Annotated in this window: 59 protein-coding genes, 7 tRNA genes, 1 pseudogene and 2 riboswitches (1 of these 69 running past the window's edge); of the genes and pseudogenes, 17 read left to right on the top strand and 50 right to left on the bottom strand. The window is 52.4% G+C overall.

Annotation, left to right across the window (positions count from 1 at the left end; genetic code table 11):
- The 5 genes from Q3F21_RS04985 to Q3F21_RS05005 form a co-directional block, all read right to left on the bottom strand.
- Window positions 1-2,083, bottom strand: the 5' portion of a protein-coding gene (locus Q3F21_RS04985; RefSeq protein ID WP_340250364.1) for a hypothetical protein. The gene continues 41 nt to the left of window position 1, outside the view; only the first 2,083 of its 2,124 coding nucleotides appear in the window; the start codon lies at window positions 2,081-2,083; the stop codon falls past the left edge of the window.
- A gap of 118 nt (window positions 2,084-2,201) precedes the next feature.
- Window positions 2,202-2,327: a GapA-binding peptide SR1P gene (locus Q3F21_RS04990; protein WP_340250365.1), complete on the bottom strand. Its 126-nt coding sequence runs from the start codon at window positions 2,325-2,327 to the stop codon at window positions 2,202-2,204.
- 163 nt (window positions 2,328-2,490) lie between these two features.
- Window positions 2,491-3,297: an alpha/beta hydrolase gene (locus Q3F21_RS04995; protein ID WP_340250366.1), complete on the bottom strand. Its 807-nt coding sequence runs from the start codon at window positions 3,295-3,297 to the stop codon at window positions 2,491-2,493.
- Between the two features lie 127 nt (window positions 3,298-3,424).
- A complete protein-coding gene (locus Q3F21_RS05000; protein WP_340250367.1) occupies window positions 3,425-3,724 on the bottom strand; it encodes a DUF3055 domain-containing protein in 300 nt (99 codons plus the stop codon).
- Window positions 3,725-3,849: 125 nt separating this feature from the next.
- Window positions 3,850-4,374: a MarR family winged helix-turn-helix transcriptional regulator gene (locus Q3F21_RS05005; RefSeq protein WP_340250368.1), complete on the bottom strand. Its 525-nt coding sequence runs from the start codon at window positions 4,372-4,374 to the stop codon at window positions 3,850-3,852.
- 189 nt (window positions 4,375-4,563) lie between these two features.
- On the opposite strand from Q3F21_RS05005, the gene Q3F21_RS05010 reads away from it, so the two are divergent.
- Together Q3F21_RS05010 and Q3F21_RS05015 are read left to right on the top strand one after the other, a co-directional pair.
- Complete coding sequence (locus Q3F21_RS05010; protein ID WP_340250369.1) at window positions 4,564-4,992, top strand: DUF1885 family protein; 429 nt, start codon at window positions 4,564-4,566, stop codon at window positions 4,990-4,992.
- A complete protein-coding gene (locus Q3F21_RS05015) occupies window positions 4,993-5,445 on the top strand; it encodes a glucosaminidase domain-containing protein (protein ID WP_425341212.1) in 453 nt (150 codons plus the stop codon).
- A 51-nt stretch (window positions 5,446-5,496) separates the two neighbouring features.
- Here Q3F21_RS05015 and Q3F21_RS05020 read toward each other — a convergent pair whose 3' ends face one another.
- From Q3F21_RS05020 to dapD, 5 genes are all read right to left on the bottom strand, one after another.
- On the bottom strand, window positions 5,497-5,859 hold the full coding sequence (locus Q3F21_RS05020; RefSeq protein WP_340250370.1) for a DUF4912 domain-containing protein: 363 nt from the start codon (window positions 5,857-5,859) through the stop codon (window positions 5,497-5,499).
- A gap of 117 nt (window positions 5,860-5,976) precedes the next feature.
- A complete protein-coding gene (locus Q3F21_RS05025) occupies window positions 5,977-6,573 on the bottom strand; it encodes a hypothetical protein (RefSeq protein ID WP_340250371.1) in 597 nt (198 codons plus the stop codon).
- 251 nt (window positions 6,574-6,824) lie between these two features.
- Window positions 6,825-7,961: an amidohydrolase gene (locus tag Q3F21_RS05030; protein WP_340250372.1), complete on the bottom strand. Its 1,137-nt coding sequence runs from the start codon at window positions 7,959-7,961 to the stop codon at window positions 6,825-6,827.
- Entirely contained in the window at window positions 7,958-9,178 is a 1,221-nt protein-coding gene (locus Q3F21_RS05035; RefSeq protein WP_340250373.1) for an acetylornithine transaminase, read from the bottom strand. The genes Q3F21_RS05030 and Q3F21_RS05035 overlap by 4 nt, the downstream gene beginning before the upstream one ends.
- 13 nt (window positions 9,179-9,191) lie before the next feature.
- Complete coding sequence (dapD, locus tag Q3F21_RS05040; RefSeq protein WP_340250374.1) at window positions 9,192-9,902, bottom strand: 2,3,4,5-tetrahydropyridine-2,6-dicarboxylate N-acetyltransferase; 711 nt, start codon at window positions 9,900-9,902, stop codon at window positions 9,192-9,194.
- Between the two features lie 90 nt (window positions 9,903-9,992).
- A riboswitch (Lysine riboswitch) is annotated at window positions 9,993-10,177 on the bottom strand.
- A gap of 186 nt (window positions 10,178-10,363) precedes the next feature.
- On the opposite strand from dapD, the gene Q3F21_RS05045 reads away from it, so the two are divergent.
- Entirely contained in the window at window positions 10,364-10,900 is a 537-nt protein-coding gene (locus tag Q3F21_RS05045; RefSeq protein ID WP_340250375.1) for a GNAT family N-acetyltransferase, read from the top strand.
- A 55-nt stretch (window positions 10,901-10,955) separates the two neighbouring features.
- On the opposite strand, the gene Q3F21_RS05050 is transcribed toward Q3F21_RS05045, so the two are convergent.
- The 3 genes from Q3F21_RS05050 to Q3F21_RS05060 all read right to left on the bottom strand — a co-directional run bounded on the left by Q3F21_RS05050 (window position 10,956) and on the right by Q3F21_RS05060 (window position 12,475).
- Window positions 10,956-11,738, bottom strand: a complete 783-nt coding sequence (locus tag Q3F21_RS05050; protein WP_340250442.1) for an EcsC family protein — start codon at window positions 11,736-11,738, stop codon at window positions 10,956-10,958.
- Window positions 11,739-11,760: 22 nt separating this feature from the next.
- Window positions 11,761-11,982: a hypothetical protein gene (locus Q3F21_RS05055; protein ID WP_340250376.1), complete on the bottom strand. Its 222-nt coding sequence runs from the start codon at window positions 11,980-11,982 to the stop codon at window positions 11,761-11,763.
- A gap of 70 nt (window positions 11,983-12,052) precedes the next feature.
- Window positions 12,053-12,475, bottom strand: coding sequence for a DUF1284 domain-containing protein (locus Q3F21_RS05060; protein WP_340250377.1), 423 nt, complete (start codon window positions 12,473-12,475; stop codon window positions 12,053-12,055).
- Window positions 12,476-12,733: 258 nt separating this feature from the next.
- Here Q3F21_RS05060 and Q3F21_RS05065 point away from each other — a divergent pair, with 258 nt between their 5' ends.
- Together Q3F21_RS05065 and Q3F21_RS05070 are read left to right on the top strand one after the other, a co-directional pair.
- On the top strand, window positions 12,734-13,516 hold the full coding sequence (locus Q3F21_RS05065) for a class I SAM-dependent methyltransferase (protein ID WP_340250378.1): 783 nt from the start codon (window positions 12,734-12,736) through the stop codon (window positions 13,514-13,516).
- A complete protein-coding gene (locus Q3F21_RS05070; RefSeq protein ID WP_340250379.1) occupies window positions 13,516-14,175 on the top strand; it encodes a hypothetical protein in 660 nt (219 codons plus the stop codon). The genes Q3F21_RS05065 and Q3F21_RS05070 overlap by 1 nt, the downstream gene beginning before the upstream one ends.
- Window positions 14,176-14,256: 81 nt before the next feature.
- Here the strand turns inward: Q3F21_RS05070 and Q3F21_RS05075 are convergent, their stop codons facing one another.
- The 3 genes from Q3F21_RS05075 to Q3F21_RS05085 are packed head-to-tail and all read right to left on the bottom strand — an operon-like array spanning window position 14,257 to window position 17,979.
- Window positions 14,257-15,783, bottom strand: a complete 1,527-nt coding sequence (locus tag Q3F21_RS05075) for an efflux RND transporter periplasmic adaptor subunit (RefSeq protein ID WP_340250380.1) — start codon at window positions 15,781-15,783, stop codon at window positions 14,257-14,259.
- Window positions 15,784-15,804: 21 nt separating this feature from the next.
- On the bottom strand, window positions 15,805-17,253 hold the full coding sequence (locus Q3F21_RS05080; protein ID WP_340250381.1) for an ABC transporter permease: 1,449 nt from the start codon (window positions 17,251-17,253) through the stop codon (window positions 15,805-15,807).
- Window positions 17,254-17,277: 24 nt separating this feature from the next.
- The gene (locus Q3F21_RS05085) at window positions 17,278-17,979 is read right to left on the bottom strand and encodes an ABC transporter ATP-binding protein (protein WP_340250382.1); all 702 of its coding nucleotides are present in this window, start codon (window positions 17,977-17,979) and stop codon (window positions 17,278-17,280) included.
- Window positions 17,980-18,191: 212 nt separating this feature from the next.
- Between Q3F21_RS05085 and Q3F21_RS05090 the strand changes: the two genes are divergently transcribed.
- A complete protein-coding gene (locus tag Q3F21_RS05090) occupies window positions 18,192-18,368 on the top strand; it encodes a hypothetical protein (RefSeq protein WP_155807973.1) in 177 nt (58 codons plus the stop codon).
- 184 nt (window positions 18,369-18,552) lie between these two features.
- Complete coding sequence (pdxK, locus tag Q3F21_RS05095) at window positions 18,553-19,368, top strand: pyridoxine/pyridoxal/pyridoxamine kinase (RefSeq protein ID WP_340250383.1); 816 nt, start codon at window positions 18,553-18,555, stop codon at window positions 19,366-19,368.
- A gap of 82 nt (window positions 19,369-19,450) precedes the next feature.
- Here the strand turns inward: pdxK and rarD are convergent, their stop codons facing one another.
- Complete coding sequence (rarD, locus tag Q3F21_RS05100; RefSeq protein ID WP_340250384.1) at window positions 19,451-20,365, bottom strand: EamA family transporter RarD; 915 nt, start codon at window positions 20,363-20,365, stop codon at window positions 19,451-19,453.
- Window positions 20,366-20,643: 278 nt separating this feature from the next.
- Here rarD and Q3F21_RS05105 point away from each other — a divergent pair, with 278 nt between their 5' ends.
- Window positions 20,644-21,552 carry an EamA family transporter gene (locus Q3F21_RS05105; RefSeq protein ID WP_340250385.1) on the top strand — a complete coding sequence of 303 codons (909 nt, stop codon included), beginning with the start codon at window positions 20,644-20,646 and terminating at the stop codon, window positions 21,550-21,552.
- Window positions 21,553-21,692: 140 nt separating this feature from the next.
- On the opposite strand, the gene Q3F21_RS05110 is transcribed toward Q3F21_RS05105, so the two are convergent.
- From Q3F21_RS05110 to Q3F21_RS05140, 7 genes are all read right to left on the bottom strand, one after another.
- Window positions 21,693-21,763, bottom strand: a tRNA-Gly gene (locus tag Q3F21_RS05110).
- Between the two features lie 37 nt (window positions 21,764-21,800).
- Window positions 21,801-21,877: transfer RNA gene (locus Q3F21_RS05115), tRNA-Pro, on the bottom strand.
- Window positions 21,878-21,949: 72 nt separating this feature from the next.
- Window positions 21,950-22,026 (bottom strand) — tRNA-Arg (locus Q3F21_RS05120).
- A 153-nt stretch (window positions 22,027-22,179) separates the two neighbouring features.
- Window positions 22,180-22,255: transfer RNA gene (locus Q3F21_RS05125), tRNA-Gly, on the bottom strand.
- A 15-nt stretch (window positions 22,256-22,270) separates the two neighbouring features.
- Window positions 22,271-22,357, bottom strand: a tRNA-Leu gene (locus Q3F21_RS05130).
- A gap of 11 nt (window positions 22,358-22,368) precedes the next feature.
- A tRNA-Glu gene (locus tag Q3F21_RS05135) sits at window positions 22,369-22,445 on the bottom strand.
- Window positions 22,446-22,454: 9 nt separating this feature from the next.
- Window positions 22,455-22,547 (bottom strand) — tRNA-Ser (locus Q3F21_RS05140).
- Window positions 22,548-22,854: 307 nt separating this feature from the next.
- Between Q3F21_RS05140 and Q3F21_RS05145 the strand changes: the two genes are divergently transcribed.
- Window positions 22,855-23,058, top strand: a complete 204-nt coding sequence (locus tag Q3F21_RS05145) for a hypothetical protein (protein ID WP_340250386.1) — start codon at window positions 22,855-22,857, stop codon at window positions 23,056-23,058.
- Between the two features lie 57 nt (window positions 23,059-23,115).
- On the opposite strand, the gene thiM is transcribed toward Q3F21_RS05145, so the two are convergent.
- From thiM to Q3F21_RS05180, 7 genes are all read right to left on the bottom strand, one after another.
- Window positions 23,116-23,943, bottom strand: a complete 828-nt coding sequence (gene thiM, locus Q3F21_RS05150; protein ID WP_340250443.1) for a hydroxyethylthiazole kinase — start codon at window positions 23,941-23,943, stop codon at window positions 23,116-23,118.
- Between the two features lie 79 nt (window positions 23,944-24,022).
- The gene (locus tag Q3F21_RS05155; RefSeq protein WP_340250387.1) at window positions 24,023-24,493 is read right to left on the bottom strand and encodes a hypothetical protein; all 471 of its coding nucleotides are present in this window, start codon (window positions 24,491-24,493) and stop codon (window positions 24,023-24,025) included.
- Window positions 24,494-25,031: 538 nt separating this feature from the next.
- A complete protein-coding gene (locus tag Q3F21_RS05160) occupies window positions 25,032-25,697 on the bottom strand; it encodes a YitT family protein (protein ID WP_340250388.1) in 666 nt (221 codons plus the stop codon).
- A 387-nt stretch (window positions 25,698-26,084) separates the two neighbouring features.
- On the bottom strand, window positions 26,085-27,092 hold the full coding sequence (locus Q3F21_RS05165; RefSeq protein ID WP_340250389.1) for an oligopeptide/dipeptide ABC transporter ATP-binding protein: 1,008 nt from the start codon (window positions 27,090-27,092) through the stop codon (window positions 26,085-26,087).
- 22 nt (window positions 27,093-27,114) lie between these two features.
- The gene (gene opp3C, locus Q3F21_RS05170) at window positions 27,115-28,182 is read right to left on the bottom strand and encodes an oligopeptide ABC transporter permease (RefSeq protein ID WP_340250390.1); all 1,068 of its coding nucleotides are present in this window, start codon (window positions 28,180-28,182) and stop codon (window positions 27,115-27,117) included.
- The gene (locus Q3F21_RS05175) at window positions 28,179-29,111 is read right to left on the bottom strand and encodes an ABC transporter permease (RefSeq protein WP_340250391.1); all 933 of its coding nucleotides are present in this window, start codon (window positions 29,109-29,111) and stop codon (window positions 28,179-28,181) included. Before Q3F21_RS05175 ends, opp3C begins: the two co-directional genes overlap by 4 nt.
- Window positions 29,112-29,255: 144 nt before the next feature.
- Window positions 29,256-30,926: a peptide ABC transporter substrate-binding protein gene (locus Q3F21_RS05180; RefSeq protein WP_340250392.1), complete on the bottom strand. Its 1,671-nt coding sequence runs from the start codon at window positions 30,924-30,926 to the stop codon at window positions 29,256-29,258.
- Window positions 30,927-31,103: 177 nt separating this feature from the next.
- Here Q3F21_RS05180 and Q3F21_RS05185 point away from each other — a divergent pair, with 177 nt between their 5' ends.
- Window positions 31,104-31,520, top strand: a complete 417-nt coding sequence (locus tag Q3F21_RS05185) for a DUF3899 domain-containing protein (protein ID WP_340250393.1) — start codon at window positions 31,104-31,106, stop codon at window positions 31,518-31,520.
- Between the two features lie 117 nt (window positions 31,521-31,637).
- Here the strand turns inward: Q3F21_RS05185 and Q3F21_RS05190 are convergent, their stop codons facing one another.
- Window positions 31,638-31,859, bottom strand: a complete 222-nt coding sequence (locus tag Q3F21_RS05190) for a hypothetical protein (protein ID WP_340250394.1) — start codon at window positions 31,857-31,859, stop codon at window positions 31,638-31,640.
- An 80-nt stretch (window positions 31,860-31,939) separates the two neighbouring features.
- Here Q3F21_RS05190 and Q3F21_RS05195 point away from each other — a divergent pair, with 80 nt between their 5' ends.
- Entirely contained in the window at window positions 31,940-32,200 is a 261-nt protein-coding gene (locus Q3F21_RS05195; RefSeq protein WP_340250395.1) for a hypothetical protein, read from the top strand.
- A gap of 27 nt (window positions 32,201-32,227) precedes the next feature.
- On the opposite strand, the gene Q3F21_RS05200 is transcribed toward Q3F21_RS05195, so the two are convergent.
- Together Q3F21_RS05200 and Q3F21_RS05205 are read right to left on the bottom strand one after the other, a co-directional pair.
- Window positions 32,228-32,905 (bottom strand): bleomycin resistance protein, encoded by a 678-nt coding sequence (locus tag Q3F21_RS05200; protein ID WP_340250396.1) that lies wholly within the window; start codon window positions 32,903-32,905, stop codon window positions 32,228-32,230.
- Between the two features lie 322 nt (window positions 32,906-33,227).
- Entirely contained in the window at window positions 33,228-34,229 is a 1,002-nt protein-coding gene (locus Q3F21_RS05205; protein ID WP_340250397.1) for a hypothetical protein, read from the bottom strand.
- A 190-nt stretch (window positions 34,230-34,419) separates the two neighbouring features.
- Here Q3F21_RS05205 and Q3F21_RS05210 point away from each other — a divergent pair, with 190 nt between their 5' ends.
- Window positions 34,420-34,917: a GNAT family N-acetyltransferase gene (locus Q3F21_RS05210; protein WP_340250398.1), complete on the top strand. Its 498-nt coding sequence runs from the start codon at window positions 34,420-34,422 to the stop codon at window positions 34,915-34,917.
- A gap of 81 nt (window positions 34,918-34,998) precedes the next feature.
- On the opposite strand, the gene Q3F21_RS05215 is transcribed toward Q3F21_RS05210, so the two are convergent.
- The 5 genes and pseudogenes from Q3F21_RS05215 to Q3F21_RS27395 all read right to left on the bottom strand — a co-directional run.
- Complete coding sequence (locus Q3F21_RS05215; protein WP_340250399.1) at window positions 34,999-35,520, bottom strand: GrpB family protein; 522 nt, start codon at window positions 35,518-35,520, stop codon at window positions 34,999-35,001.
- Window positions 35,521-35,547: 27 nt separating this feature from the next.
- Window positions 35,548-36,003, bottom strand: coding sequence for a MarR family winged helix-turn-helix transcriptional regulator (locus Q3F21_RS05220; protein WP_340250400.1), 456 nt, complete (start codon window positions 36,001-36,003; stop codon window positions 35,548-35,550).
- A gap of 9 nt (window positions 36,004-36,012) precedes the next feature.
- Window positions 36,013-37,119 (bottom strand): saccharopine dehydrogenase family protein, encoded by a 1,107-nt coding sequence (locus Q3F21_RS05225; protein ID WP_340250401.1) that lies wholly within the window; start codon window positions 37,117-37,119, stop codon window positions 36,013-36,015.
- Window positions 37,120-37,185: 66 nt separating this feature from the next.
- Window positions 37,186-38,622, bottom strand: a complete 1,437-nt coding sequence (locus Q3F21_RS05230; RefSeq protein WP_340250402.1) for an MFS transporter — start codon at window positions 38,620-38,622, stop codon at window positions 37,186-37,188.
- 437 nt (window positions 38,623-39,059) lie between these two features.
- Window positions 39,060-39,215, bottom strand: a pseudogene (locus Q3F21_RS27395) (aminomethyl-transferring glycine dehydrogenase subunit GcvPB); the annotation flags it as partial.
- Between the two features lie 246 nt (window positions 39,216-39,461).
- Here Q3F21_RS27395 and Q3F21_RS05240 point away from each other — a divergent pair.
- From Q3F21_RS05240 to Q3F21_RS05250, 3 genes are all read left to right on the top strand, one after another.
- Entirely contained in the window at window positions 39,462-40,046 is a 585-nt protein-coding gene (locus Q3F21_RS05240; protein WP_340250403.1) for a hypothetical protein, read from the top strand.
- A gap of 1 nt (window position 40,047) precedes the next feature.
- Window positions 40,048-40,159, top strand: a riboswitch (TPP riboswitch).
- Between the two features lie 152 nt (window positions 40,160-40,311).
- A complete protein-coding gene (gene thiC / locus Q3F21_RS05245; protein ID WP_340250404.1) occupies window positions 40,312-42,108 on the top strand; it encodes a phosphomethylpyrimidine synthase ThiC in 1,797 nt (598 codons plus the stop codon).
- Complete coding sequence (locus tag Q3F21_RS05250; protein ID WP_340250405.1) at window positions 42,105-42,302, top strand: hypothetical protein; 198 nt, start codon at window positions 42,105-42,107, stop codon at window positions 42,300-42,302. The genes thiC and Q3F21_RS05250 overlap by 4 nt, the downstream gene beginning before the upstream one ends.
- Window positions 42,303-42,352: 50 nt before the next feature.
- Here the strand turns inward: Q3F21_RS05250 and Q3F21_RS05255 are convergent, their stop codons facing one another.
- Entirely contained in the window at window positions 42,353-42,805 is a 453-nt protein-coding gene (locus Q3F21_RS05255; RefSeq protein ID WP_340250406.1) for an SRPBCC domain-containing protein, read from the bottom strand.
- Between the two features lie 195 nt (window positions 42,806-43,000).
- Between Q3F21_RS05255 and Q3F21_RS05260 the strand changes: the two genes are divergently transcribed.
- A complete protein-coding gene (locus Q3F21_RS05260; protein WP_340250407.1) occupies window positions 43,001-43,336 on the top strand; it encodes an antibiotic biosynthesis monooxygenase family protein in 336 nt (111 codons plus the stop codon).
- A 488-nt stretch (window positions 43,337-43,824) separates the two neighbouring features.
- Here Q3F21_RS05260 and Q3F21_RS05265 read toward each other — a convergent pair whose 3' ends face one another.
- From Q3F21_RS05265 to Q3F21_RS05300, 8 genes are all read right to left on the bottom strand, one after another.
- Window positions 43,825-44,574, bottom strand: coding sequence for a GntR family transcriptional regulator (locus Q3F21_RS05265; RefSeq protein WP_340250408.1), 750 nt, complete (start codon window positions 44,572-44,574; stop codon window positions 43,825-43,827).
- 86 nt (window positions 44,575-44,660) lie between these two features.
- Window positions 44,661-45,116, bottom strand: coding sequence for a D-ribose pyranase (rbsD, locus tag Q3F21_RS05270; RefSeq protein WP_340250409.1), 456 nt, complete (start codon window positions 45,114-45,116; stop codon window positions 44,661-44,663).
- Between the two features lie 22 nt (window positions 45,117-45,138).
- The gene (locus tag Q3F21_RS05275; protein ID WP_340250410.1) at window positions 45,139-46,125 is read right to left on the bottom strand and encodes a substrate-binding domain-containing protein; all 987 of its coding nucleotides are present in this window, start codon (window positions 46,123-46,125) and stop codon (window positions 45,139-45,141) included.
- Window positions 46,126-46,164: 39 nt separating this feature from the next.
- A complete protein-coding gene (locus Q3F21_RS05280; protein ID WP_340250411.1) occupies window positions 46,165-47,145 on the bottom strand; it encodes an ABC transporter permease in 981 nt (326 codons plus the stop codon).
- Window positions 47,142-48,656 carry a sugar ABC transporter ATP-binding protein gene (locus tag Q3F21_RS05285; RefSeq protein WP_340250412.1) on the bottom strand — a complete coding sequence of 505 codons (1,515 nt, stop codon included), beginning with the start codon at window positions 48,654-48,656 and terminating at the stop codon, window positions 47,142-47,144. Before Q3F21_RS05285 ends, Q3F21_RS05280 begins: the two co-directional genes overlap by 4 nt.
- 76 nt (window positions 48,657-48,732) lie before the next feature.
- Window positions 48,733-49,674 carry a ribokinase gene (rbsK, locus tag Q3F21_RS05290; protein WP_340250413.1) on the bottom strand — a complete coding sequence of 314 codons (942 nt, stop codon included), beginning with the start codon at window positions 49,672-49,674 and terminating at the stop codon, window positions 48,733-48,735.
- 191 nt (window positions 49,675-49,865) lie between these two features.
- A complete protein-coding gene (gene deoC, locus Q3F21_RS05295) occupies window positions 49,866-50,552 on the bottom strand; it encodes a deoxyribose-phosphate aldolase (protein WP_340250414.1) in 687 nt (228 codons plus the stop codon).
- A 43-nt stretch (window positions 50,553-50,595) separates the two neighbouring features.
- Window positions 50,596-51,939 (bottom strand): DUF455 family protein, encoded by a 1,344-nt coding sequence (locus tag Q3F21_RS05300; RefSeq protein WP_340250415.1) that lies wholly within the window; start codon window positions 51,937-51,939, stop codon window positions 50,596-50,598.
- A 301-nt stretch (window positions 51,940-52,240) separates the two neighbouring features.
- On the opposite strand from Q3F21_RS05300, the gene Q3F21_RS05305 reads away from it, so the two are divergent.
- Window positions 52,241-53,134 (top strand): sugar phosphate isomerase/epimerase, encoded by an 894-nt coding sequence (locus tag Q3F21_RS05305; protein WP_340250416.1) that lies wholly within the window; start codon window positions 52,241-52,243, stop codon window positions 53,132-53,134.
- 176 nt (window positions 53,135-53,310) lie between these two features.
- Here the strand turns inward: Q3F21_RS05305 and Q3F21_RS05310 are convergent, their stop codons facing one another.
- Window positions 53,311-54,039, bottom strand: coding sequence for a polymer-forming cytoskeletal protein (locus tag Q3F21_RS05310; RefSeq protein ID WP_340250417.1), 729 nt, complete (start codon window positions 54,037-54,039; stop codon window positions 53,311-53,313).
- A 15-nt stretch (window positions 54,040-54,054) separates the two neighbouring features.
- Window positions 54,055-54,678 carry a YhbD family protein gene (locus tag Q3F21_RS05315; RefSeq protein WP_340250418.1) on the bottom strand — a complete coding sequence of 208 codons (624 nt, stop codon included), beginning with the start codon at window positions 54,676-54,678 and terminating at the stop codon, window positions 54,055-54,057.
- Window positions 54,679-54,765 lie beyond the last annotated feature (87 nt).

A 54,765-nucleotide genomic window follows, 5' to 3' on the forward strand; every position in this document is an offset into this window, starting at 1 on the left:
CGTTCAGCATGTTCAGGAATAATTTGTAGTCGTCAAATGCAACCTCGATAGGGAGACGCTGCTCTTTGCTTGTACCAGTATTGAATACGAAGTACATTTTATCAAGGTCATGGCTGGCAATGATTTTCAGGAAGGTATTGTCATCCAATGCCTTCATGAAGTTGTAATCTTTGTAATCTCCCGGAATTTCTCCGCCGTTGTCGTCATCGTCGTCGTCATCTCGCGGGCTGGCAAATTCAGCGGTGTACACGGCTGGAGTAGAGTCTCTGTTATCAATCCAGACCAGTCTGTTGCCGCCCATGCGCGGCTGCTCAATTCTGGCATCCTTCGACCAAATTTCATCCATGTAGGAGTCTCTGTCTATATCGTATAACTGAAAGTAGTAATCATTGTCCCTTTTGGATTCTCGATTATCCGAGAAGAACACAACGTCTCTCGAGGCTTGCGGCTCGATCTGGTCTTTTTCTGTCCAGCGAACTGCCAAGTTTGTTCTCTCCCGATCAATGTCGTAATAGTACAAATCATACGATCTGGTGTCATCGGAGTACTCGCTCCAGACGACAAACTCGTCGCCAAGACTAGCTCCTTTCAGTTCAACGTCCATGCGGATTTCCTCGTCGCGTCCGCGTTTGATATCGTAAAGATAAACGGAGCCATGACGGGAGCCTTCATCTTGGACCCACATAGCGTAGTTTTCATTTACATCTACGGAAAGCGGTTCATCATTGAGTGTTTCGATCCTTTCGGAATCGCCTGTGGAGAGGTCTGTCAAAGTAATGTCGTAACGACGGCCTTGGTTGACCCACAGAAGATTTTTTCCTTCCAGTTCATACAGTTCGCTGTGAGGCGAATCGTTTTTATCCACGGCTCTTTCCAGTTTGCCGGTTCGGATATTGTACACCATCAGCGTTTTGTCAACTTCGTCATACCACACTACGTATGGACTGCTGACAAGCGGACGGCTCGCCTCGGAATCCGCTTTGCTGATGACCTTGCTTGTCCTTTTATTCAAGTCGTACAGTACAACGCTGGATGATCTCTTGGACTCGTTTATGTAGACCACGTATCTGTCATCCCCGTCTGGCTGCGTAGGCTCTCCCGAGGTTCCGCCAATTTGTACAAGATCCTCTTCATCTGTGTCATAAATATAGATCGTCAGATTATCGTTACGATCCTGTTTGGCGAAAATAACATAGTCGCCCGCCATTCGAGGCTGCAATCGCTTAGAAACGCCCTTGGCGATTTGCTTGGCGTTTTTCGGTCTGTTTACACTGCCAAAGTATAACGCTTCCTCTTCGTCGTTAAAATAGATGAAGTCGTTATTATAGATTTGCGGCATGACCTCATCGGCGGAATCACTCGTCAGCTGTTTATCCCTCGACCGCCCAATTTCATGCAGATAAATATCGACATCTCGGCCAGCGTCACTCTCATAGACGATTTGATCACCATAGATAGACGGATTGGTCTGATTCCCCGACTCTTCAACAGCTGGGTATTCGCGCCCCTTGCTGATGTCGTAATAATAAATATCGGCATTTTTGTTTCTGGTGTCTTCCCAAGCGACATAAGAGCCTGTCACGGTCGGACTGCTTGCTCGGCCGCTGGTGGACACACGCTTTTCTGTTCCCGCCTTGATATCGTAGAGATAAATATTGCCGTCCTTCTGATCCGCCCATGCGATCATATTGTCTGCAATATCCAACTCTGATGGTTGGGCATCCCCATCTGTAATCCGGGTTTCTTTTTTCCGGTCAATATCATAGAGGTAGATGTCTTCTCCACCATGCCGGTCGTCAATCCAGGCGACGTATTTTCCGTCCACTACCGGACTTTTCTTTTCGGATGACTTATTCCCAATTTTGATTTCGGATTGATCATCAATATCGTAAAGGGTAACAGTGCTTTCTCCCTTTACCACCCAAACCGCATATTCGGTAGAAATGTCAAATCCTGTGCGGGCAATAAAAGGCTGACTTGCGTCGACTCGGGTTTCACTCGCGGCGAAAGCCGATGTACCGCCCCAGAGGGAAGACGTCAGCAAGACAGCCGCCATCAGTCCCCGGATGCGTCCTCGCTTCATGAAACAATTCCTCCTCTTACAACTATTTTCTCTCTTTACTATTATCCTTCATCCGCCAATCATTGTCAAAAAAAAACAGACGCTTTCGACAAGCGCCTGTGTTCTATCTATTTTTGCCCTAGTTCTGTTTCATCGTTTCCTCGTGCTTGCAATCGCCAGTGCACTTGCCATACAGCGTCTTGACCTGATTGCTCTCAAAATGTTCAATAATCGACTCACAGCTTTGGCAAACAATCGTTCCCATTTTGCTCAAACCCCTCCGACCTTCATAGTGCTGACGTACAAGCCATTCACGCAATGTTACATTCAGCAAGAAAGTGATGCTCAATCATGTTCGCAACTCTATATTATTACGTCACAATAAGGGGTGTCAATCGAAAAATACACATTTTATCTTTATTAGTATGTCACATTACCAATCCGTGCTGCTTCATCCATTCTGCGATACAGCAAAGCACTTCATCCCGTTCCGGCTCATTCAGCAGTTCGTGACGCATTCCAGGGAACCGGCGGAATGTCGCATCTACTGGCAGGTCTGCCGCAAATCGTTCTACTGCATCCGCGTCGACAAGCATATCATCCCCGGCCTGCAGCACAAGCGTCGGCACCGTAACACGCTCGCGTTCTTCCCACGCTTCCCCCATAGCCCGTTGCAGTTCCTGGTACCAGTGCACACTCGCTTTCGGATACTGCCATGGATCAGTGATGTAAGACTTTTGCACCATTGGATCGCGGGAAACCATCTCAGGCTTTATTCCACTCGCCATCCGCAGCGTCGGCCAGCTCTTGTCCAACCAATCAGCCAGCCGAGCCTTCCAGCGGGGAACCGGTATTTTTAGCTGGAGGCATGGAGAAGTGAGGATCGCCCCGCCCAATTGTTCCCGCCTCTCAAAGCGCTCGATGAAACGGACTGCAACAAGGCCGCCCATGCTGTGCCCAAAGACAAACACAGGGTATTTTTGACCAGCCCTTTGCAAGGCTGTCTCAACCCAGGCTTCAACGGCATCCAGGTACTGTGAAAAGCTTTCGATATGACCCTTTCTCCCCGGAGACCTGCCCCAGCCAGGCAAATCTCCACTCACTACTTCTACCCCGTGTCGATTCAACTCCTCGGCAACATGCTGATATCTCCCATGATGCTCGCCTGTGCCGTGAATCAGCACCATCGCGGCCCTAGGCTTTTCTACCGACCAAGTGTGGGAAAACCAATTCATTCCTCTTCCTCCTTTCTCTCAAGAATAGCACGTTTCTCACGCGAGTCTATGGACAACCGCTCTCGCCAGGCGGAGGGGACTTATCCGGTCGCAAAAAAAAGAGCAGAAGCGAACTTCTGCTCATTCGTTAATACTGGTTTTCTTCAAATGGCAACGATGGCAAATGCTCCTGGAAAAAGTGGGAGAGCATTTTTGCTTCATCTGAACAATCCAAGCGGAAGATTTTCTTCAGGTACTCCGGGTTGACGGCATCCTCCGAACCGAGAAGGGTAGATTGCCCAGTCTGCATACAGATGACCAGCGGCTTTCCGTAAAACTTGTTCGTATAGACGATTCCGAAGTCGTGTCGAGTCCGTTCTGTGACAAAACCAAAAAAACGTACATTCGCATTCTCGGCGACGTCGTACAAATGGTCATAGCGTTCCATCAGCAATCCCTCCTCCAAGTATGATCATCCGAAACATTTTTGAAATATTCGGATTCTTTATTAGTTTATCATACCCTCCGCTCATTTTCCAGTTTACATTTTATCCCGCCAAAAATTGGGCATCGCTAAATAATCATCGACTGCCGATTGGGTACCCTGTCTTCTCCTTCCTGAATCCACCGGACTTTTTCCGAGCCGTGCAAAGACTGCGCGACAAAGGACAGACATTCGAAGAAGAGTTCGACTACAGCGGTACTGTACCTCTCTTCCAGCTTCTCCAACGCATAGGTAAGACGGAAGATCGAAGGGACTCTCTGTCTGCTGGTCTCGATCACTTCCCTGCCCTTTCGCGTCGGATACACATGGACAACCCGGCCATCCAGCTCGGATTTTTCAATAGCGACCATTTCCTTTTCCACCAGCTTTTTAATGTGGATCACGATGGACGATGGATGCCAGAAGGTCCATTCCGCGATCTGGGTTACTCGCACGCCTTCGTAGCAGTAAATGATCCAGAGAATATTCAATTGTACGGAGGAGTCCAGCTCCGCCTCCTTTGCTGCCCTCTCCCAATCTTCCTTGTTGACCACATCTATGGCTCGCATCGTATTCAAGGCTTCATAGACATTTCGAACGGAAACCTCCTGCATAGTCTCTTCCCTCCAGAATCCATTTGTCATTCTCTAAAGCTGTAACGCACTACAAAATGGTATATACATTTTACACTTTTCTGAAAAAACTCGCAATTGTTTTCCCTCTGACAATGATTCATTGCCAAAGAGTGGCAGGAATGCTACACTTAACGCAGGAGATTCCCGGGACTAGGAGTGAATGCAAACGTGAATCTGCAGTCGGCCTACATATATTTGGTGGATGGCTCTACAGCCGCTGAAGCTTCTTTGGATGAAGTCAAAGCAAAATTGCTGCATTACGTCGACATGACCAAAAAAACCGGTGAACAACTCGGCTGGACTTATGCCGATGCCGCTTTCCCTTATGTCATCGATGAACGTCCTGAAGGCAAGGATTCATGGCTGCTGCTTCGCGGCAAAGATCCGAGCACGTACAAGGCGATTATCATCGGAGTTGGCAAACGAGAGAAAAATGGTAAAGAACATTCTTACATTCAGGTATCCCTGCCGGACTCTGCAACACACGGAGACAAGAGCAAGGCAAATGAATTTTGCCGCTACCTCGCCCGCCATTTTAAAGCAGAACTGCACCTGTTTAACAATCGCATCCAATATTTCCAGCCGCGCAAGCCGTAGATGTCTGGAAAAGCAGCAGCCGGTATTCGCCGGCTGTTTTCTATTGTCCTCCCTCTCTTTTCCCCTTGCTTTTGCCCTCTCCTTCTTGCCCCAAATACAGCCCTTTCTTTAAAGGGGGGAAAAGCTTTCCCTTCGGCGTACAAACGGGTCATTCTCGCCCCGCCTCCCGCCGAAGCCGCACAGGATCTGCAAAAAGCGGGGTATGCCACGGACCCGGCGTACGCTGACAAATTGACCAACCTGATTCGCACCTACAACTTGACGCAGTACGATCAGGTAGCGCCCAAGGAGAAGAGGGTTCCCGAGTGGAAGCAGGAGCTTGGTCTGCGCGCTCTAAAGGAAGGGCTGATCACTTCCCCGGAGTGGCTGGGAAAGCTGGATGTGCCGATGCCTGTCTGGGCTGTATTCGCTGTCGCTCTGCTCCTTTTGGATAAAAAGAGAAACATGCCTTAGCGTGCAAAAAAGGCTCTCCCAAAGGAGAGCCTTGCCTTATGCGTACGTTGATCAAATCAATTGAGATCGCGACAGCGAGTAAAATCTGCCATCAACCATCCGGATCCCCAGGTCAACACAGTACTGCAGTCCCTGCGTGACGCCATAAAGAATCCATTCTGAAGACCGGTGGTTAATATCAAAGTCTGTATACAGATCTGTGCCGTCATTACGAATCTCGTTGCGGTCCGTCACATCGAAGAGGCGGAGTACAAATGGCAGTTCGGCAAATGGAATCGCAAATTTGCGCTCCACTTCCTGCTCAAACTCTTTTGTCATTTGCCATTCGGCCAAGATCGAATGCTCATCTTTCCAGGCAATGGTTATACTCGGGCCGTCAATGTCGGTGGATGACCGCGGGGGATTTGTCTCCATTCGCTCCCATCGTTCCTTTCTCTCATGTACTTGCTTGCGGATTATGAAAAAACTTATGTGTTGTCATCATTATATCACGTGAACAAGTCATGTGGAAACGCATCCAAGCCAGATATTTTATCTACCTACGGTAAAACTGTTTTCCCCAACGGTTACATACTCGTCAAATTTCTCGGTCTTCATCTGAACCTGCACTTTATAGGTTCCGTACTGTTCAAGCTTGGTGGAGACGAACGGTTCAGAGAAGTAGAAGCTGTTGCCGTTTTGCGTGGAATGCTTCCAGGTTTGCCCTTGCTCCACTTCTTTGCCGTCCGGTCCGATCAACACGATTTGCATGCGCAAATCCTTGGCGGATGGGGCTTCATCCACCTCGACAAAAACGTTGAACGTACGCGGCACGTCCTTGTCGCTGTACCCTTTGATCGGATTGCTGAAGACGACATTTTTACTGCGGCTTTGCTGAATTCCCTCAAGAACCAGAACATTCACGGTTGGCTTGATAATCTCCATTTTGCCCGAGCGCTGATCGTACTCCGTGAATCCGCCCAAACGGTTCATCATCTCTTCCACGGAAGAAGCAGTAGACCCAGGGAGATCGCTGACAATACGCTCGCCGTTCAGAAAAATACGAATGGCTCCTTCGCCCAAGGCCGTCGTACTCCCCACCCCTGCAACCGTCAGCACCAACAGGGCAGACAACCACCTTTTCTTCATGACTCAAACCTCCAGTATCGTTGCGCTTATAGCGCTTGTTTTCCTCAGTGTTACTTCCCATATTCTTATACGCCTAAGCAAGCAAATAGTTGTGGTGGCAGGCGATGTTTTTTCAACGATATCCACAAAATCCACATCATCCACAGCTGCTTCCTACACTAGGAAAAATAGGCTGAGCGCAAAGATAAGAGACGAAAAAGGCGACCTGTCGAGAGGCCGCCTTCCGAAGTTTGTCCACAAGCTATATCGTGTCAGGCATTTTGACCGGAGAGCCACGTCACGTATTTGGTCACCACGCCGATGGCTACTTCGATAGCCTGCTCATCCGGCTCTATCTTGGAGTGGTGGAGCCCGTAGGGGGTGTTTGCTCCCAGCCAGAACAGGAATCCGGGAATTTCGGTCAAGAAAAACCCAAAATCTTCACCCGTCATCGCTTCTGCGCAGTGGACGAGGGTGACATCGGGCAAATTGTCCCTTACCCAGTCCATAAACTGGAGGGTCAATTCCTCGTGATTGTATACCTGAGCATAGCCGCAGCCGTAATCGATCTCGGCCTTGCATTCGAATCCCGCTTCCACCCCTTTGACCAGGGCTTCAATCCGGCTTTTCACCCGGGTCATGGAGTCGACGGAAAAAGTCCGGATCGTCCCTTCCAGCCTGGCTCTCTCGGCGATGATGTTCTGCCGTGTGCCGCCCTCAATCTTGCCGACGGTAATGACTGCCGAATCAAGGGGATCGATATTGCGGGAGATGACCGATTGCAGCTGGGTTACCAGATGACTGGCTGCGACAACCATGTCGTTTGCTTTATGCGGGAAAGCCGCATGGCCGCCTTTGCCGACCAGATCAATCATCAATTCAGATGTATTGGCAAACAGGATGCCTGGCTTTGTCGCAATATGGCCAACCGGGTACTCCGGAGCGATATGCAGGGCAAAGATGCAGTCCGGCCGCCATTCGCCAAACTCCTCGCTTTCCATCATCGGCTTGGCTCCTCCGGGGCCTTCCTCTGCCGGCTGAAAGATAAAGAGGAGATCGTCCTCAATGGGATGATGGACGAAGTGCGTCAGGATGCCAAGGCCAATCGCCATATGCATGTCGTGTCCGCAGGCATGCATATACCCTTCGTGCTCGGAGCGAAATGGATAGGAGGTCTCTTCCGCGATCGGAAGCCCGTCCATGTCCGCGCGCCAGGCGATCGTTCTTTTCGGATTGCGGCCTGCCACTTTTACCAGGATGCCCGTTTTCCACGTCTTGAGCTGAAGCCGCTCCGCGGGAAGCTGCTCCAGATAATCGAGCAGGTATCGCTGGGTCTTGAACTCGGCAAACCCGGGTTCCGGAATCTGGTGCAGATCTCGCCTTATACGGGCAAACGTCGAAACACTCACGCTTTTACGCCCCCTTTTCCGATCGCCAGCTGTTTCAGTTCACGGGTGAAGACGTCCATTAAACGGTCGACATCTCCGCGCGTCAGCGTAAGCGGCGGGAGCAAACGGACAATCGTTTTCTGCGTCACATCCACCAAAATCCCTTCCTCCAGCAGCTTTTGCTGCAGTCCGCTGACTTCTTCCGCAGAAACCGAGAGCGGAATTCCCACCATCATTCCCTTTCCGCGAAGGGCTTGCAGCTGCTCCGGAAAGACGGTCCGCAGCTCTTCCAACCGATCCCACAGGTATTGGGCCACATCCTGCGACCGGCTTTGGAAAGACGGGTCCAGCAATTCGTCCAGCACCGCATTCCCAAGGGCGGCTGACAGCGGCGACGGCGCAAATGTCGTGCCGTGATCTCCAGGCTTGAACAGGTCTTGCAGCTTTTCGCCGGCGATGACGCCGCCTAGCGGAAGTCCGCCCCCAACCCCCTTGGCGAAAAGGATGAGGTCAGGCGTTACAGCGGCATGCTGGAAGGCGAACAATTTGCCTGTCCGTCCCATCCCTGTCTGAATCTCATCCATCGCAAACAAAGTGCCGGTAGCTTGGCAAATGGCCGCGACTTCCTGCAAATAGCTTTCCGCCAGAGGCACGACGCCTCCCGATCCGAGCACCGGCTCCATCAACACAGCAGCCGGCCGGCGTTCCTCGCAAACGGCGCGAAGCTGCTCAATGTCTCCCGCCTCCAGCTCGTACACCGGAAAATCAGGCTGCGGAAAGTCCTGATAGACGTGAGGCTGTCTGGTCAGTCGCAGCGCTCCCAGCGTCCGGCCGTGGAAGCTGTTGGCGAGTACGACGATGCCGGAGCGTCCGGCGCCTTCGACAGTCGTCCATTTGTGAATCAGCTTGATTGCCGCCTCGGTCGCTTCTGCCCCGGAATTGGTAAAGAACACTTTTCCCGGTATCGTATGCTCAATCAGTCTCTGCGCCAGCTTGATCGCAGGAGGATTGAGAAAAATGTTGGAGATGTGCAAAAATTGCTCTCCTTGCTCCCGCAAGGCCTGGAGAATCCGTGGGTGGGAGTGGCCAAGCACGTTTACGGCAAGCCCGGTGAACAGGTCGAGATACCCCTTGCCGTCCGTGCCGTAGAGATAATTCCCCTCGCCCTTGGCGATAGCGATCGGCAGTCTTTTGTACGTAGAGACGATGTATTGTTGATCAAGCGAACGCCAGTCCATGCCTATCTCTCCCTTACAGCTGTCTCAGCTCCTGCTTGATCTCCGTCTTGGAGCGGGTTTTTTCGTCGATTTGCTTGATAATGCGTGCCGGCGTGCCTGCTACTACGACGTTCGGCGGCACATCCTCGATCACGACAGCTCCGGCGGCTACAACGGAGCCTTTTCCGACGCGAATGCCTTCCAAAATGACAGCATTGGCTCCGACCACGACATCGTCTTCGATAACGACTGGAGAAGCAGACGGCGGTTCGATCACGCCGGCAATGACAGCGCCTGCGCCGATGTGGCAATTCTTCCCGATCGTGCCGCGGCCGCCGACGACGACGTTCATGTCGATCATGGTGCCTTCCCCGATGACCGCTCCGATGTTGATGCTGGCTCCCATCATGATGACGGCGTTGTTGCCGATGCTTACCTGATCGCGAATGATCGCCCCTGGCTCAATGCGCGCCTGGATGTTCTTTGTATCCAAAAGCGGGATCGCAGAGTTGCGGCGGTCGCTCTCCACTACGTAATCCGCGATTTTATCCGCATGCTGCTGCAGAACTGGCTGGATTTCCTTCCACTCTCCGAAGACAACTCCGGTGCCGCCGTTCAAAAACGCTTTGGCGCTAGGACCAAAGTCGATGCCGTCCAACTCCCCTTTGAGATATACCTTCACAGGCGTTTTCTTTTCGCTCTTTTGAATAAACGAGATAATTTCATTGGCATCCATCATGTTCACAGTACTTCTCCTCCACTTTTCTTGAAATGAATGTAGAAAAAGCAATGAGCGCAGACGCTATACTCATTGCTTTTTGATACCGGACAAGCAATCGTAAATAGCGCTCCATAAGAGAAATCTCTCTTATGACAGGGTGACCATTATTCATGAGCACCCCAGCCCTGCCGCCGATGGGGATGCGGTCAGAGCTTCGGCGCTTTGGCCTTTTCTTCTCTTCCCTTTCCCCATGACCGACGAAAAGAAGTACTCATCCGCAGCGCGCCTCTATTTAGAAGGCAATATGAAGTTGTTTACCTTTACTTACCCTGTACTGTACCAAATTCCGTACCGCGTGGCAACAGTGGAATCGCTGCAAGCGCCTTCCTTCTTCAGGAGATTGCCGTTCCCACTTTTCAACAGCCCGCGTTCATGCTAAACTGTCCATCCACCACACATATATTGACAGGAGGCTGGATTTGCCGATGTTTGCACCCTCGGAGATTCTTGTACGTCCCTTATGCGTAAACGACGCCCCTGCTTTAACCTCCTTGCGTCAAAAAAATCAGCATTTTCTGCAGCCGTTCGAACCGATTCGCCCCGCTTCTTTTTACACGCTCGAATCACAGTACGAGCAGCTGGAGGAGGCGGAGAGAAGCTTTCAGGCAGGCACAGGCTATTCATTTGGCATTTTTGTCGGTCCCGACCAAACACTCGTTGGCCGCGTCAACCTCTCCAACGTCGTGCGCGGAGCCTGGCAGAACGCCACACTCGGCTATTTTCTCGATCAGTCCTATAACGGCAAGGGAATCATGACGAGAGCGGTCGTGGAAGTGGTCCGGTTTGCGTTTGCCGACGCAAAGCTGCACCGGGTGCAAGCCGCGGTCATGCCCCGAAACAAAGGCTCGATCAAGGTTCTTGAGAAAAACCGGTTTCGCCAAGAAGGGCTGTCGCTCCGCTATTTGCAAATCAACGGAAAATGGGAGGACCACCTGATCTTTGCCATTACCGCCGATGAATAATCGAACGAACGTGGAGCGGTTTTCCCCAAAAGGTCGGTTTGGGATCGGTCTTGGGCTACGATGGCTCAGCCCGAAGCCGCTCCAGGATCCTCCTCTTGCGATACAGCATCATGCCTGTTTCCGCCACGTCACGCACGGACGAGCGATTCAAATACGCGCCAAAGAGCATCCCGGCAACCGGTACGATCTGAAACAGCTTTTTCCAGCCGAAGTTTTCCGTGTAGGTAACGACTACTTCCCGCCAGCCCTGGAGCTCAGAGAGCACATCCCGCTCTTTGGCTGGACTGTCAAAGGAGGAGAGCTCCTTTAGGATCGCCTGCTTTCCTACAATATCCGAGGAAGCGAATTGCAGACATTTGACGATAAACAATCTCTCCCGTTTCTCCTGCGGATTGTAACCGTAGCAAATCGCCATTTCCTGCAATACCTTGAGCGACGTTCCCAGCAGAAGCGGAATGTCGACCGCGAGCGTAAAGATGCCGCCAAAGCCTGTTGTAGCTCCCTGTACAGCTGCAAAAGCGGCCCGAGATTCACGCAGCTCCGCCGCAATTTTATCCATATGTGCCAGCGGGTGGAAACTAATGGAAATCGTTTCCTTCGCATGCTTGTCCCCTTGTGGGAACGCTTCCTGGAAGCGGGCATGGATATCCCGCTCACGCACCAGATACTTTCCGCCGTTCTCCAAAAAGGCCACCAGCTCGTCCACAGCTGTACCGAGTTTGTCCCGAACCACGTTTGGCGTGATTCGGTCGAGAAATACAAAGGGGAGACGGCCAAGCTTTTCCCAAAACCACAAATCCTTCTGATCCGATTCCCACTTTTCTACCTGATCCAACATACGGGTTAGCGTCGCTCGGTCCTCAAGCTTCACGATCCGTCCCACCCCTTTGCCGTTTATCGTGTTTATTCAGGAGGCATCGGGTGCGCAAGCATTCCTTTGCGTATGCTTCCAAATCCGCGAGCGAACCAAAGCCCGAAAAGTCCTCTATCTCTTTTACGACACCCAGCTTGAGATGTTTCAGTTTTCCTTCTTCGACCCGAAAGCCGAGTTTATAGAGAACGTTCCACTCTTCCTCTGTCATTCGCTATTCACTCCGTGGTTTTTATTAAAAAAATCCTTGGGGGGGCCAGAAACATGTCACCGTCCTCCGCTTATTTCCCGCTGCGAAGCTCGGCTATTCCCTCCTGGCAAACCCCGTAGGAAAACCACGAGCACCCTTCGCACAGATGAGCCAAATCATCAGGAGCTACCCTTTCTCGCGTCCTTTGAACAAGTTCCGATTTGAGGTAAACCTCTCCCGCCGAGATACCCAGCTGCCGAAACACATTTTGATCCAGCTTCTGGACATGCTCCTCCGAATCAGGAGCCGCTTCGCACCGTGTCGTTCCTTTATGGGGACAAACTTGACACGTTTCATCAAATCCTTTGACCACTTGAATCGGAAAGTCTTGCTCTGCGTCGCGAATTCGCTCCACAATTCCCGCCATTTTGACAATGAAATCAGGGCTGTACCCCATCCCGCGGAATCCATGGACGCAAAGCAAATGGTGCCCGCGTAAAATGACTGGTTCCATCTTTTCTCCTCCTCCATGCGTGTTTGCAAAACGTCAGCTAAATCAGCTCTCTCTGTAGTCCTCTCAGTACACCCGAGACGGACTTTCCATCCCGTTGTCATTTATGAGAATCAGTATGAGAATCAGACACTCTAACCGATAAGGACGTTACCCCTGAGTTTTTTTGTCAGGTATAGGAATTACCTATTCTATTAATCTTTTTTATAGATTTGACTAATACCCTTTTTGCTGGTAAAACCAAAACAAGGAGGGGTTGACATGATTGATACGAATTCATGGAATTCACAACTGTATGACACGAAGATGAGCTTTGTTTCCGAGTTTGGCAAAGGCATCCTGGATTGGCTTCAGGCGAAGCCGGGAGAAACGATCCTCGATATCGGGTGCGGGACCGGCGACTTGTCGCACGAACTGGCTGGCATGGGCGCCAAGCCTACGGGGATTGACTTCTCTGAAGAAATGATCAAAGCCGCACAAAAAAAATATCCCGAGCTTCCTTTTTACGTGGCCGATGCCCAAAGCTATCGCTCGCCGGACAGCTTCGACGCCGTTTTTTCCAATGCGGCCTTGCACTGGATGAGGCAGCCCGAGAAGGTAGCCGAAAGCGTCTGGCTCGCCCTAAGGCCTGGCGGACGGTTTGTCGCCGAGTTTGGCGGTGCTGGAAATGTGGCAACGGTCATCGAGAAGATTCGTATCGTTCTGGCTTCCGAAGGGGTCGATGCAAATGAACGGATGCCCTGGTATTTCCCGACGATCAGCTCTTATTCCACTATATTAGAGCATCAAGGCTTCTCTGTCACTCTGGCCCAGCTGTTTGAACGCCCCACTCCGCTTCCTGACGGGGAAAGAGGAATTCTTCACTGGTTGAATGCTTTTTGCGCTCCGTTCTTCATCGGAATGTCGGCAGCCGAAAAAGAAGCCGCCTATCGAGACATCGCCGATGAGCTCAAGCCTCTTCTGTTTCACAATGGCGCCTGGGTTATCGATTACAAGCGGATCAGGGTGGCGGCCGTCAAGCCAGCCGGAAGGAAAAACTCCTGATGGCGCGCCTCGCTTGTCTTCATGCCCATCACTCCAATATCGCTCTCCTTTCCGATGGTTTGACCATCGACGGTGTCGAACTGATCCACTTCGTCGATCCCGGCATTCTGATTCGTTCGGAACATTCGCACTGTTTGCAAAAGGGAGCAATGCGAGCAAGGATCCGGGAACAGCTGCAATGGATCGCTAGATGTGATGTGGATGCGATTCTGGTTACTTGTACGCAGTACATCGCCGGGATGCAGCCAGAAGACGAAACATGTGTGGAGGAGCCCATCATCAAACTGGACGAACCGTTTTTCCGCTGCGTCATAAGCTCCGCTCACCCCCACCGCCTGCTTTTTTCCAATCCTGCGACCGTCAAAGGGACGATGGAACGCTTCCGTTCGTACGCCTCGGCTCGATCAGTAGAGACAGAAGTTGGTGTGGAGCTGATCCCTGATTCCTTTGAGCTCTTGATGAGCGGGCGGACAGCAGAATACCGTGAAGTGATTTGCCATGGCATACAGGCACTGGCTGAAAGCGGGGACGAAAGCATTTCCGTTGCCCAATTGTCCATGGTGCCTGCTGCCGAGCTTTTCGAGGCCAGGACTGGACGCCCGATCGGCAATCCGCTAAAAAGCTTGCGGGCTGAAGTCGAAAAAATCCTCTCGATTTAATGAAAAAACCGCCCGGTTGTCTCTGTTTAGAGACTTCGGGCGGTTTATGATGGACTCACGGAATCTGCCAGTCTGCTCTGGCTACATTTCTCCACCGAGCATCATCAAAACTTCTTCTCCGTCTTTAAGTCCACTCTTAATCTCAACAAATTCCGAGCCTTCAATGCCAATCTCCACTTCTTTCGGCGTTGGCTCACCGGATGCAGGGTCTTTCACCATGACCTGCCCTTTTCCTTCTTCCAGAACTTCAACAGCCTGCAGCGGGAGTCGGAGAACATTTTCTTTCTTGTCCACATAGATATCGCTGTCACCTGTCATCCCGTGCTTCATTTCATTCGTATCAGACAGCTCGATTTTGACAGCGAAACGAACGGTTTTGTCTTCCTTGGTTCCCTCTTTTGGCACCTCGATCACTTTACCCTCAAACGGCTTGTTGCCGAAAGCCGACACATATACTTGCGCGTTCTGCCCCACCTTGATCGACGGGATGTCCAGCTCGTCCACAGCCGCGATAAAGTATACTGCGCTCGTATCCATGATCACGGCAGCAGGCTTGCCCGAGTCAGGTGTTTCGCCGGCAGTCACATTCAGCTTGGTAATGACCCCGCTGATCGGTGCGGTGACTTGTTTTTTGGCAATATCGCGGCGCTTCTGCTGCATCGTCAGCTGGGACTCTTTCAACTGCAGCTCTTTTTCCTTCAATTCCAAATCGACGGAAGTCATGTCCATTTTGGCGATAAGCTGTCCAGCCTTCACGTCATCCCCCTTCTCAATCTCTACTTTTCCGACTTTCCCGTGCGTTCCCGCTACGAGATCGATGTCATCCGGATTTTCGAACGGCGTCGGGATCTGGCTGGCGAACAACGTACCTTTCGGGTCCGTATATTGCACTTCCCCCAAATCCCCTACGTAGATGGCACCTGGCTTTTTCACAAGCACTTCGACATCGTGGACACCACCTACACCTTTCTCCTTGGTTCCGACCAGATCAATCTTTGTAATCGTACCGTCGACATAAGTAAGAGAGGCGACGAGAAATACCTTCACCTGTTGACCTACCTTAAAGCGTTCGGCTTCGTATGCGGAGAATTTCCCTTTGATTTTCAGATAATCCGTATTGACCAGCTTTGCGACGATGGTGTCAGGCGTTACCGATTCGCCTTCCTTTACCAGCACTTCTTTGATCTTTCCGGTTTTGTCAGAGAGAATTTTATCCTTTTTATTTTTGATTTCGGTCAGTTCCTTCTGTGCCCGGATTATGTTCAATTCCTGCTTTTGCAGCTCAATCGCGGCATCTTCGCCGTCAATGCTAAACAGCGGATCGCCCTTGGAAACGTGCTGCCCTTCCTTTACGAACACACGCTCGACTTTTCCGTTCAGTTCCGGCTTCACCTCTTCCCGGGCCTTGGCTTCCACCGTCCCCGATGCGAAGATGGATTTGCTTACTTCTCCCGTCTCTACTGCAGTAGTCGGGAAGGAAGGCTGCTCCTCTTGCGTCTGCTCCGCTGCCGCGTCGTTGCTCTTGAATTTCGTATAACCATACACGCTTCCACCGCCCAAGAGTACGAGGACGGCAGAAATGATGATCCACTTTTTCTTTTTGCTCATCGTAAGTAACCCCACATTTCCTTATTCAGATCGAATCGCTTGCAATGCGCTCAGGCGAGACGCGCGAATGGCCGGGAAGATACCCGCCAACAAACCGATAATAAAGGCAAAACCGATGGCGAACAGGGCCAGCCATGTCGGTATCACGGCCAACGTGCTCATTTCTTCCCCTCCGCCGCCATAGCCGAGAGTGTCCATCAGACCGCCGGCTTTGCCGAAATAGTTGACCAATTCAACCGCACCCCAGGCTAGTCCCAAACCGGTTATACCGCCAATCAGTCCAATGAAGCCCGACTCCATCAAAAACAGCCAGCGGATGTTGTAGACAGTGGCCCCGATGACTTTCATGATCCCGATTTCCTTGGTTCGCTCCAAAATGGACATGATCATCGTGTTTACAATCCCGATGGAAGCGACCAGGAGGGAAATGGCTGCGATCCCGCCGAGAATCATTTGAATTACGGAGAAGAACTTGTTGATTTGCTCAAGTTCGCGGGCGGGCGACCAAACTTCGTAGCCGAGCTTTTTCAAATCGGCTACAACGCTTTCCACCATTTCGCGAGACTCTACCTTGACTGTAATCTCGTCAAACACAAACTCATCCTTATTTTTATCCCGTGAGCGTCTAGAGCTGCTGTCGCCGTGCGCGTCTCCCCTGCTGCGGTTCAGCCAGTCATTCATTTCTTTGATCATGCTGAGCGGAGCGTAGACAGCACTCCCGTACCGGAAATTCTCCGATTTTTGCAGTTGACCGACGACTCGCACTCTGACGTCTTTCTTCTCCAGCTTTAATTCATCGTCGATCCGATATTCGCGGGTCAACGTAATCGTCGCTGCCTTGCCTATCATGTCGAATGGAGCAGGGCCTTCTTCACCACCGCCGCCTCTGCGACGCGGTGAGAAGTATACATCTCCTCCGCCACCCTTGTTGTTGGCGTTCCTCATCCGGGCTTCCCGCTTCTCTTTTTCCACGTCCCGCATCTCTCGCGGAACGTAATAGGAGACTACAACCTCCTGGGGGGCTCCCGTAAGATAGGTTCCTTTTTCAATTTCATTCTTCCGATACGCGGCAGATTCGCGCACATCGACGCCGACCAGCTCGATGTACCCTTCCCTTCTGCCTACCTTCAGCTTGGATTCGCCGCGGATGCGCTTGATCGGCATGACCGCTTCGACGCCAGGGACTGCCTTCAACTCTTGAACGGCGGCCGTATTCAGTTTTTTCCGTTCGTCGTCGGGTATCACCCTGTCTTCTTCCGGTATGTAGAAGGCCGGCTCCACGTCGAGTTCGGTCAAGTTCCCCCAGCTCTCCAAGCTTTTCACCGCATTTTCCTTTAAGCCCAAGCTGAGCGCAATCATCGCGACAATCGCTGCCGTACCGATCATTACCCCCACCGAGGTAAGCGCTGTTCGCAGCTTCATGCGCCACAGGTTTCGCCATACAATCCGAAATGAGTCTATAAATTTCACGTTTGTTTCACCTCATACCCTCGATCACGCCGGTTTGGTCCGCCTTTGCACGACTCTTCCGTCCTGTAGGTAAATTACCCGGTCGGACTGCTCGGCCACTTCCTGCTCATGCGTAACGATAATAAATGTCGTATTGCTTTCACGGTTCATTTTCCTCATCAGGTCGAGAATTTCCTGCTCGGTTTTACTGTCCAGGTTTCCCGTCGGTTCGTCCGCCAGCACGATGCTCGGATTGTTTACCAGGGCGCGGGCGATACTGACACGCTGCTGCTGCCCGCCGCTCAGCTCGTTGGGACGATGATCCAGGCGCCCTTCCAGCCCCATTTTCTCCAGGATCTCGGCAGCTCGCTTGCGGCGCTTTTTCTTGCTCTCACCGGCAAAAATCAAGGGGAGCTCCACGTTTTCCAGTGCGGTCAGACCCGGCAATAGATTGTAGGACTGAAAGATAAAGCCCATGCATTTGCGCCTGAATAAACAGAGCTCGTTCTCGTTAAAACGGGAGATTTCCTCGCTATTGACGTAGATCTTGCCCTCTTCCGGTTTGGTCAACCCCGCCAGCAGATTGAGGAGTGTCGATTTTCCTGATCCCGACGACCCGCACAACGCGACAAACTCCCCTTTGGAAATATGGATGTTGATGTCAAAGAGGACAGGGACTTTGATTTTCCCGGTTCCATAGCTGTGATTGACGTTTTCGACCGTCAATTCACCCATTCCGTTGGCCATCTTCTGCGTACACCTCTTTTGCTATTACAGATTTGGAAAAATCATCTCATTTTATATAGACGAAGAAGCAGGCAAAATGTAACGATTTTATTTCGTGATTTAAAATTAACGGTTTGTACACACCAATTTCAAGAACTTGTAACACTCCTGTAACCATATCATTCCAGTTAGCTGATACAATAGATGCAGCAAGTAAAACACGAGAGGGCAGAGTGAAGATGAGGATCTATCGCTTTTTGTTTGAAACAGCTACACGTCAATGGATTGAAGTCATTAAGGCTCCTAGCATGTTTGAAGCAGCGAAAGAGGCCAAAAAACTGGCCAGCACACGGTCAAAAGCAATGGCCGCTCCCATCAGCTTCTCTTTCCATCACGTCGCATCTGTCTAACACGTTTCATTACATGGCAATGAATTTGACCGTCAACTTTTTTGAACCGCTATTCCTCCCGGGAAAGCGGTTTTTTTACGTGCTGCTGTTATTGACACCAGTGTATATTTGCTCTTCAATAGGGATAAGAGAATCAGAGTTGACCGCACTTCCATCGTAGCGGATACAAAGGGAGACGAAAGCCATGACCATGAAGAAAGCATTGACCATCGCAGGCTCTGACACTAGCGGGGGGGCAGGTATTCAAGCGGATTTGAAGACGTTTCAGGAGCTGGGCGTATTCGGGATGACAGCCTTGACTGTTATCGTCGCACAGGACCCGCATAACTCCTGGTTCCACGAAGTGTTCCCGATCGACCTTGGCACACTGGAAAAGCAAATCGAGACCGTCCTCTCCGGGATCGGTGTCGACGCGGTAAAAACCGGGATGTTGGGAACGACCGATCTGATCGAGCTGGCTGCCAAAAAAATCGAGCAGTACCAGCTGAAAAACGTTGTTGTTGACCCTGTTCTGGTCTGCAAGGGCGCAGACGAGGTCCTCCATCCGGAAAATGCAGACTGTCTGCGCGACGTTCTGGTACCGCGCGCGACCGTGGTCACGCCAAACCTGTACGAAGCGGGAGCTCTCTCCCAAATGGGAGCGCTCAAGACTGTCGACGATATGAAGGAAGCCGCAAAGCGGATTCACGAAAAAGGAGCAGCATACGTTTTGGTCAAGGGCGGCGGCAAGCTGCAGCACGAAAAAGCAATCGATGTGCTCTATGACGGCAGCTCGTTTGACATCCTCGAAGGCGAACGCATCGACACTACCTATACCCACGGAGCAGGCTGCACGTATTCCGCAGCGATCTGTGCAGAGCTGGCAAAAGGGCAATCGGTTCGCGATGCCGTTAACGTGGCGAAGCAGTTTATTACGGAAGCGATCCGCCACTCCTTTAAACTGAACCAATACGTTGGCCCGACCAACCACGGAGCCTATCGCAAGCTGCAAAAAGCGTAAGCTTGCGAAGCGACATTCTGTATCAGCCAAAAACGAAAAACTCCCAGCCTCCTCCATGCAGGAAGCCGGGAGTTTTTCCGTGCTATGCTTTCTTTTTTAAAGCCAGGTTTGCGTTTGGAGCAGGTGCCGAAGACGCGCCCCTTTTTTTAAGCGAGCTGATTGTAAACACGATCAATGCGCTCCAGATAAAGCCAAAGCTGATCAGATGCGTCTCTGTAAACGGTTCACGGAACAGAAAGACTGCCATCAGCAGCGTAATCGTCGGCGACAAGTATTGAATGAAGCCTACCATGGACAAAGGCAGCCGCTTCGCCGCCTGAGCGAACCAATACAGCGGCAGGGCCGTCGCTACCCCAGCCAGAGTCAACAAGACGATGCGCCATGCTTCCAGCGAGAAGGCCGCCTCTTGACCGTTTATCTGGAGCGTAAACACATAGGCCAGCGCGATTGGCGCCACGAACAGGGTCTCCCAGGCGAGACTCATCATGGGCTCGAGTTTGACGGTTTTTTTAGCCAATCCATACAAGGCAAACGTCAGTGCGAGCAAAATCGCTACCCACGGCACTTTGCCGTAATTGAACGTCATGACAGAAACGCCTATCGTCGCCAAAATGATGGCGATCCATTGACCCACACGCATGCGCTCTTTAAGGAATAACACGCCAAACAAGACGCTCAGCAGCGGATTTATGTAATAACCCAAGCTCGTTTCCATCACGTGGCCAATGTTGACTGCCCAAATGTAGATAAGCCAGTTGCCGCTGATAATAAACGAGCTCAGAATGAGGGCAATCCACGTTTTCGCCCCGGTTACCGATGATTTCAAATAGCGCAGCTTTTTTGTCACGAGCAGTAGCGCTACGACAAACACAGCTGACCAGATAATCCGGTGCGCCAATATCTCCCAGGCTCCCATCTTCTCGAAGACCTTCCAGTACAGCGGCAGCATCCCCCACGTCAAATAGGCTCCTACTGCGTACAAGACTCCTTGTTTCATCCACACCTGCCTCCATCGTCTTTCATCTCTCTATCCTTGCGAGAATTCGTTAACTCTCTTTAGTGTAAACGATAAACAGGCCTCCATCTATGTATTTACGTCCTTCATAAGAAGGGCAAACAGCCTCTTCCTTCATCGCGCTACCATGGTAACTGAGCAGTTTAGTAGCTAATTATCACGATAAAGCAGAATGCAATCTTTTATTGTAACAAGTTTGCTTCTATAGTACAATAGGTGCCATCATTTATTTGTTTAGTCAGAAGAAAGGAAGTTTACTAATGTCATACTGGAAATGCGTGATTCTCGTTCTTGCGGGAGCTGTAAGCTACGGGGTTCTCTCTATAATCATGAAAGCAGCCTTTCACGCAGGATTTTCCCCCTATGAAATGAGCGGCAGCCAACTCATCTTTGGCGGCCTCATCATGATCGCGGTAGCCTTCTTTTTATCCAAGGAACGCTTTCGCCTGCGCTACGTTTACCTTTTGCTTCCAGTCAGCGTGATGATGGCCGCAACCAGCTTTCTGTATCATCAATCGGTCAGCCACGTGTCCGCTTCGCTGGCTATTGTCCTGCTGTTTCAGTTTACGTGGATCGGCGTGATGATCGAATCGATCGCAGACCGGAAATGGCCGACTCGGGAGAAATGGCTTTCTCTCTTCCTGCTTGGGATGGGCACCGTGTTAGCCAGCGGTCTGGGAATAGACAGCTTGAGAAGCGTCAGCCTGTACGGACTTGCGGCGGGACTGCTCTCAGGCGCCACGTTTGCGATGGTCATCTTTTTCAGCGGACGCCTTGTACCCGATATGAATCCTTATTTGCGCAGTGCCGTTTCCATCAGTCTGGCAGCGGTCCTTCTGTCGCTGGCCTATCCCCCTGCTTTTCTGGTCAACGGCAGGCTCTTGGAGGGTCTTCTGCCGTACGCGCTGCTGGTGGCTTGCTTTGGGTCGGTCATCCCGATACTCTGCTTGGCTATCGGGGTTCCTCGTCTGGGCAATGGCGTTGCGACGATTCTCAGCGCAATCGAATTGCCTACGGTCGTCCTTTTGTCCAGCTTCGTTCTCCACGAGCAGGTGTCCGGACTCCAATGGGCCGGCGTCACTCTGATCTTGCTGGCGATCATCGTTCCGCAAGTCAGGCTGAAGCAAGCCCGTTCGACCAGAACCGTATTGAGCCAGAAAAGTATGTAGCCACGGAAAAAAGCCCAGTGCATGCCGCTAGGACATCACTGGGCTTTCTTCTTGTTTACAGATCGGGCGATTGGTGGGAATTGAATGGACCACAATCCCGGATGCGTTGACCGCTTCGCCACGACCGCTACATGAAAAAGAGCGGGTGATGGGAATCGAACCCACGCGACCAGCTTGGAAGGCTGGGGTTCTACCATTGAACTACACCCGCACGATTTATTGCTATAAGAGTCTTGTTTTAACACAGATGGTCGGGAAGACAGGATTTGAACCTGCGACCTCTTGGTCCCGAACCAAGCGCTCTACCAAGCTGAGCCACTTCCCGAAATAATTGAATGTTCTCTTCCTCGAAAGCACAATCAGCTAACTGAAGTGCCTCCCATTTCTTAGGACAAAATGGCGTGCCCTGAGAGATTCGAACTCCCGACCTTTTGATTCGTAGTCAAACGCTCTATCCAGCTGAGCTAAGGGCACATGATGTATGGAGCGGACGACGGGGCTCGCTTCCACTGGCGACGCCTCATCGAAATCTCTTCCATGCGAAGCCAGATCTGAAGTACCCGAGCCAATCTTCGTGCATTACTGCGAGGGTAAACCCGGCACGGGTGAGAGACTGCATACGCTTCTTGGAGCGGACGACGGGGCTCGAACCCGCGACCTTCGCCTTGGCAAGGCGACGCTCTACCAATTGAGCTACGTCCGCACGGTATCGAAATGATGGTGCGGTCGAGAGGACTTGAACCTCCACGGTGTTGCCACCACTAGAACCTGAATCTAGCGCGTCTGCCAATTCCGCCACGACCGCAAATATAAATTTGGTGACCCGTAGGGGATTCGAACCCCTGTATGACAGCGTGAAAGGCTGCTGTGTTAAACCGCTTCACCAACGGGCCATTTCAAGATGGCGGATGGAGTGGGATTTGAACCCACGAGACGAGTCATCCCCGTCTACACGATTTCCAATCGTGCTCCTTCGGCCACTCGGACATCCATCCACTAACGTGTCGCAATGTGTTCGTCCGTTTCAACACAATCGACTATACCACAAAACGAGCGTTTTTTCAACACCCTCTTTTCCCCTTTTTCTCCCCCCTTCACTCCCTGCATATTTACCTGTAATCCGGGCGTATGTCTCATGCGATGATGCCGAACGCGAACGAGGAGAGGATATTTTTTACAATTCGAAATTGAGCATTCGGGTACACAACTTGGTAACAGATCGTACTTTTTTTCGTCACAAATTGATCGATTTTTTCCGGCTGATTCTGGTACGCTATTTTGTGGCCAAGGAGGGAGTAACCAGTGGAAATACGCATCCGCACCGAAACGGGGATCGCCACCAGACTAAACAAAGAGATTGTCCGGCATGGCATTTCCAAATACTATGTCCGCCCGTTTGAGCAAGATCAAGTAGAGTTTGTCTTTCTGTCCCTGTCGGAACATCAACAAAGGCTCTTGTCGTACACCTTGAAAAAATACAGCTACATCGCGACATTTATCCGTTAAATCGATACATCCAGATTGTTCCCGCCCCACGCTTTCGATTTTTCACGCAGACAGCCGCTATTCATCAAAATGGCCCTCCAGCGCAACAGCCACAGCACCATACCGCATAATATCTTCCGAAGACACCATCGCCAGTTGATTCAGAAATTCCAATTGAAAACTGCCAGGGCCTTTTTCTTCTGTTTTTTCCGCAGCAAGCTGGGCCGCAACCCCGTAGCTGACCAGAGCCGATACTCCCGCTGTCAAAAGGTCTTGCTCAATCGAAGCGAAAGCGCCGATCACCGAAGTCAAAAGACAGCCGGTTCCTGTAACCTTTGTCAAGATGGGATGACCGTTTTTTATAACAAATGCTGTATGGCCATCCGTGATGACATCTTCCTTTCCGGTGATGACCACATGCGTGCTCCAATGGCGGGCCGCCTTTTTCGCCAGGGACACAATATCTCTATTGCCTTCCCCCACATCCACACCCTTGATGCTCCATTTTTCTCCGATGACATGGGCTACCTCGGCCGCATTGCCTCTCAACACGGATACGTTGACTTCTTCCAGGATGCGTCTGGCTGTCTCTGTCCGGTACGAAGTCGCTCCAGCTCCCACCGGATCGAATATGACTGGGACCTGATGCTGATTGGCTGCCTGTCCTGCAATAATCATGGCCTCCACTTCGGGCTGATTCAGCGTGCCGATGTTCAGCACGACCGCACCCGCTTGCCTGGCCATCTCGGCCACCTCTTCCCGGGCATATGCCATGACGGGCGAAGCCCCTAAAGACAGCAGACCGTTGGCTGTAAAATTGGTGACGACCACATTTGTGATGTTATGCACGAGCGGTTTTTTCTCTCTCACTCGTTCCAATGTTCGGACAACATCCTGCAAGCTGATCATGTTTTCCTTCCCTCCTGTTTCCAAACGCAAGAAGGCAGCATGTACGTTGATTCATACATGCCGCCTTTGCATTTATTTAGGCGATTCGCACCACTCGCGCTTTTTCCGTATCCGGGAGGAACGACAAGTCGACATGCTTTTTAGCCAGTTCGATCCCGATATCTTCCGCCAGAAGCAGCGCTTCTTCACGGAATGTCGGCGTACAGCTGCCTTCATTCAGTTCACACAGGCGCTGCAGCCGCTTCAGACGTTCTGCGGTTTTTTCCGCTCGCATCCGTTCATTTTTCAGGTCGCATACGTTTCTATGTACAGCATCTGCAATCATGCTGATATCATTCACATGGACAATCAGGCGTTTGCCTTCCTCGGTAACAAAGCCAAGCGAGCAAAACTGCGAATCAGACATTTCAAGCCGCGTCAGAACAGCATGGGCAAACTCTTCACCGGACCGCAGGCGAATCAGGCCCGCCTCAACGGCGCCGCCGACTTTACGTTCATTTGCCACCACCGTATACATGTCTGTGTAACCATTGATTTGATAACGCATGGCACCCTCCCGCAAAAAGGACTGGCAAAGCAATCGTACATGCTCCTGCACTGAGATCAATTATCATTACCATCGTATAATGAAAATCATTATCTGTCAACGATGAGAATGATTTTTATTGGCAACGGAATGCAATCGGATTGCTTCGACTACCAATCGCTTCCTATTAGATATGTCGCAGACCGCAGTGATCAATCATTTCTTATCCTTTTACGATAGTTTTCCCTCTCCTCTGTAAGGTATTCGCCTACTGATGACATGTTCAAAGGCATCTGCCCAGATTGCTGTGTTCCATTTATTCTTCCATGGGCAACAGAATGGATTATCGGCGAGGTAAAATGGCACTGCTTAGTAGGAGCTTGCCCTGTCAAGAATCGCATTTCGCTGCGGATGAAAAGGTGGCGATACCTCCTTGAGCCATACATGCAAAAAGACCCGGAGATATGCATCCCTCGGGTCTTCGCTTGCAACGGGAGATTTCTCCTGTTGCCTGCCGGATTCAAATGGGAAATGGATTTTTATATCACTTTCGTCAAGCTTACCGGTGGCTCGCCGAAACGCCTCGGACATGTCCGTGGACGTTTTCTTCTTCCTCGATCGTTCCCTTTCCAATCGTCCAGTTAATCACCTGGCTGGCAATCAAAACAGCCAGAATGGTGTAGAGCACCTCTTTTACCGGCAAATACAGGAACGAGAGGCTGAGCACCATGCAGTCCATCAGAAGAAAGATCGTCCCGATCGACAAACCGGTATATTTGCTGAGCAGGACAGACATGATGTCATCTCCGCCCGTAGCGGCGCCGAAGCGCAGAATGATCCCCGTTGCCAGGCCGGTCAACACCCCGGAAAGCAGAGAAGCTGCCGGCATATAGTCACTTAAATTGATTACGATAGGCGAAAAACGTTCAAACAATTCGTAAAAGCCAGAAAAAGCCAGCGACGCAAGTATCGTGTTCCAGATGAATTGGCGTCCTTTCAGCAGCCACGCCATGATAAAAAGCGGGATATCCAGGACCAGCATCGTCGCAGCCGGCGGGAGATTGAAGCCGTATTTGGCCAAAAGCGCCAAGCCGACAAATCCGCCTTCCGACAAGTGGTTTTGGAAGTTGATATGATAATACGCAAATGCCAATAAACAAGATCCGAACAAAATCAAACTAAGCTGTGCAAACTGTTGTCGTAACGGTTTTGCTCTCCTCATCATAAATTCCTCGCAATGTCATCGGTTTTGGCTTGGGCGCCCAACCGACCACTGAGGAACCTCTGACATACAGACAGCGTTCCATACGTATTTCCTCACTTTCGCAGCAGGTTGAGTCGCCTTAGTGACGATCGACATGCTGCGACGCTATGTGTAGGAGAGATCATAACGTTTCCATACGCTCCTATACGGAACCATTGGTATCCTGATCCTTTCCGTTTTTGAGATGTCTTCATTGTATCACAAAAAATGGAACTCTCCGAATCCGGCTATTCTGCATAGACCCTCAAAAACGGCCGTTTTTTCGTTTTTTTGCGAATGGCTACGCGGCAGGATCAGGATTTTATAACGAACAGGTAGGGTTAGCTCTGTTTCTCGCGCTTTTTTCGCTCATGAGCAAAAAGAGCGGCGCATCTCTTCCGCCCGCCTGTCCTGCAGCCAGCAGGAAACCTGATGCTGTGGGCTGAGGCTTGTCGTTTGCGGCGCAAAATGATGGCACACCTTCATGACATAGGGACAGCGAGGCGCAAAGGAGCATCCGCCCATCAGCCTTGTCACATCGGGCGGAGAACCGGGGATTGGGACCAACGGCTCGGACCGGTCCGCATCCAGACGGGGCATCGACTGCAGCAATCCCTTCGTGTAGGGGTGCTGCGGTCTGGCGAAAATCTCATGGACAGGCCCGATTTCGACGATTTCCCCCGTGTACATGACGGCGACCCTTTGGGCCATATTGGCGACGACCCCCAAATCATGCGTGATCAGGATAATGGAGGTCCCTGTCTGCTCCTGCAGTCCGCGCATCAAATCGAGGATTTGCGCCTGGATGGTCACGTCCAGCGCCGTCGTCGGTTCATCGGCGATCAGTACCTTTGGGCGACAGGCAAGCGCGATGGCGATGACCACACGTTGCCTCATCCCTCCGGAAAATTGATGGGGGTAGGCCTCGATCCGCTCGGCCGCCTGCGGAATCCCGACCAATTCCAGCATCTCAATCGCCTTTTGCTTCGCTTCCGTCCTGGTCAGTTTTTCATGCTTGGCCAAGCCCTCCATGATTTGGCGGCCGATCTTCATCGTCGGATTGAGGGAAGTCATCGGGTCCTGAAAGACCATAGAGATTTCTTTTCCCCGCAGCTTTTGCAGCTCGCGCGGAGAAAAGGACATGACATCCTGCTTGTCGTATCGTATGGCACCTTCTGTGATTTGGGCGGTTTGGGCAGGCAGCATCCGCATCAGGCTTTTGGCTGTCACGGACTTGCCTGAGCCGGATTCTCCCACGATCGCCAGCGTCTTCCCTTTTTGCAGCGTAAAGCTGACTCCCCTAACCGCTTTGACCACTCGGTTCTGAGAATGAAACGAGACGTGCAAATTGTCTACGGACAAAATTGGTTCGGTCATGTTTGTCCCCCTTCTTTCCCGTTTATTTCTTCATGCGCGGGTCAAGCGCGTCCCGCAGCCCGTCGGCCAGCAGATTGAAGCTGATCATCAAGGCGCTGATCACAATCCCCGGGAAAACGAGCTTGTAGGTGAAATAACGCATGGATACGTACCCGTCCTGAATGAGCACGCCCAGCGAGGCAAGCGGAGGCTGCAGGCCCAACCCGATAAAGCTGAGAAACGCTTCGAAAAAGATCGCTGTCGGAATGGTAAACATCAGCGTGACCAGGATCGGACCGACTGCGTTCGGCAGCAGATGCTTTGCAATCAAACGGGTATGGGAAGCGCCAAGCGCCCTGGAGGCCAGCACAAATTCCTGCGCCTTGATCTGCAGCATCTGCCCCCGCACGACCCGGGCCATTCCGACCCATCCGGTGACGATCATCGCCAGTACGATCGAGAATATCCCGGGATCAAGGATTAAGATGAACAAAATAATCACGATCAAATTCGGTATGCCTACGAGCACTTCGATAATCCGCTGCATCGCATTGTCGATCTTGCCGCCGTAAAAGGCCGATATTCCCCCGTAGGCCACGCCAATGACCAAATCGAGCAGCGCCGCCAAAAGGGCGATCGCAAGCGAAATTTGCGTACCCTTCCAGACGCGGGTCCAGAGGTCCCGCCCGAACTCATCCGTTCCGAACCAAAAGTGTTCGGTAATCCCTCTTGCCTCGTACTGGTCGACTCCTTTGGCATCCTTGCCGTTAAAACCGAGCCATTCTAATCCGGCTACCTTGGGGGGCAGGTTGGAAAACGCCAGATTTTGTTCGTCGTAGGGGCGTCCGGACAGATACGGCCCAATCAAAGCCAGCAGCGTGATCAGGGCAATCATGCACATGGCGATAACCGTTCCTCTGTTTTTCAGCAGCCGTCTCCAGGCGTCCTTCCAGACGGATACGGTATTGCCCGTTGCCTGCTCCTGCAAGCGGGAGTCTACCGGCTCGTGCACGAACAGGTCGTCCGTCACTTCGGCAGGCGGAAAAACGGCTGCATGGCTATGTACTTGCGAAACCAGTGTCGATTGATTTTTTCCCAACTCTGCGCTCATTTTGCCTTCGCCCCTCTCACGCTGATTCTCGGGTCAAGCAGTCCGTACAGGATGTCTACCACGAAAACCATTAGGATGAAGAGCAAGCTGTAAAAGAGAGTGATTCCCATGATGACGCTGTAATCGTTGACCACGATGGACAAGGTGAACTGCTCGCCCAAGCCGGGGACGGAGAAAATCTTCTCGATGACCAGCGTCCCCGTCATAATGTTGACCGCGAGCGGTCCAAGCATCGTGACGACCGGAATCAACGCGTTACGCAGCACGTGTTTTACGATCACGCCTGTCTCCGACAAGCCTTTGGCACGCGCGGTCATGACGTAATCCTGACTGATCACGTCAAGCATCTCCGTACGAATAAACCTGGCAACGGTGGCGATCACTGTCACGGACAGCGCTAGAGTCGGCAGGACCGTGTATTCGTAGCCCTTCCACAAAGCCGGCGGCAAAAGGCCCCATTTCAACCCAAGGTAGTACTGCAACAGAGCGGCAAAGACAAAGGAGGGAATGGACATCCCCAAAACGGCCAGCGTTACCGATGTGTAATCCCAGACGCTGTTATGCCGGAGTGCCGAGACTACCCCTAGTCCGAGTCCGACAAACGTCCCCACGATCAGCGCCTGGAAACCGATCAGTGCCGATGGGCCGATCCGCTCAAAAATCACCTCGTTTACGCTTCTGCCCATAAATTTAAAAGACATCCCCAAATCGCCTTGCGCGAGGTTGGCCAAGTAGCGGACGTATTGCATCGCGACCGGCTGATCCAGCCCGTATTTGGCCTTCATGTTCTCCAACTGCTGCTCATTCAACCGGTCCGCGTTAGTGAAAGGCGTGCCGGGGAGCGTCTTCATCAAGAAGAAGGTAGCAGTCGCAATAATGAACAGCGTCACCAGCATGTATCCAATCCGTTTCAGGAAATAAACTCCCATTTGTCCACCTCATCTTTCGTCTGGCTGTCGCTTCGTGAAAAGCCTGGAAATGGGAAGAGACTGTCCCCCCGCGATTTACAGGTGAAAAGAGGATGCGCACATGCCATCCTCTTTTTTGGTCATTTGGGTAACCGATGCCCCCTGTTACTGCCCTGCAATATCCACCCACATGAAGTTGTACCTCGGCGCAGTCGGCAGAACGACGTAATCTTTCACCGTAGGCCGCTGCAATACCGCAAGCCCTTCCTGATAGACGGGGGCGACCGCAACGTCCTGATCCAGCAGCATCTTCTCCAACTCGAGCATCATCTGAAATCGCTTGGACAGATCGGTCTCCATCTTGGCCTGCTTGACCATTTCGTCGTATTTGGGGTTGGAGTACTTCATCCGGTTGGCGGAACCGCCTGTTACCCACATGTCGATATAGGTCATCGGGTCGCTGTAGTCCGGTCCCCAGCTCGAAAGCGAAATGTCGTAATTGACCGACTTCTCAAGCTCCAGCCGCTGATTGGTTGGCACCGATTTCAGCTCAAGCGTAAAGCCGGGAAGATTTTTCTCCAGCTGGTTTTTCAAATATTCGCCCACTTTTTTCTGCGTATCCGTATCGGCAAGGTTCAGCGCTGCCTTCACTTCGCTCAGGCCTGTTTCTTGCAGTCCCTTTTTCCAGAATTCTTGCGCCTGCTCTACTGTGCCTTTGTTGATGTCTCCATTGAGCTCCCGGAAGTCCTTTCCATCCGGCGAGAAGAAGAAACCTCCGGGAACCATGCCGTACAGCGGCGTGGCACCGTCGTTCAGGATGACATCGGTCAATCCCTGTTTATCCCAGGCGAGGTTGATCGCCCGGCGAATGTTTACATTGCTCAAAGCCTTGTGGGTATGATTGAAGCGCAGGAAACGGATGGACGGGTCCTTGATCGTCAAAAAGCCTTCCTTGTCCCGGTACTGATCCACAAAGGAGGAAGTCAGCTCCACCCGGTCGATTTGGCCGGATTCATACAGAGTCAAGGCCGTGGAAACATCCTTCACGACGTAAGCGTCGATTCTATCCAACTTGACCTTGTCCTTGTCCCAATAGTTCGGGTTTTTCTCGTACTTCCAGCCCTGGTCGTGCTTCCATTCGGTCAGCATGAAGGGGCCGTTGTACAGCACCGTGTCAAATTCCAGACCGTATTTTTCCTTTTTGCTCTCGACGAACTCTTTCTTCTGCGGGAAGAACGTCGGGAAAGAAAGGAGCTGGTTCAAAAGCGGATTCGGGTACTCCAGCTTGACCTCAAGCGTGTGGTCGTCCAAGGCTTTCACGCCGAGCTCTTCCGGTTTCTTTTCTCCTTTCTGGATCGCTGCCGCATTGAGGACGGCTGCCGTTTCGAACATAAAGCTGTAGTGGCCGGCCGTCTGAAACACCTTTTTCCAGGCAAATTCAAAGTCGTGCGCGGTCACCGGCTCGCCGTTATTCCATTTGGCATTTTGACGGATCGTAAAGGTATGTACCAGCCCGTCCGGGGACATATCGTGCTTCTCTGCCATGGCCAGATACGGCTGGCTGTTCGCATCCCGGCGATACAAGCCCTCCATCGTGTTGTTCGTGACCGCGAACGAGACGTTATCGTGCACTTGAGCGGTATCCAGCGTCGGGATCTCGTCCTGGTCGTAAATCTGGAGTACCTTTTTCCCCGCGTTTGGCTGGGCTGTTTGATTTCCGCTATTTGGCGTCTGGCTCTGCGTATTGGTCTCTTCGGAGTTGAAATTGCAGCCGGCCATGGTAAACGCCATCAACAACGCAATAACTAGTGACATGCCCTTTTTCTTTCGTCTCATAGTGCCCCCCATTGATCGATTTGATGGACGTTCCATCTTTTGGTAGGATATACTAGACATAAAATACAACTTTCAAGAATTGTCAGTCAAGTAATTTTCAGAAAATACAGTATTATTTTAGCGCGCAATGATTTCGCAAAGTTTGCTTGCATCTTAGCTTTTTGAAGGAGAGATTCCATGTCCGCTGCGCATCACTTTTCCGGTTGGCAGGGGGCCGCCCTGTTTGCGGGTCCGCCCGTATTGGCTCTGGCAATCGGTCTCTTCTCTTCCTCCCCGCTGTCGTTTGGGGGATGGGTGGACGGTCTTTGCTATGCGTCTCTCCTGCTGCTGATGGCGTGGGGCATCCTTTTTGTTATTCAGGGGAATTTTTTCACAGCCTTCCGGATCAGCTGCAAACGTTTTTTTGCTCCCTGGCGGAGACAGGAATCGTTTATTCGTCAGGTTGAAGGAGGGCAAATCGAGAGCGGGCAGGCTCAAGGGGGGCACAGCGAAGCTTCGTTTCAATCGCGGGTGATGGCCCACGGCCTGTTTTTTTGGGTGGGAGCAGGGTATTTTGCGCTCAGTTTTATCTGCTCGCTTTTTTTACTCAAATAAAAGCAAACCTTGTTTTTCCACGCTTCATTTCTTTGGAAATTTTTTGAGAGGAAAAAGCAGTCCGTACAAACGACGAGACAGCGAGGGTTGAACAAAACAGCGGAGGCTGCAGAATGGTTACGAATTTCTCGTTTCCCGGTAAATCCTGATGATTTCCACGGAGTATATGAGGAAAAACAGCGCCAGACAAACAGGCCACAAGTCAGGGGCGGTGATGTACAAAAGAAACGGGAAGGCGCCGTCGCCGATCAACCGGATGCTTTTGAACCGGCGATTGACGCGCGAAAGAATCGCCCCTGCCAACAGTATCAGCCAAGCGAACAGCAAAAAAGAACTCATTTTGCTTCCCCCTCTTTTTCGTCTCGACCATCTGATAAACGTATACCGCATCTCATCTAGGAAAGAAAGGAAGTGGCAGCATGGGTCTGTTTTCCAGGTTTTTTTCTCGTCACAAAAGCTTGGTGTATATTGCGATCGGGGCAGAGGCATACGCGCAGGTCGTGGCGAGATTGCAGGCTCACGGCGTAAGCTACCGGACCAAATCGCCAATCGACATGGGGGGTGTGGGAATGGACCCCGCCGGATCGCTGTTTCCCCGCACCGATCGCACCACCACCTATGAAATATACGTCCGGCCGGAGGATGAGCATAAAGCGTACAGAGCCATCCATGGCCGATGACCCGAATGTCCCGGACGTGCGCTTTTTTCAGGCTGGTTGCCCCTGCCGTGTTGAAATCACATACCCAAGCTCTTGTTCCTCCATGACGAATGGGCAGCCTCTTTCCCCACTGCTATGTCCTGCTTCCACCCTGATCGGATGGATCGAGGCCGGGCGATCAGTCGGAAACCACGAACGCCCTTGCTTCACGAGCACGAATACTCCGCGCTGATCACCGAAGAAGCGAAATGTATCGTTCTTTGCTTGAAATTCGTTGTCCAAAAAGGAGAGCTTTTCCGCAAAAACAGGAACATCCGGGACTGGCATTCCGACCTCCTGAATGCGCAGCCATCCCTCATCCCCTTTGGCCGCCTCTTCCTCAAAGGAAAGCACTTCCAAAATATTTCCTTCCGGGTCTTCGAAGTATATCTGGTTGCCCCTCCAGGTCACTGAAGTCATCCGTTCCTCGCCATCCCGGTCCCGCAGCAAGTACTGATGCTTTTTTATTCGCTGCAGACACGCTTCAAAATGCGGCTGGGAAATCGCAAACGCATAATGATAGAAAGCGGGTTCCGCCGATTCGGAAAAACGCAGGAGCGAGCTGCCGGCTTTTACCGCAAACGACGTCGAATCTTCTTCCGCTAATGGAAGCCTGAGCACTTCAGAATAATACTTCTTCATGTCAGACAGCTTGCTGGTCACGACAGAAAGCACGCGAATATTCATGATATCCTCTCCCCAAACCTGGAAATGAGCGACTCACTGATTAATGAAGCGGATGCCCCTTATACCCACAAAAGAAAAATCTGCTGGCAAAGAAGGAATTGCTAAAAAATTGAAGACTACACTGACAACTTGTCAAACAATGGGAGGGCAATGATGTGGCAAGAGTCGTCTTGTTTGAATGAAACAGCCAAGACCCTGAAAAAGCGGCGGCGTTCTATTCATCCGTTTTTCATTGGAAAATCGCAGAACCGCCTTTACCGGAGACCCTTTCGCTGCCCGCAAACGTCCCAGGCTGGCGAAAATGAAAAGACAGTTCTTACGCTCATCTCGCCCCGGCAACCATCCGCGCGGCGAGTTCAAGTACATCGTCGGTCCTCAGTCTGTCGTTTGCCCTCATGTGAATGTGGTAATCGTAGCCGCCTTGCTCCCAGTGGAGCTGCCAGCCCGGTACACTGGCTGCTTGTTTGCCAACAATAACTTTGCGGCCTTCCACTTTCACGATTTCCATGTTCCATTTGGTGCGCTTCCCGATATTGTAGCCAAGAAATTCCGGAAACGGGCTTTTCAACGATTTGGGCGAGCACCATACCCATATGCAGTCTGTAAAATTTTCGCTGTCCCGCAGCAGAATTTGATACTCGATACCATCCGGCTGCTCGCTGGTTCCCACGGAATCCCATACATAGAATCGAAACCGGATCGGCGGCAAATGGCCGTGGCTGTGGAAGCATTCAGCGGGATTCGTTTCGTCAGCCGCTTTCCAGTTCACCCGGTTTATCGGATCGTCTGATGTCCACTTCGGAACATGGAACCTCGAGGTATGGCTGGTTAATGCGAAAGCTTTTTGTCCGATTTTTTGGACGGCCTCAGGCACAGCCGGGACCAGTCCCCCGCAACATACACGCAGTTCCTCCTCATCAAACTGTCCCGCCAAAACGGAAATCTCCACTTGCGTGAACCACCTGGCATAACAGGCTGCTGCATGGCCCTTGTAATCCTTCCCCAGAAATCCGGCAATCCCTTGCCATACAAACGGTTTTCCTTGCGTGACAAGGTTGCTGTCGGCATAGATCCCTGGAATGGACCAGTCATAGAAAAACTGTTTTACGCGCAAAGCCCGTTGTCCCCCCGAAATCTCGAAGCGAACCGACGACCGCGTCTGGTCCGTTTCCTTTCGGGCGGTCACGTTCGCCAGTTCTGTACCCTCTGGAAGAAAGGACGGCTCCAGCACAACGATGTTTACAAAGGATTGCGCATCCGTGAGGGACATCGACTCAACCGCTTCCTTGCCATGCTCCTTTCGGGGAAAGGGATTCAGCCACATGTAACCACGCCCTTTTTATATACTTATTAAACTAATAAGTGTGTTATTCTCCAGCTTTTCTCCAATCCCTTTCCAATCCGTACAATTTTTCTGTTTTCACCCTGCCAAATCCAAAAGCCCAGGAAAGTTCACTTGATCATGTCAGAAAACCTGACATATAATAGATTCAAATCGTCAGGTGGTGAAAAACATGTCGTCTATAACCGCAAGAAAAGCATGCGAACGCGATTTGCCCGTCCTGCTTGAGATCTACAATCACGTCGTTCGAACTTCCCCTGCTACATTTGATCTGGAAGAACAGACGCTGGAACAGCGAAAGAAATGGCTCCAAACATACAACGACCGCCACCCCTTGCTGGTCGCCGAAGAAAACGGCGCGGTTGTAGGCTACGCGTCGCTTGGCACATTTCGGGAAAAAGCGGCCTATAGCCAGACGGCAGAATCTTCTGTCTATGTACATCACAATCACCATGGAAAGGGAATCGGCAAGCTTTTGATGACGGAGCTGATCGCAGCGGCGAAAGAGCTCGGCTACCACGCGCTGGTCGCGGGAATCACAGGCGGCAATGAGTCCAGCGCTCAGCTTCATGTAAAGTTCGGCTTTCAACCTGTGGGAATTTTTCGCGAGGTTGGATACAAATTCGGGGAATACCACGATGTGACGTTTTATCAATTGCTGCTCGAATAAACCAGCAGGCTTCGCGAACCAGTTCAGCTTGCTGTTTACAACGCTAAACGGCCCGATCCTTCGTTCCTCCCGCAAATCCCATTAACGGGCTCTGCTCAGGTACCAGGCGAGAGCCGCCTCATCAATCTGCCGCACGAGCCCGCTTTTTCCGTTTGCGTACGCCACGCTGTCAAGGCGGTATTTTTCGGCAAGCTCTTCCTTTCGTTTCGCGTAAGCAGCCATTGCTTCGGGGTGGCTGCCGACGTAATCCCGAAAGGCGAGGTGCCTTTGTATGTCGGGATGGCCCTCCTGGAAAATATGAACGTGATGGGTTCGCTGGTCGCCCCCTTTTTGAAAGTAGCGGCGGCCATTGATCCCGTTCTCCCCTTTTGGCTCATATCCGATTTTGCGCATGGCATCGTCGTACAGATGAACGCGGTCGATGTCTTTCACGACGGGCATGATGTCGATGATCGGCTTTGCCTTCATGCCTTTGATCGAAGTGCTGCCGATGTGATGGATCGCGACCAGCTCCTCGGAGAAAATGCGGCGAAGCAGCGCTTCCTCTCTTTCAAACAACGCCACCCACCCTTCGTCATAGGGCAGGACTTCGATGATTCTCATGACGTCTTCCCCCTTTGCAACGCAAAACTAGTCTCTTAACAGCTCGCTCAATTTATCCAAGCATTTTTCAAATACGGCAATCTCCTCCGGGGACAATTGCAAACGAAGCTGTTGATAAAATTGCTGGTGCATTTCCTCATGGATGCGGAACGCCGTTTTTCCTGTTTCCGTAAGCGTGACGACAATCGCTCGCAAATCCGCGGGATGAATCGTTCGCGTGACCAGCCCCTTGCTCTCCAAGCGGGCAACCAGCTGGGTCACGGCACCTTTCGTCACACCGAGGCGCGTCGCAAGGGCACTCATCAAAATCCCGTCCTCACAGCCTATCGCGTCGATCATGTGGATTTCGCTCGGCGTCAAAAGTCCCGCTTCTCCAAATGAACGGGGTTGCCGCTCCAAACGCTGGAGCTGCAAAATGACACGCCCAAGTTTATGACTGCCAGTATTCGTTTTATCGGTTGGGTGCATATGTTGTTCGTTCATACCCATACTTTAGTTCCTAAACCTTTTTGTGTCAAGACTTCCCTGTACGCTTGCTCTTGCCTCCAAAGCAGCCATAGCAGAGAGCTCCGGCCAAATCATCGGGAAATCGAACAATTGGTCGATGTGGTAGACGCCATGCGGAAATGCGGCACAGTACAGCGCATTTGCAGTCCAGGCAGCGATATAGGCCGTCATTTCCGCTTCGTTTTTCCCCCGCAGCATGTACTCGATCATCCTGTCCTGCCCGCCCCGGCTCCCCCATGCATCCATTTTCACGATGAACAGCTCTTTCCCAAACCGGATCGTCCCAAATGACTTGACGATCGCATCGCGGACAGGCTTCCGCTTTAAATAGGAAAAGGAGCCCATCCGCTTCAGCCAGGCAAGCGATTCGGTGACAACTGCCGAATCGAAGCACAGGCGTGTGGAAACGGTCGGAACGCCTGCCGTATGCGGGATGACATGCTGATCCGAAAAGTTGAAACGATACGCCGTTCTCCGGCCGATCCCTTTCCCGAAATCCGTTCTCTTCCCGTCGGTAAAGCTTTCCACGCTCACGGCTGTCCCGCTTTGCCAAACGGTGAATTCGCTGTCCAGATTGTCGACTGTCCAGGCAATAGCCGCTTCTCCGTGCCGGTCTCCGAGGCCCAGCATGATCGAGATGTCGACGGAATCCAGCCAGTCCACGTGCCTCTTTGCTTCAAGCGCCAGCAAGTTCGTCAGTCCAGGTGCGAGACCGACGCTCAGCACAGCGGTTGTCCCGCCTTTCTCCGCTTCGGCTCGCATGTTTTCGACTTGCTTCAGAAACGAATAATCAGCCGATATGTCAACGTAATGAATGCCGTTTGCAAAGCAAAATTTCACGAACGCCGGATCGGACTGATCCAGGCACATCACCACCAGCTTCACATCGAGAAAGAATGATTCATCAAACACTCCTTTGCTGTCCAATCGCAGCGGAAGGACAGCCCCTCCTGTCGTCTGGCAAAAGCGAACCGCGCTGTCCAGGCTTCGTCCCGCCGCATACACTTTTCCCGGATGCCGTTTGCCGAGCTCTTGGCAAATGGTTTTCCCCACATGTCCGTAACCGCCGACCACAACGATCTTGTCTTTCATTTCTTTTCACGTCCTTTACGAAAATAGAAACCTGGTATCCCGGCAATTTGGCAAACCTGGCCCAAATCAACCAGAGATGTTTGTCTCTTGCTTTTTGTTTCGCCTGCCTTGCCGTTCTATAAATAAGCCGTATCCAAATACCGCCAAGCCGAGAATGAAAATAACGACGTTGATTCCGAACACGCTTGTAAATGCATCCAGCGCTTGCGCTTCATCGTCGAAAGTCACTCCATTCATAAACCCGAGACCCAACGCCGCGCCGAATACCATCCCGATATTTCGCATCAAGGCAATCATTCCGCCAATCGTACCCACGTACATGGAAGGAACGTGCTTCATAATGAAGCTGTTGTTCGGAGAAGCTACCAGCCCCATCCCCACGCCGATCAACGCAAGCGTCACGACAATGCTGACGATAGACAGCTGCTCCAGCCACAGCGTGAGGATCACAGAGCCTCCCCCCATGCCGCATAAACCGAGAAGCTGGAACACTCGGGAGCCGTACCGATCCGAGAGCGCTCCCGCAATCGGACCCGCGCCGGCCAGTATGAGCGGATAGGCCGCCATCACATACCCGACTTCAAGCGGAATGATTCCGATCAGCTCGGTCAAATAAAAGGGCAAGACGACGAGTACCGTGTTGGCGAGCAAGAAGGAGCTTCCTGTTATGAACAGCCCGGTTGTCACCGTGGCGTTTGTAAACAGCTGCAGGGGCAAAAACGGATGAGCTTGTCTTTTTTCCCACCAGAATAGAAGCAAAAAAGCGATCAAGGACACCGAGAAGAGCGCTATCGCTTTCCATGATCCCCAGCCCCAAGCCTGGCCTTGAGTCACGCCCAGGATGACGATGCCAATGAGCCCGGTAAATAGAACAGCACCGACCCCGTCGAAAGTGCCCGGCCTTTTGTCCGGTTCCCGATTCGGAATGAAGCGAAAGGCAAGCCATGTCGCGACGATGACGACCGGAACATGAATCAGAAACAGCCAATTCCAGCTCAGCCATTGTGTGATCATGCCGCCTGCGATCGGACCGCTCATCCCGCCAAGCGCTACAGCCGTACTGACAATTCCCAGCGCGCGGCCCCTCCGCTCTTTTGGCATGTACATCGTGATGAGCGCGATGTTTGTGGCCTGAAACATCGAAGCGCCGACCGCTTGCAGCACTCGGAGCAGAAGCAGAACGGCCACATTCGGCGAAAACGCGATCAGGACAGAGCTTACCGTGAAGCATACATAGCCGAGATTATGGATGCGGCGCTGGCCAAAACGGTCGCCGAGCTTTCCCATCACGGGCAACAGAGAAGCGATAGCCAGCAAATACCCGGTCGTGATCCACTGGACAGTGCCGATTCCCGCGTGGAATATTTCTGTCAAATGAGGAAGCGATACGTTGACGATGCCCGCTGTGAAATGCGACACGAATGCTCCCAAGCAAATGGCCATAAGCATGTAAAAATGGTTGCGATTTACCCGTTCTTTTTTCATGCATGATTCTGTTTTCATTTCACGGTTTCACCGACCCACTCATATAGTTTAGAATCTAAACAATCCACTTAAAAAATTTCCTTGAACGTTCCAGATAAATCATCTCCCTTTGCTGCCGCTAAGCAGAAGGCAACTCTCTTGTCAATTAGTTTAGATGCTATACTATATGTTGTCAATAAGCTTTCATGCGAGTTTTCTTTCACGATTCACATAGGAGATGAAAAAAGGGCGTAGCTCCCTCGTCCCCGCACCTTTTGGCTTACCTTCACCTCTGTTTTTGCTCTTTCTTCTATCCGTTTCTTTGTACATCCGTTTCTTCCGCCTATTGTCGCCAATGCCGGGGAACCGCCCTCTTCCAGCCCCGTTCTTACTCTTTCGTGCAGCGAAGGATCGGTTTGCGCGCCGCCTTCGCCTCGTCCAGCCTGTTGACCACGGTCGTGTGCGGCGCTTCCTGCACGGTCTCGGGGCAGCTCGATGTACGGCTGCAGCTTTCTCATCATGTAATTGGCGTTCAGAACCGCGTTTTCAGTCACCTGCTTCAGTCCGTCCGGCCCCATCGTGCGAATGTACGCGTACGCCCTGACGAGAATACCGAAATTTCCGTAAAACCCTATAACCGAACTGATTCAAAAAAACTCCCCTTTGTTCACGATTTTTGCACTGGACACTAGGTCACCTTCACCTGGACCGGTTTTTGGGCAGTGGCTGCGTTGTCCATATAGATGGTTGGATTTGTCTTGAAACGTTCCACTCCCCTTGTTCGTTTATATAAAAAGAAAGAGCTGACACGTCGGGAAGTATTTCGCTGCGACATACATCAAAACCGGAGTGAATTCCGGCTTCAGGGAGGCAGTATCATGGCAGTGAACGCCAAAATTCGCATACTCCGTTTCCTCATCCTATGCCTGTCCGCCATCCTCTGCGGTTGTTCCGAGCAGCAGACACCCCATCCAGGGACTGCGCTGGAATCGCTTTTTCAATCGGGAAAGGGCAAAGCCATATGGGTTCACCAATACCGGGAAGACTCCATAAAAGCTCAGCCGGAGCTTATATCGCTGTACTCGGATAAAACCGAACAGCTCGCCATCGTCGATTGGATCTTAAGCGGACAAAATGCAGATGAATTCACCGGTACGATCAACTCGTTGCTTGTTTTGCAGTTTGAATATGAAACGGCCAACAAGGTGTCGGACTACGCCTATATGATGTACGCGGAAACAAGCGAAGGAGAGCATTATCTGAAGCCGTTTGCGATGGGGCCGAAGTTTCAGTTCGATTCGTACAGGCAGGAAGACGGCAAAACCATTCTCGCTTTGCTGGGAGCCGACCAGTGGTACAAGCTGGACAAAGCTTTGCACGACGTCTTTCCTCCTGCCGCCACAAAACCTCTTGAACAATTGGGGAAAAATAGTTATGCTATGGGGGAAATACACTTTTTTTGAACAATCAAGCACGGGAGCTTGGGGATGACCAGGCTGAGAGGACGGCTACTCTGTCGTCGACCGTTGAACCTGAACTGGGTAATGCCAGCGGAGGAATGTTTATATGGACCGGAGAGGACTGCGCTTTTTGGCGTCCGTTTCCTGTCTGCTCTCGCGTCTGGCGTCGCATGTTTTGTTGCGGCGTTTTGTTTTTGTCTCAAGACGCGTCTTCTTCCGCCTCCCTCAGGGTTCACGCCTCGTGCAACCATGACAAGGAGGTTTTTTTATGTCCATTCCACACGCTTCTCCCCTCAATCTGACGGCTGTGCAGCCTTTCCCCGGCAGCCGCAAGGTGTACCAGGTCGGAAGCAGACCTGATCTTCGCGTCCCCATGCGGGAAATCGAGCTTGCGCCATCCCAGGGTTTGTACGGAGAAATTCCCAATCCGCCCGTCCGGGTCTATGACACCAGCGGCGAGTATACGGCGGCCGGCTACATTGCCGACATCCAAAAAGGACTGCCCTGCCTGCGGCAAAACTGGATCGCCGAGCGAGGCGACACCGAATCGTATGCGGGACGTCCGGTTCAGCCGGCCGATGATGGTCTCAAAAGCGCCGGGCAGCGCGAAGCAGTCCCCGTGTTTCCCCGCATGGACCGCAAGCCGCTTCGCGCCAAAAAAGGCAGCATCGTCACTCAGCTCCACTACGCCCGCCGCGGCATGATTACGCCGGAGATGGAGTTCGTCGCGATCCGCGAAGGGGTCTCGCCGGAATTCGTCAGGGCCGAGATCGCCAGCGGCCGCGCCATCCTGCCGGCCAACGTCAACCACCCGGAGTCGGAGCCGATGATAATCGGGCGCCATTTTCACGTAAAGGTAAACGCGAATATCGGGACATCGGCGGTCACCTCCTCCATCGGTGAGGAAGTGGAAAAAATGATGTGGGCCACCCGCTGGGGGGCGGATACCATCATGGACCTTTCCACCGGAAAGCACATTCACACGACCCGGGAGTGGATTATCCGCAACAGTCCCGTGCCGATCGGAACTGTCCCGATTTATCAGGCGCTGGAAAAGGTCAACGGCAAAGCGGAGGAGCTGACTTGGGAAATCTACCGGGATACGTTGATCGAACAGGCCGAGCAGGGAGTGGACTACTTTACGATCCATGCGGGAGTGCTGCTCCGCTACATCCCCCTGACAGCCAATCGTGTCACCGGAATCGTCTCCCGCGGCGGCTCGATCATGGCCGCATGGTGCCTGGCCCATCACCAGGAGAACTTCTTGTACACGCATTTTGAAGAGATTTGCGAAATTCTGAAGGCCTACGACATTTCCGTCTCGCTCGGCGACGGATTGCGGCCGGGATCCATTGCGGATGCGAATGACGAAGCCCAGTTCGCCGAATTGGAGACGTTGGGCGAACTGACGAAAATGGCCTGGGAGCACGACGTGCAGGTGATGATCGAAGGGCCCGGGCACGTGCCGATGCATCAAATCAAGGAGAATATGGAGAAGCAGCTGGAGCTTTGCCACGAAGCGCCCTTTTACACGCTGGGCCCGCTCACGACCGACATCGCTCCCGGCTACGATCACATCACGTCGGCCATCGGAGCCGCGATGATCGGCTGGTTTGGCACCGCGATGCTCTGCTACGTCACGCCGAAGGAGCACCTTGGCCTCCCGAACAAGGAGGATGTGCGCAACGGCTTGATCGCTTACAAAATCGCCGCCCATGCCGCCGATCTGGCGAAGGGACATCCGCGCGCCAAGCTGCGTGACGACGCGCTTTCCAAAGCGAGATTCGAATTCCGCTGGAGGGACCAGTTCAACCTCTCGCTCGACCCTGAAAGGGCGCGTGAATACCATGACGAAACCTTGCCTGCCGAAGGAGCAAAGTCAGCCCACTTCTGCTCGATGTGCGGCCCTAAATTTTGCAGCATGAAAATCACTCAGGATATCCGCGCCTATGCGCTTGGCAACCAGCTCTCGGTCCAAGCGGCGATCGACGAAGGGATGCAGGAGAAAGCCAGGGAATTCCGCGAGCAGGGAGGACAACTGTACAAAGGGACGAACCGGCCATGAAGCGGGATTCGGATGTGGAAATCCGGCCCGACCCGGGGAAGCTGCGCGCTGAAATCATCCGGCTGGAGACCGCTTTAGCCGAGCTTCGGGCACGGCTTGCCAGCGTGCAGAAGACGTGCGATCACGATTTTCACGAGACGCCGCTTTCCCGCATGTGCCGGAAATGCCAGTGGACGGAAAGCCTTTATTATTAAAGGTAGTAACGATGCGGTACCGCCCTGTTTCCGATGTTGGGCGCCGGGCTTTAGAATGCCAGCGGCTTTCCCGTTTCAATCAACGTTTTGGTGCTGCTGAGGATCATCCACCAGGCCCTCGCGCTGTTCTTGTATGACGGATCGTCCTCGTGCCAGCGGTCATGGGTCAGGGTCAGCTTTGTGGATGCGCCGGCCGGTTCGAGTCGATACGTGATGCGCGACTCGTATCTCTCCTGTCCGGGGTAGTAGGAGTCGCCGACATAGTGGGTAAAGCTGAGTGTCTTCGCCTGCTCGCACTGCAGGATGACGCCGTAGACGTGGACCGCTTGGTCGCCGTCCACTCCCGGGCCGATGTACCGGATCGGGTCTCCCTCACGGAACGTCGATTCGATCACACAGCCCCCGTAAATGGCTTTTACGCCTTCCGGGGAGACGAGCGCGTTCCACACCTTTTCCGGAGTCCCAGCCACGTAAAATTCATAGTACAACTCGTTTGCATTCATGTTTGAAGCCTCCTCGCATCGTCAGCGTTTTTTCTTGCAAACAAACCGTTTTGCCTGCATAGGATGAAGCATTTGGCGCTTGTACGAGTATAGCACTGCATCCCTGACAATCGCTGTCAGTGGACCGACGGTTCCGTAAAAAAGGAAGCGGTGCTATACTCGGTAACAGATGCTTTTTCGAGGGAGTGGGAGAACATGGGACCATTTGCAAAGACGCCGAAGCCGCCTTACTATGCGGTCATTTTCACCAGCCAGCGGACACAAGCGGACGATGCAGAGTATGGGGAGATGGCCGAAATTATGGTGAATTTGGCTTCCGCCCAGCCTGGGTTTCTCGGCGCGGAAAGCACGCGCGATGCTGACGGATTCGGGGTTACGATCTCGTACTGGCAGTCGCTGGAGGATATACGGAACTGGAAGCAAAACGAAGCTCATCTGGCGGCCCAGGAAAAGGGGAAGCAGGTGTGGTATGAGCAGTACGTCACGCGGATTTGCAAAGTGGAGAGGGCTTATTCGTTGAACGAACTGTAGGATGCTCGATCTGAACGCGGGAGCAGTTTCCGCGCTCTTTTTTTGTTTGGGGTCGCTCGGGCTTTTGGTGGAGGAGATGAAAAAAGGAGAAAACAGTCAGGTTCGGTGGGACACCGCTTGGGGGATGATACTGGCTGGGTTGTGTCCCAAAGACCTTCTTGTTTTCTCCTTTTTTCATCTCTACAGCTTTTTTCTTGTTCGGACCTTCTTTTGTAAGTTCGTCTTGTAGAAAGGGATTGTTGAGGGCTGGTTTCTGATGGAGTCTTAAAAAATATTTGCGGCGTTTTCCATTTTCTTACACAAAAAGCTGGGGGCTTTCAAATTCAGCCTCCAGCTTCTTTATATACGCGCATCGTTTTGCTCTGCCCTCTTTGCCACATCTTTTGCTTTTTGCTCGCCAGCATGCAGTCTGCTTGTATCGATAGCGGCGCTGCATGCTGTGGGTCGATTCAGCGAAAACAGCATTTCGCAGCTTCCTTTGATGCGGTTCAGTCCCTGGACGTCCTTTTCAGGATCGAGGTCAGCTTGATCTGATCGTTGCGGAGCCATACCTTGGAATACTCGATGGGCATGTCGTCCTCCGTGTAAATGGTTTGCTCCAAGAACGTGATCGGCGTGCCCTTGTCGATTCTCAGCATCTCCGCAATCTTCTCGTCGGCGCCCTTGCCCAGAAATGAGCGTTTTCCCCAAGAGATCTTCAGTTTATAGCGGTCTTCGATGATGGAAAACAGCGTCTTCTCCTCAAAGTTGTTCTGATCAAGGCCAGGGAAGAGGTGTTTCGGCAGAAAGTTCTCCAGAAAGACAACCGGCGTGTCGTCAATAAAACGCAACCGTTTTAGATGATAAACCTGTCCGGAAGGTTCCAGCTCCAAAAACCGGCTTACGGTTTGATCGGCTGGGGAGGTCTCCACGCCGAGCAGCCTGGTCGTGAAGTCTCTGTGGCTTTCGATCATGGTTTCGGCGATGGAGATCAGCCTCTCCGCCAAAGGATACTCCATTTGCTCGCCTACGACGAAGGTTCCCTTCCCGTGTATCTGAACGAGAATGCCTTCCGTGATTAACTGTTTGATCGCCTGCTTGATGGTACCCCGGCTGATTCCCAATGTGGCCGCGAGATCCGATTCCGACGGCAGCTTCTCCTTTGCCTTCCACTCGCCGCTGGCAATTTTTCCCCGTATCCAATTTTTCGCTTGAATATAAATCGGTTCCGGACCTGTTTTTTCAATCACTGGGTTCACCCTTTATCTCTGCTTATTCTCATTTACTATACTTTTATCCCGCTGTTTTTTCAAGACAACCCCCAGCTTGTCAGGTTCGCACCCGCTTACATTTTGTCCTTGTAATAATCAGGAACGACAATGCCGGGCTTGTCAAACCACTGCGGAACGTTTACGCCGGATTGCAGGATGACATTGCCCCACGGATCGAACGCGCCTGTACGGACGATCGCTTTGGCTTTGCAAGCCATTTCGCTCAATATTTTTTGATGCTCCATCGTCCCGATCTCCACTCCGGGGAAGATCTCCTTGAGTTTGTTGTACAGGGGCGCATTGTTGGTTTCGACTTCCTCCGCCACGTAGATGTTTTCCGCGATAAAATCCCCGGCGATCAGAGAGAGAACGGTTTCCAGATCGGGCACATCCTTTTTCAGCGCCAAATCAATGCGCTTCACGCCACTCGGGATCGGAAAGCCGGCATCGCAGACGATCAGATAATCAGTGTGCCCCATCGAGGCAATCACTTCATTCAGTTCGCGGTTCAGGATCGTACCTTTTTTCATTGTCCTTCACTCCTCGTTTCCGTTAGTTTTGGGATTCCTTGATCGCTTCTTCGACGTTATCCTTGTTCACGAAAATAGACGGAAGCTCCAGCTTCTTTTCCACAGACTCGCCGCTCGCGACTTTCTTGGCGATCTGCACTGCTTTTTGGCCGTACTGGTTCGGATAGATCGCCATCGTTCCGGCGATGTCGCCGTCTTTGATCGCCTGGAGAGCGTCGGCGGTACCGTCATTGGATACGACGACGATGCCTGTGCGGTTTGCCGCTTTTATCGCCTGTACCGCTCCGAGCGCCATTTCGTCGTTTGCCGCGTAGACGCCGTTGATCTCCGGATTAGCCTGAAGGATGTTTTCCATGACCGTCATCGCTTTGGCCCGGTCAAAATCAGCCGACTGCGAGGCGATGATCTTGATGCCCGGCGATGTCGCCACGCCTTCCTGGAAGCCTTTGCTGCGATCCTGCGCCACGTTTGTGCCCATGATGCCTTGCAGCTCCACGACATTTCCCTTTCCGCCCAGCTGCTTGCTCAGAAAATCGCCTGCGACGATACCGTGTCTGACCTCGTCATAGCCCAGATGAGTGACGACTTCCGCGCCTTCCAGCTCGCGTCCGGTCGTAATCACCTTGATTCCCGCTTTGTTGGCTGCCTCAGCCGCTGGAATGGTGCCTTTGCTGTCCACCGGATCGAGGACGAGGACATTGATCTTCTGCTGGATCAAATCTTCCACGCCTTGAAGCTGTGTGGCCAGATCGTCATTGGCATTGACGACGACGAGCTCGACGCCGAGTTTTTCCGCTTCTTTCTCCGCTCCTTTTTTGACGGCGACGAAGAACGGGTTATTCAAGGTGTTGATGGCATAGCCGATCTTGATCTTGCCTTCGCCGGCACTTCCTCCCTGCGTGGCGCCGCCCGACCCGGTGGCCGGAGCGCTTGTGCCACCCGACGAACCACACGCCGAAACCGTCAGCATCAGCATCGCTGCTACCAGTGAAAACATCCATTTTTTCATGAACATACCCTCCCTAATCTATTTGCCGCTGTTCGCGGACTATTGTTTTTCTTTGTTGATCATGCGGTCGATAATGACGGCCAAAAGGACGATCAGCCCCTTGGCGACGTTTTGGTAAAACGGCGAGACGTTGATCAGGTTCATTCCGCTTGTCAGGATCCCGAGCAGCAGGACCCCGATCAGCGTGCCGACCACGCTTCCCTTGCCGCCGAACAGGCTCGTTCCGCCCAGGATGACCGCGGCGATAGCGTCAAGCTCATAGCCGGTTCCCGCGACTGGTGTCGCAGACGACAGCCGGGCCGTCAGGATGATGGAGGCCAGACCCGCGAGCAGGCCGGACGTCCCGTACACGATCGTCTTGTGCAGATTTACCCGCACTCCCGCGAGCAAGGACGCTTTTTCATTGCCGCCGATGGCGTAAATATACTGGCCGTGAACCGTTCGCTTGAGCATGAAGTACAGGATGGCGTAGACCAGCAAAAGGACGACGACAGGAAACGGGATAGGGCCGATGTAGCCTTGTCCGATGAATTTGTAGACCGGGTTGGTCACCAGAATCGGATTTCCGCCCGTGTAGATCAGAGTAAACCCGGACAGCATCGTCATCGAGGCGAGCGTCACGATAAACGGCGTCAGCTTCAGGCGGGAGATCAGCAAACCGTTTGCTACGCCGAATACCAGTCCGGTCAGAAGCCCGGCGGCGATCCCCAGAAAAGCGTTTCCTGTGGCCAGCGTCACTCCCGCTGAAACCGCTCCCGACAGTCCGACGATGCTTCCGACGGACAAATCGATTCCCGCCGTGATGATCACGAGCGTTTGACCGGCAGCCACAATACCGATCACCGATACTTGCCGCAGAATGTTGATCAGGTTGGACGGCGTCAAAAAGTTGGGTGTCAGCATCGTAAAGATCGCTGCCACGAGAATCAGGATAAAAAACATTCCGTACTGCTGGATCAGACTGAGCCTGTTTGCCGCCGGCTTGCTTACAACCGGATTTGTGCTATTGATCATGTTCATCCCCCCACCCCCGTTGTTTGCCGGGCTCCAGACGCATATTCCATGAGGAGTTCGATGCTGGCATCGGCCTGATCTACCTCAGCGATGATTTCACCCCGGAACATGATCAAGACCCGATCACACAGTCCCAGGATTTCATCCACATCACTCGACGCGATCACGATCGCTTTTTCCTCATGTACCAGTTGGTCGAGCAGGTGATAGATTTCCGACCTCGCTCCGATGTCGATTCCCCGTGTCGGTTCGCTCAGGAGAATGATGTCCGGGGAGGTAAGCAGCCATTTGCCGAGAATCACTTTCTGCTGGTTTCCCCCGCTCAGATGCTTGACCGGATGCTGCAGAGCATGCAGCTTGATGTTCAATTTCCCCACGTACTCTTTGGCGATCTCTTTGATTTTCCCGAGGTTGCGAAGCCCGTAGCCGGAAAACTGCTTCATGCTGGTCAGCGTCATGTTCTGATCCGAGCCGAGCTCCAGCACCAGCCCCTCTTCTTTCCTGTTCTCGGTCACAAGCGCGATCCCGTGCCTCATCGCGGTACGCGGAGAATCGATTTTGACCGCCTGCCCTTTGCAAATCATCTGCCCCGCATTTGCCTGGTCCGCGCCGAAAATAATCCGCAGCAGCTCTGACTGTCCGGCTCCCAGAAGCCCGAAGATCCCGACGATTTCTCCCTTGCGGAAGGAGGCGGACACGTCGTGCAGGATTCCGTTTTTCCGCACCCGCTGCAGTTCGAGAACGACTTCGCCGGGAGTGTGCTTGGTGTTCGGGTAGTAATGATCCATCTGTCTGCCCACCATGCACTCGATGATCCGCTCGTTGCCAAATTCCGCGATGGGCCCCTCGGCTGTTTTTTTGCCGTCTTTCAGAATCGTGACCCAGTCGCAAATTTGCTGGATTTCATCGAGGCGATGCGAGATGTAGATAATCCCGATGCCCTTCGACTTCAAGGAGCGGATCACTTCAAATAGCTGATTGGTCTCTGCCGCGGTCAAGGTCGCGGTGGGCTCATCCATGACCAGGACGCGGGAATCCTCGGAAATCGCCTTCAAGATTTCGACTACTTGCTGCTGCCCGATCGAAAGGTCTTTGACTTTGCTGTGCGGGTCGAGCTGAATCTGGTATTTGTCGAGCAGCTCATTCGTCTTTCGAACCGCTTCGCCGCGAGACAGGAGAAACGATCCCGGTCCTTGCGCCGGCTCTTTGCCGAGATACACATTCTCCGCGACCGTAAATTCCGCCACCAGGCTCAATTCCTGATGAATGACGCTGATCCCCTGCCGCTTGGCGTGACCCGGGCTTGCGATCTGCACGTCCTCGCCTTCGATCCGGATGGTTCCCGCATCCTTGGTGTACTCTCCGGCAATGATCTTCATCAATGTCGATTTTCCCGCCCCATTGGCCCCGAGAAGGGCATGAACCTGTCCTTTTTGCAGGTGAAAGTCTACCTTGTGCAAGATCTGGTTGCTTCCAAAGCTTTTTTCGATTTGCTGCAGACTGAGTAGCGCCGGCATCTGGCTCCCTCCTTTCTCCTTCATTTCCATATAAAGCGTTTGCAAATTCCATATTAAGCGTTTTCAAAAGTGACATTTATTCAAGCGACTTGATGAAAGCGTGAAGCTCTTCTCTCGTCGGGAGCGCCGGGATGACGTCTTCCTTGGTGACGCAATAGGCGCCGACGCAGCACGCAAAGCGGACCGCTTCTGTAAGCGGTTTGTCTTCCGACAGAGCTACCGCCAGTGCCCCGGTAAAGGAATCGCCCGCTCCGGTCGTATCGGCTACGTTTACTTTCGGTGCCGGAATCGAGACGACCTCATCTTCCGTGACCGCCATCGCGCCCTTCTCCCCGCGGGTGACGATGACCGCCTCTGGGCCCTTTTTCAAAAGCAGCCGGGCCAAACGCTCACACTCCGCGTCCGTCAGCTCGGTAGCGGGATCGAGACCGTGCAAGATCAACAGCTCCGACTCATTCGGCGTGACGATGCTGGACAGCGCAAGCAGATCGTCCAAATCTGGCGTCGCCGGAGCCGGATTGAGGATGACCGTTTTTCCCCATTTTTGGCCGAGCTCCATGCCTTTTCGGATCGTATCCAAGTTGTTTTCCAACTGGAACACGAGAATATCGGCGCGCTGGATCGATGCTTTCGTCTCCAGTTCCTCGGGCAAAAGCAGGTGGTTTGCTCCCGGATCGACGACGATGCAATTGTCTCCGTGCTGATTCAGGAAGACGAAGCCCACGCCTGTCGGGGCAGCCGAGGAGAAGGAGACCTCGTCTGCATTGACCCCTGCTGCTCGCAGCATGGCGACGCCGGATTTCCCATAAGGATCATCCCCGACACAGCCGATAAAAGAAACAGAGCCTCCCAATTTTGCTGCCGCAACGGATTGGTTGGAGCCTTTCCCTCCGTCGCAAACGGAGAATCCGCTGCCCAATATCGTTTCTCCCCATACGGGCATTCGCGGCGTGCTGCAGATAAACCCGACGTTGTAGCTGCCGATGACGACGATATGCTTTTGCCCTTTTGTCTCCATCTCTCTTCTCCTTTTGGCATCAGAGTTATCCAAAAAACGTACAGTAACGTTTGCATACCATGATATACGACCCATTTTTGTTTTGTCAAAATAAATAATGGTCCAAAGAGTCTGAAATTATAGTTCGAAAGAAGCACTCCTCCCTCCCGCAAGTTGGCCTTGACAGCACGATCAAAAAAGTGAGCGGCCCCTTAATAAACCGTGCTCGTTTCTCCCAAGCCCGTGACGATCTTCACACTTCCGCTGGTCCCGATCATCTCGGCACCCGCATTCAAAATTTTCACGGCATCCTCAAATGTGCGAATCCCGCCTGATGCCTTTACCCGCGTCTCTGTCCCGGCGATGCGGCGAAGCAATTGAATGTCTTCCACCGTGGCATGGCCGCCCTGTCCCCATCCGCTGGAGTTTTTCAGGTAAGTGACGCCCGCTTCCTTGGCCAGCGTAGCCGCTTTCACTTTCTCTTCCTCATTCAGCATCCCGAATTCGAGCATGATTTTGACCACTCTGCCCTCCGCCGCCTTGACAACTGCAGCGATTTCCTGCGCGAACTCATCATAGCGCCCGCTTTTGAACAGACCGTAGTTCGGCATGAAGTCGAACTCATCTGCTCCTGCAGCAATCACGTCGCGCGCCTCCGCCACCTTTGTAAAAGTGGTCGCTCCGCCCATCGGGTAGCCAAACGCCGTACATACCTTTACCTTGCTGCCCGCAAGCAGCTTTTTGGCCAGAGGGATCCACGCCGGCTGGATCATCGCGCCGTCGAATCCGTAGGTCAGGCATTCTTCGCAAACGCGTTTGATATCCTCCTCTGATGCATTCGGGGTTACCAGGGTATGCTGAATTTTCGCGGCGACTTGCTCCACTGTAAATGTAGCCATCTTGATCATCTCCTCGTCGTTTGGGTGACGCTCTTGCCTATTCCTACTGGACAGCCTTCACTTTTGCGATCATCCGGTTGGCAATGGCCGTGATTTGCTCTTTTTCTTCAGCCGTAGCCGTTTCCACCGTACGCTTGACGATGCTTTCGCACACTTCTTTGATCTCGGTGTAATCATCCGGGTCCTGCCCACGCTTTTTCAACGCCGCAGAGAGCCAGGTTTTTCCGTAGCTGGTGTGAATCGTCTCGTCGGCCCAGTCGAAGTCCATGTCGTGCTGGCTGGTACGGTCGTTCATCGATGCGAAGTTTTTGATCCTGTCCAGCTTTTTCCCGATGTTCTTCGATTCAAAGTAAAACAGCATGCCGAGCCGGTAGATCGGGTCCTGGCCTTTGCAGCTGTCGTAAATGTACGTGCCAAGCGGCAGCTCCGCTTCCTCGAAGCCCCAGGATTTCAGCCGCTCATACCCCATCCGGCAGTGTCTGCTCTCATCATAGACCCAGCGTGCCGCGTCGTAGATAAATTCCCAGCCCAGCTCTTCGGCAAACGAGTAGAGCACATGTCCGGCGTTTTCCACCGCCCAGATTTCGTTCAAATGGCTGACGGCACTGCGCAGCTGCAATTGGAAGCCTTCTCCGTATGGGAACGACGGGTCCACATTATCAGGCCAGTAAAAGCGCACATTGGTAAAGCGGTTGTCTCTGGCCGGCGTTTCTTCCGGTACGAACGAAGCGATCGGCGAAGCCTCGCCTGATGCCGAGGAGCTGATCCCGGAACCGGCTTCCCCTTGGTCGGCTGCTGCCTGAGGCGTGTCCAGGCCGATTCCGCCCATCGCCTGCAAGCGCTCCTTGCATTCGTTTGTCCACCGCTCGGCAAGGTCTCGCTCCGCTTGACCCGCCCGGGCCCTCTCTCTTTCGAGCAGCTGCCTGATCTCATGGATTTGTCTTCGTTTTTCTTCCACCGCCAGATTCATAAAGCGATAGGTCGGACCGTCTCCGATGTAGTCGGCCAAGCTGAGATAGCTAACGTACGCTTGCAGCAGAGCCGGTTTGAACACATGGGCCAATGTCGACAGGAAGGCGAGCGCATTCGGAGCCAAGCGAGCTTGTTTGATCAGGTCGATCAGCTGCTGGTCTTCTCCCACTTCCAGAATTCTGCTGGGAAAGCGGAGTTCAAAGACTCTCTCCCGGAGCGCGTTTGCGGTCATCGCGTCTTCCCACAGTATTTTGGGCAGAATAGTCTTCATGTCAAAGTAAGGAATGCCCGGAATCCAGCCTGCCTCGCTTATGACCAGCTCCTTTTCGCAAAGGTATAACCGCTTCAGGATCACGGCCGTGTCGTACCGCATGTACTTGCCTCTTTCCGTTCCCGGCAGATACGTTTTTGTCATCCGCTTTTCTCCTCCTCGTTGTCTTGTAAAGAGCGTTGCTGCCGTCAATTACGGGTATATCCTCCGTGTTGCCATGCACATGCGCTTCTTGTTCATTATCAGCTTGAAAGAAAACGTGTTTAAGATTATGATATGTTCATGTTGGAGTATATACCTCTATGGACGTCTAACAAAAACGTAAAGGTTTTTTCGTTGGCTGTCAACCCTATTTTTCTCAGTAGTCTGTCTTTTTCTCCTATTCAGTCTTTTCTTCCGATCACAATCTGGTTCAAACCCATCTCTAATCGAAAGGGGAATGTACATGAATTCCTGCAAACACATGAGCGGGCCACCCGACCTCCCTCCCCGCCTGGAGGTTCATCAATCGTGGTGGGCGATGCGAGGAATCGGCGATGAAAACGGCGAATGGTCGCTGGCAAAAAAGATAGCGAATATCGCGGCAGCAGGCTACAGCGGAATCATGGGGCGGCTGCCCGCTCCCGAGGAAGCCGACCTCTGGCGCAGCCTGCTCGATCACTACAAGCTGCAATTCGGGGTGGAAGCCTTTCCTGAGGAGCCTGAAGAGTTTGCTCAATTTCTGCAGAAAGCCAGGGAGTTCGGTGTCAGCTACGTAAATGCACAGGTAAAGGATTCCTTTGTAGTGGGAGAAAAAGCGCTCCAGCGCTTGCAGGGAATTATCCGCGAAGGGGAAAAGCAAGGGATTCCCGTGTTTGTGGAAACGCATCGCGGGCGGATTACCCAAGATTTGCTCCGTACAGTCCAATACGTGGAGGCATTGCCTGATCTGCGGCTTACCATCGATCTGTCCCACTACGTCCTGGCTGGTGAAATGCTTCTTCCCCATCAACATGCTGAAGCTTGCTTTCAAAAATTGCTGAAGCGGACGTCATGCATACATGGCCGGGTATCCAACGGCCAGCAGATCCAGGTCGACATCGGACCGGACGGAGAGCATCCGATGACAGCCCGCCATTTGGCATGGTGGAAAGAAGGGATGGCGTACTGGCTTGATGAAGCCAGGGAGGGGGACGTACTGCCGTTTGTATGCGAGCTGGGTCCGGTCCCCTATGCGATTTCCCTGTACGGATACCTTCCGACGTCCGTGGAAGAAATCTCGGATCGCTGGAAGCAGTCGCTGGTATTGAAGCGATTGGCGGAAAATGCCTGGGAGGAAGCAAAACTGGCCCGGTCTTAATGATCGGGCTTTTTCCAAAAAAATAAGACAGCCGCTGCACAGTTTGGCTGTCTTTCATCCCCAGAACAATTTGACGAGGAATTGTCATTCCTTACTTCTATTATCGGCTAAGTTGCCTATATTTTTTTGATCCAAATGATGGGAAATGATCCGCTATCGATCGTTCATAACTCCGCTCAAATTTTTCTATAGCTTCGCACCTTCGCGTCCTGCAATATCTTGAAGTCGTTCGTGTACTCCACCTCTTCGATCTCGCAGCCTTCTCCAATCACGACATTTTTGCCTCTGACGACCTTGGCGCGCGTGAACTCCAGCTTTATTTCGTCTCCTTCGATGGTACCCGCGTGCAGCTCATGAGCCCCCGAAAAGAACGAGCTGATCAGTTTGCTTATACCGAACATTCGCCCTTGCTTGACCGTTATTTTCTCGCCGCCGATTTCCCTGGCGCGTGCCTTTCCGTACAGCTCGATGTCGATGGTTCCCGCATTCAGCAGCCCTTCGACGGAAAAGCCGCCCCGTCCCCGAAAATACTCCGCTTCACAGTCATGCCCGATGGAAACCGAGCCCTGTATCTCAATGCTTTCTCCGGACACCGTCCCGCTGATGCCGAAAGAGCCGCTCACCAGCACTTCCCTGCACGTCAAATTGCCCTCAATATCGCAGGTGCCGTATACCTTTACATTGTCGGCGTGCACATTGCCGAGAAAGGAGGCCGTGCCGTTCACTTTGATCCGCTCAGCCTTTGTATTTCCGCGGACGTCGGAAGTCCCGTTGCAAGAAAACGCGTTGCAGTCCAGATCGCTTGTAATCGTACCCGATCCGTTGATTTTCACCTCGCCAAAAGAGCCTCCAGACGCCGTGCCTGACCCGTTGATATTGATGTTGCTCCGCTGTTGGTTTTCCATCCTTGTCGCCCTCCGTTACCCTATCAAAAGTTTTATTTCTTCTATGCAGCCATTCAGGTTGAGTCGTTGTACGATTTTTGCGTTTCTTTCAAGGTATACCTGACTGTCGCTTTCGATCAGCAAAAAAGTCGAGATCCCCAGCTTTCGGACAAACATCAGGTCGAAGCTTTTCCCTTCCAGGCTGGCGTAGTGATCCTGAAAAACCTGGAGAAGCATCTTCCCTTCATCAAGGCTCATCTCGCCGGTTTTCAGCATTTTATCCAGCACAAACAGGTGCAGAATCCGCTCAAACGGAAACAGGCCGCTGTCCCCCGTTTGCTCCAGGTAAAAATCCAGCGAGACATTTGTAACAATGTTTCGTTTGATCAAATCTTCTTTTGTCAGTGAAAGCTCTGCGGCATTGGGCGAGAACATATCCGCCAGCTCATCCAGGGACAAATCCTCTTTCATGTTCAGGATCTTGTCGATGCGAATCAAGATCTTGTCTTTGGGAAAAAACGTCTCTTGCCCCGTAAACGTGGACTTGCGGATAAACCACTCCTCCGGGATCAGCTGCTTTCGCTTCCATCTGTAGAGCTGTCCGTATGAAATGCCTGTCAGTTCCAATAACTCTTTCTTGGAGATTAGTCCTTGTTCCAAAGGGAACACCTCCCGAAAACAATGTAACATAACATTGTTACGTTGTAAATGCAGTCTTTTATCACCTGCTGTTTGTACCTTGCAGTA

The sequence above is a fragment of the Brevibacillus borstelensis genome (assembly GCF_037834415.1).
Lineage (GTDB): Bacteria > Bacillota > Bacilli > Brevibacillales > Brevibacillaceae > Brevibacillus > Brevibacillus borstelensis_A.

Excerpts from the sequence above, each read along its gene's own strand:
- Q3F21_RS04990 (WP_340250365.1), bottom strand. The coding sequence starts at position 2,327 with ATGGGAACGATTGTTTGCCAAAGCTGTGAGTCGATTATTGAACATTTT.
- Q3F21_RS04995 (WP_340250366.1), bottom strand. The coding sequence starts at position 3,297 with ATGAATTGGTTTTCCCACACTTGGTCGGTAGAAAAGCCTAGGGCCGCG.
- Q3F21_RS05000 (WP_340250367.1), bottom strand. The coding sequence starts at position 3,724 with ATGGAACGCTATGACCATTTGTACGACGTCGCCGAGAATGCGAATGTA.
- Q3F21_RS05005 (WP_340250368.1), bottom strand. The coding sequence starts at position 4,374 with ATGCAGGAGGTTTCCGTTCGAAATGTCTATGAAGCCTTGAATACGATG.
- Q3F21_RS05015 (WP_425341212.1), top strand. The coding sequence starts at position 4,993 with ATGTCTGGAAAAGCAGCAGCCGGTATTCGCCGGCTGTTTTCTATTGTC.
- Q3F21_RS05020 (WP_340250370.1), bottom strand. The coding sequence starts at position 5,859 with ATGGAGACAAATCCCCCGCGGTCATCCACCGACATTGACGGCCCGAGT.
- Q3F21_RS05025 (WP_340250371.1), bottom strand. The coding sequence starts at position 6,573 with ATGAAGAAAAGGTGGTTGTCTGCCCTGTTGGTGCTGACGGTTGCAGGG.
- Q3F21_RS05035 (WP_340250373.1), bottom strand. The coding sequence starts at position 9,178 with ATGGACTGGCGTTCGCTTGATCAACAATACATCGTCTCTACGTACAAA.
- Q3F21_RS05045 (WP_340250375.1), top strand. The coding sequence starts at position 10,364 with ATGTTTGCACCCTCGGAGATTCTTGTACGTCCCTTATGCGTAAACGAC.
- Q3F21_RS05050 (WP_340250442.1), bottom strand. The coding sequence starts at position 11,738 with ATGTTGGATCAGGTAGAAAAGTGGGAATCGGATCAGAAGGATTTGTGG.
- Q3F21_RS05055 (WP_340250376.1), bottom strand. The coding sequence starts at position 11,982 with ATGACAGAGGAAGAGTGGAACGTTCTCTATAAACTCGGCTTTCGGGTC.
- Q3F21_RS05060 (WP_340250377.1), bottom strand. The coding sequence starts at position 12,475 with ATGGAACCAGTCATTTTACGCGGGCACCATTTGCTTTGCGTCCATGGA.
- Q3F21_RS05065 (WP_340250378.1), top strand. The coding sequence starts at position 12,734 with ATGATTGATACGAATTCATGGAATTCACAACTGTATGACACGAAGATG.
- Q3F21_RS05070 (WP_340250379.1), top strand. The coding sequence starts at position 13,516 with ATGGCGCGCCTCGCTTGTCTTCATGCCCATCACTCCAATATCGCTCTC.
- Q3F21_RS05075 (WP_340250380.1), bottom strand. The coding sequence starts at position 15,783 with ATGAGCAAAAAGAAAAAGTGGATCATCATTTCTGCCGTCCTCGTACTC.
- Q3F21_RS05085 (WP_340250382.1), bottom strand. The coding sequence starts at position 17,979 with ATGGCCAACGGAATGGGTGAATTGACGGTCGAAAACGTCAATCACAGC.
- pdxK (WP_340250383.1), top strand. The coding sequence starts at position 18,553 with ATGACCATGAAGAAAGCATTGACCATCGCAGGCTCTGACACTAGCGGG.
- rarD (WP_340250384.1), bottom strand. The coding sequence starts at position 20,365 with ATGAAACAAGGAGTCTTGTACGCAGTAGGAGCCTATTTGACGTGGGGG.
- Q3F21_RS05105 (WP_340250385.1), top strand. The coding sequence starts at position 20,644 with ATGTCATACTGGAAATGCGTGATTCTCGTTCTTGCGGGAGCTGTAAGC.
- Q3F21_RS05155 (WP_340250387.1), bottom strand. The coding sequence starts at position 24,493 with ATGCGTTATCAAATCAATGGTTACACAGACATGTATACGGTGGTGGCA.
- Q3F21_RS05160 (WP_340250388.1), bottom strand. The coding sequence starts at position 25,697 with ATGATGAGGAGAGCAAAACCGTTACGACAACAGTTTGCACAGCTTAGT.
- Q3F21_RS05165 (WP_340250389.1), bottom strand. The coding sequence starts at position 27,092 with ATGACCGAACCAATTTTGTCCGTAGACAATTTGCACGTCTCGTTTCAT.
- opp3C (WP_340250390.1), bottom strand. The coding sequence starts at position 28,182 with ATGAGCGCAGAGTTGGGAAAAAATCAATCGACACTGGTTTCGCAAGTA.
- Q3F21_RS05175 (WP_340250391.1), bottom strand. The coding sequence starts at position 29,111 with ATGGGAGTTTATTTCCTGAAACGGATTGGATACATGCTGGTGACGCTG.
- Q3F21_RS05180 (WP_340250392.1), bottom strand. The coding sequence starts at position 30,926 with ATGAGACGAAAGAAAAAGGGCATGTCACTAGTTATTGCGTTGTTGATG.
- Q3F21_RS05185 (WP_340250393.1), top strand. The coding sequence starts at position 31,104 with ATGTCCGCTGCGCATCACTTTTCCGGTTGGCAGGGGGCCGCCCTGTTT.
- Q3F21_RS05190 (WP_340250394.1), bottom strand. The coding sequence starts at position 31,859 with ATGAGTTCTTTTTTGCTGTTCGCTTGGCTGATACTGTTGGCAGGGGCG.
- Q3F21_RS05195 (WP_340250395.1), top strand. The coding sequence starts at position 31,940 with ATGGGTCTGTTTTCCAGGTTTTTTTCTCGTCACAAAAGCTTGGTGTAT.
- Q3F21_RS05200 (WP_340250396.1), bottom strand. The coding sequence starts at position 32,905 with ATGAATATTCGCGTGCTTTCTGTCGTGACCAGCAAGCTGTCTGACATG.
- Q3F21_RS05205 (WP_340250397.1), bottom strand. The coding sequence starts at position 34,229 with ATGTGGCTGAATCCCTTTCCCCGAAAGGAGCATGGCAAGGAAGCGGTT.
- Q3F21_RS05210 (WP_340250398.1), top strand. The coding sequence starts at position 34,420 with ATGTCGTCTATAACCGCAAGAAAAGCATGCGAACGCGATTTGCCCGTC.
- Q3F21_RS05215 (WP_340250399.1), bottom strand. The coding sequence starts at position 35,520 with ATGAGAATCATCGAAGTCCTGCCCTATGACGAAGGGTGGGTGGCGTTG.
- Q3F21_RS05220 (WP_340250400.1), bottom strand. The coding sequence starts at position 36,003 with ATGAACGAACAACATATGCACCCAACCGATAAAACGAATACTGGCAGT.
- Q3F21_RS05225 (WP_340250401.1), bottom strand. The coding sequence starts at position 37,119 with ATGAAAGACAAGATCGTTGTGGTCGGCGGTTACGGACATGTGGGGAAA.
- Q3F21_RS05230 (WP_340250402.1), bottom strand. The coding sequence starts at position 38,622 with ATGAAAACAGAATCATGCATGAAAAAAGAACGGGTAAATCGCAACCAT.
- Q3F21_RS05240 (WP_340250403.1), top strand. The coding sequence starts at position 39,462 with ATGGCAGTGAACGCCAAAATTCGCATACTCCGTTTCCTCATCCTATGC.
- thiC (WP_340250404.1), top strand. The coding sequence starts at position 40,312 with ATGTCCATTCCACACGCTTCTCCCCTCAATCTGACGGCTGTGCAGCCT.
- Q3F21_RS05250 (WP_340250405.1), top strand. The coding sequence starts at position 42,105 with ATGAAGCGGGATTCGGATGTGGAAATCCGGCCCGACCCGGGGAAGCTG.
- Q3F21_RS05255 (WP_340250406.1), bottom strand. The coding sequence starts at position 42,805 with ATGAATGCAAACGAGTTGTACTATGAATTTTACGTGGCTGGGACTCCG.
- Q3F21_RS05260 (WP_340250407.1), top strand. The coding sequence starts at position 43,001 with ATGGGACCATTTGCAAAGACGCCGAAGCCGCCTTACTATGCGGTCATT.
- rbsD (WP_340250409.1), bottom strand. The coding sequence starts at position 45,116 with ATGAAAAAAGGTACGATCCTGAACCGCGAACTGAATGAAGTGATTGCC.
- Q3F21_RS05275 (WP_340250410.1), bottom strand. The coding sequence starts at position 46,125 with ATGAAAAAATGGATGTTTTCACTGGTAGCAGCGATGCTGATGCTGACG.
- Q3F21_RS05280 (WP_340250411.1), bottom strand. The coding sequence starts at position 47,145 with ATGAACATGATCAATAGCACAAATCCGGTTGTAAGCAAGCCGGCGGCA.
- Q3F21_RS05285 (WP_340250412.1), bottom strand. The coding sequence starts at position 48,656 with ATGCCGGCGCTACTCAGTCTGCAGCAAATCGAAAAAAGCTTTGGAAGC.
- rbsK (WP_340250413.1), bottom strand. The coding sequence starts at position 49,674 with ATGGAGACAAAAGGGCAAAAGCATATCGTCGTCATCGGCAGCTACAAC.
- deoC (WP_340250414.1), bottom strand. The coding sequence starts at position 50,552 with ATGGCTACATTTACAGTGGAGCAAGTCGCCGCGAAAATTCAGCATACC.
- Q3F21_RS05300 (WP_340250415.1), bottom strand. The coding sequence starts at position 51,939 with ATGACAAAAACGTATCTGCCGGGAACGGAAAGAGGCAAGTACATGCGG.
- Q3F21_RS05305 (WP_340250416.1), top strand. The coding sequence starts at position 52,241 with ATGAATTCCTGCAAACACATGAGCGGGCCACCCGACCTCCCTCCCCGC.
- Q3F21_RS05310 (WP_340250417.1), bottom strand. The coding sequence starts at position 54,039 with ATGGAAAACCAACAGCGGAGCAACATCAATATCAACGGGTCAGGCACG.